The sequence below is a fragment of the Sedimentitalea xiamensis genome (genome assembly GCF_030164465.1).
GTDB lineage: Bacteria > Pseudomonadota > Alphaproteobacteria > Rhodobacterales > Rhodobacteraceae > Sedimentitalea > Sedimentitalea xiamensis.
The window spans coordinates 1-56,182 of record NZ_JASNJE010000017.1 but is presented as its reverse complement, the minus strand read 5'-3'; the positions used below and the strand labels follow the sequence as shown (position 1 = coordinate 56,182).

At 65.2% G+C, this 56,182-nt stretch carries 54 protein-coding genes and 1 pseudogene (1 of these 55 cut by a window edge); 26 read left to right on the top strand and 29 right to left on the bottom strand.

Translation table 11 applies throughout. From position 1 onward, the window contains the following. The 5 genes from QO034_RS14145 to QO034_RS14125 form a co-directional block, all read right to left on the bottom strand. On the bottom strand, window positions 1-692 hold the 5' portion of the coding sequence (locus QO034_RS14145) for a branched-chain amino acid ABC transporter permease (RefSeq protein WP_284486193.1). It extends 385 nt beyond the left edge of the window; only the first 692 of its 1,077 coding nucleotides appear in the window; the start codon lies at window positions 690-692; its stop codon lies beyond the left edge, outside the window. A gap of 2 nt (window positions 693-694) precedes the next feature. Beyond that, window positions 695-952 (bottom strand): hypothetical protein, encoded by a 258-nt coding sequence (locus tag QO034_RS14140; protein ID WP_284486192.1) that lies wholly within the window; start codon window positions 950-952, stop codon window positions 695-697. A 2-nt stretch (window positions 953-954) separates the two neighbouring features. Then, window positions 955-1,941: a branched-chain amino acid ABC transporter permease gene (locus tag QO034_RS14135; protein WP_284486191.1), complete on the bottom strand. Its 987-nt coding sequence runs from the start codon at window positions 1,939-1,941 to the stop codon at window positions 955-957. 119 nt (window positions 1,942-2,060) lie between these two features. After that, a complete protein-coding gene (locus tag QO034_RS14130; protein ID WP_284486190.1) occupies window positions 2,061-2,879 on the bottom strand; it encodes an ABC transporter ATP-binding protein in 819 nt (272 codons plus the stop codon). A gap of 84 nt (window positions 2,880-2,963) precedes the next feature. Then, window positions 2,964-4,937 (bottom strand): AMP-binding protein, encoded by a 1,974-nt coding sequence (locus tag QO034_RS14125; protein ID WP_284486189.1) that lies wholly within the window; start codon window positions 4,935-4,937, stop codon window positions 2,964-2,966. 253 nt (window positions 4,938-5,190) lie between these two features. On the opposite strand from QO034_RS14125, the gene QO034_RS14120 reads away from it, so the two are divergent. The 6 genes and pseudogenes from QO034_RS14120 to QO034_RS14095 all read left to right on the top strand — a co-directional run bounded on the left by QO034_RS14120 (window position 5,191) and on the right by QO034_RS14095 (window position 11,322). Beyond that, window positions 5,191-7,101, top strand: coding sequence for a PAS-domain containing protein (locus tag QO034_RS14120; protein ID WP_407696768.1), 1,911 nt, complete (start codon window positions 5,191-5,193; stop codon window positions 7,099-7,101). After that, entirely contained in the window at window positions 7,098-7,799 is a 702-nt protein-coding gene (locus tag QO034_RS14115; RefSeq protein WP_284486187.1) for a response regulator transcription factor, read from the top strand. Before QO034_RS14120 ends, QO034_RS14115 begins: the two co-directional genes overlap by 4 nt. A gap of 134 nt (window positions 7,800-7,933) precedes the next feature. Further along, window positions 7,934-8,584, top strand: coding sequence for a histidine phosphatase family protein (locus tag QO034_RS14110; protein WP_284486186.1), 651 nt, complete (start codon window positions 7,934-7,936; stop codon window positions 8,582-8,584). Window positions 8,585-8,598: 14 nt separating this feature from the next. Beyond that, a complete protein-coding gene (locus tag QO034_RS14105; RefSeq protein WP_284486213.1) occupies window positions 8,599-9,228 on the top strand; it encodes a glutathione S-transferase family protein in 630 nt (209 codons plus the stop codon). Beyond that, window positions 9,225-10,176: pseudogene (locus QO034_RS14100) on the top strand (saccharopine dehydrogenase). Before QO034_RS14105 ends, QO034_RS14100 begins: the two are co-directional and overlap by 4 nt. A gap of 3 nt (window positions 10,177-10,179) precedes the next feature. Then, entirely contained in the window at window positions 10,180-11,322 is a 1,143-nt protein-coding gene (locus tag QO034_RS14095) for a saccharopine dehydrogenase C-terminal domain-containing protein (RefSeq protein ID WP_284486185.1), read from the top strand. Between the two features lie 60 nt (window positions 11,323-11,382). On the opposite strand, the gene QO034_RS14090 is transcribed toward QO034_RS14095, so the two are convergent. The 6 genes from QO034_RS14090 to mutL form a co-directional block, all read right to left on the bottom strand. Then, a complete protein-coding gene (locus tag QO034_RS14090; protein WP_284486184.1) occupies window positions 11,383-11,712 on the bottom strand; it encodes a DUF3775 domain-containing protein in 330 nt (109 codons plus the stop codon). A gap of 220 nt (window positions 11,713-11,932) precedes the next feature. Then, window positions 11,933-12,400, bottom strand: a complete 468-nt coding sequence (locus QO034_RS14085) for a hypothetical protein (RefSeq protein WP_284486183.1) — start codon at window positions 12,398-12,400, stop codon at window positions 11,933-11,935. After that, on the bottom strand, window positions 12,397-12,567 hold the full coding sequence (hemP, locus tag QO034_RS14080; protein WP_284486182.1) for a hemin uptake protein HemP: 171 nt from the start codon (window positions 12,565-12,567) through the stop codon (window positions 12,397-12,399). The genes QO034_RS14085 and hemP overlap by 4 nt, the downstream gene beginning before the upstream one ends. Further along, the gene (locus QO034_RS14075) at window positions 12,564-12,737 is read right to left on the bottom strand and encodes a hypothetical protein (protein WP_284486181.1); all 174 of its coding nucleotides are present in this window, start codon (window positions 12,735-12,737) and stop codon (window positions 12,564-12,566) included. The genes hemP and QO034_RS14075 overlap by 4 nt, the downstream gene beginning before the upstream one ends. 250 nt (window positions 12,738-12,987) lie before the next feature. Then, entirely contained in the window at window positions 12,988-14,217 is a 1,230-nt protein-coding gene (locus QO034_RS14070; RefSeq protein WP_284486180.1) for a DNA recombination protein RmuC, read from the bottom strand. After that, window positions 14,214-16,049: a DNA mismatch repair endonuclease MutL gene (gene mutL, locus QO034_RS14065; RefSeq protein ID WP_284486179.1), complete on the bottom strand. Its 1,836-nt coding sequence runs from the start codon at window positions 16,047-16,049 to the stop codon at window positions 14,214-14,216. The genes QO034_RS14070 and mutL overlap by 4 nt, the downstream gene beginning before the upstream one ends. Before the next feature lie 42 nt (window positions 16,050-16,091). On the opposite strand from mutL, the gene QO034_RS14060 reads away from it, so the two are divergent. Both QO034_RS14060 and QO034_RS14055 read left to right on the top strand, forming a co-directional pair. After that, window positions 16,092-17,366, top strand: a complete 1,275-nt coding sequence (locus QO034_RS14060) for a hydantoinase B/oxoprolinase family protein (protein ID WP_284486178.1) — start codon at window positions 16,092-16,094, stop codon at window positions 17,364-17,366. Between the two features lie 199 nt (window positions 17,367-17,565). Beyond that, window positions 17,566-19,578: a DEAD/DEAH box helicase gene (locus tag QO034_RS14055; RefSeq protein ID WP_284486177.1), complete on the top strand. Its 2,013-nt coding sequence runs from the start codon at window positions 17,566-17,568 to the stop codon at window positions 19,576-19,578. 4 nt (window positions 19,579-19,582) lie between these two features. Here QO034_RS14055 and QO034_RS14050 read toward each other — a convergent pair whose 3' ends face one another. Genes QO034_RS14050 through QO034_RS14035 form a run of 4 tightly spaced genes read right to left on the bottom strand, consistent with a single transcriptional unit; the run spans window position 19,583 to window position 23,489 of the window. After that, window positions 19,583-20,512, bottom strand: a complete 930-nt coding sequence (locus tag QO034_RS14050) for a metal ABC transporter permease (protein ID WP_284486176.1) — start codon at window positions 20,510-20,512, stop codon at window positions 19,583-19,585. Further along, window positions 20,509-21,714 (bottom strand): metal ABC transporter permease, encoded by a 1,206-nt coding sequence (locus QO034_RS14045; protein WP_284486175.1) that lies wholly within the window; start codon window positions 21,712-21,714, stop codon window positions 20,509-20,511. The genes QO034_RS14050 and QO034_RS14045 overlap by 4 nt, the downstream gene beginning before the upstream one ends. A gap of 4 nt (window positions 21,715-21,718) precedes the next feature. Next, window positions 21,719-22,525, bottom strand: coding sequence for a metal ABC transporter ATP-binding protein (locus tag QO034_RS14040; protein ID WP_284486174.1), 807 nt, complete (start codon window positions 22,523-22,525; stop codon window positions 21,719-21,721). A gap of 1 nt (window position 22,526) precedes the next feature. Next, window positions 22,527-23,489: a metal ABC transporter solute-binding protein, Zn/Mn family gene (locus QO034_RS14035; protein WP_407696767.1), complete on the bottom strand. Its 963-nt coding sequence runs from the start codon at window positions 23,487-23,489 to the stop codon at window positions 22,527-22,529. Window positions 23,490-23,657: 168 nt separating this feature from the next. Between QO034_RS14035 and deoC the strand changes: the two genes are divergently transcribed. From deoC to QO034_RS14020, 3 genes are read left to right on the top strand one after another with little or no spacing between them, the layout of a single operon-like run. Next, a complete protein-coding gene (gene deoC / locus QO034_RS14030; RefSeq protein WP_284486173.1) occupies window positions 23,658-24,647 on the top strand; it encodes a deoxyribose-phosphate aldolase in 990 nt (329 codons plus the stop codon). Window positions 24,648-24,653: 6 nt separating this feature from the next. Beyond that, a complete protein-coding gene (locus tag QO034_RS14025) occupies window positions 24,654-24,953 on the top strand; it encodes a hypothetical protein (RefSeq protein WP_284486172.1) in 300 nt (99 codons plus the stop codon). Then, entirely contained in the window at window positions 24,950-27,286 is a 2,337-nt protein-coding gene (locus QO034_RS14020) for an aldehyde dehydrogenase family protein (RefSeq protein ID WP_284486171.1), read from the top strand. The genes QO034_RS14025 and QO034_RS14020 overlap by 4 nt, the downstream gene beginning before the upstream one ends. Window positions 27,287-27,379: 93 nt before the next feature. Here QO034_RS14020 and QO034_RS14015 read toward each other — a convergent pair whose 3' ends face one another. From QO034_RS14015 to QO034_RS13985, 7 genes are all read right to left on the bottom strand, one after another. Then, the gene (locus QO034_RS14015) at window positions 27,380-28,693 is read right to left on the bottom strand and encodes a M16 family metallopeptidase (RefSeq protein ID WP_284486170.1); all 1,314 of its coding nucleotides are present in this window, start codon (window positions 28,691-28,693) and stop codon (window positions 27,380-27,382) included. Next, window positions 28,690-30,033 (bottom strand): M16 family metallopeptidase, encoded by a 1,344-nt coding sequence (locus QO034_RS14010; protein WP_284486169.1) that lies wholly within the window; start codon window positions 30,031-30,033, stop codon window positions 28,690-28,692. Before QO034_RS14010 ends, QO034_RS14015 begins: the two co-directional genes overlap by 4 nt. An 87-nt stretch (window positions 30,034-30,120) precedes the next feature. Next, window positions 30,121-30,636: a DUF3035 domain-containing protein gene (locus QO034_RS14005; RefSeq protein ID WP_284486168.1), complete on the bottom strand. Its 516-nt coding sequence runs from the start codon at window positions 30,634-30,636 to the stop codon at window positions 30,121-30,123. Between the two features lie 51 nt (window positions 30,637-30,687). After that, entirely contained in the window at window positions 30,688-31,176 is a 489-nt protein-coding gene (gene lspA, locus QO034_RS14000) for a signal peptidase II (RefSeq protein WP_284486167.1), read from the bottom strand. 9 nt (window positions 31,177-31,185) lie between these two features. Beyond that, window positions 31,186-32,775, bottom strand: coding sequence for a bifunctional phosphoribosylaminoimidazolecarboxamide formyltransferase/IMP cyclohydrolase (purH, locus tag QO034_RS13995; protein ID WP_284486166.1), 1,590 nt, complete (start codon window positions 32,773-32,775; stop codon window positions 31,186-31,188). A gap of 106 nt (window positions 32,776-32,881) precedes the next feature. Then, window positions 32,882-34,624 carry a heparinase II/III family protein gene (locus tag QO034_RS13990; protein ID WP_284486165.1) on the bottom strand — a complete coding sequence of 581 codons (1,743 nt, stop codon included), beginning with the start codon at window positions 34,622-34,624 and terminating at the stop codon, window positions 32,882-32,884. Between the two features lie 78 nt (window positions 34,625-34,702). Next, window positions 34,703-35,968: an RsmB/NOP family class I SAM-dependent RNA methyltransferase gene (locus QO034_RS13985; protein WP_284486164.1), complete on the bottom strand. Its 1,266-nt coding sequence runs from the start codon at window positions 35,966-35,968 to the stop codon at window positions 34,703-34,705. Window positions 35,969-36,056: 88 nt separating this feature from the next. Between QO034_RS13985 and QO034_RS13980 the strand changes: the two genes are divergently transcribed. Further along, window positions 36,057-36,239, top strand: coding sequence for a DUF1674 domain-containing protein (locus QO034_RS13980; protein WP_284486163.1), 183 nt, complete (start codon window positions 36,057-36,059; stop codon window positions 36,237-36,239). 49 nt (window positions 36,240-36,288) lie between these two features. On the opposite strand, the gene QO034_RS13975 is transcribed toward QO034_RS13980, so the two are convergent. Further along, entirely contained in the window at window positions 36,289-36,624 is a 336-nt protein-coding gene (locus tag QO034_RS13975; RefSeq protein ID WP_284486162.1) for a hypothetical protein, read from the bottom strand. A gap of 111 nt (window positions 36,625-36,735) precedes the next feature. Here QO034_RS13975 and QO034_RS13970 point away from each other — a divergent pair, with 111 nt between their 5' ends. After that, on the top strand, window positions 36,736-37,326 hold the full coding sequence (locus tag QO034_RS13970; protein ID WP_284486161.1) for a hypothetical protein: 591 nt from the start codon (window positions 36,736-36,738) through the stop codon (window positions 37,324-37,326). A 331-nt stretch (window positions 37,327-37,657) separates the two neighbouring features. Here the strand turns inward: QO034_RS13970 and dapB are convergent, their stop codons facing one another. Next, a complete protein-coding gene (gene dapB / locus QO034_RS13965) occupies window positions 37,658-38,467 on the bottom strand; it encodes a 4-hydroxy-tetrahydrodipicolinate reductase (protein ID WP_284486160.1) in 810 nt (269 codons plus the stop codon). An 85-nt stretch (window positions 38,468-38,552) separates the two neighbouring features. On the opposite strand from dapB, the gene rbfA reads away from it, so the two are divergent. The 10 genes from rbfA (at window position 38,553) to QO034_RS13915 (ending at window position 47,983) form a co-directional block, all read left to right on the top strand. Then, window positions 38,553-38,948 (top strand): 30S ribosome-binding factor RbfA, encoded by a 396-nt coding sequence (gene rbfA / locus QO034_RS13960; RefSeq protein ID WP_284486159.1) that lies wholly within the window; start codon window positions 38,553-38,555, stop codon window positions 38,946-38,948. Continuing rightward, a complete protein-coding gene (locus QO034_RS13955; protein ID WP_284486158.1) occupies window positions 38,945-39,703 on the top strand; it encodes a phosphodiester glycosidase family protein in 759 nt (252 codons plus the stop codon). Before rbfA ends, QO034_RS13955 begins: the two co-directional genes overlap by 4 nt. Window positions 39,704-39,756: 53 nt before the next feature. After that, window positions 39,757-40,662: a tRNA pseudouridine(55) synthase TruB gene (gene truB / locus QO034_RS13950; protein ID WP_284486157.1), complete on the top strand. Its 906-nt coding sequence runs from the start codon at window positions 39,757-39,759 to the stop codon at window positions 40,660-40,662. A 6-nt stretch (window positions 40,663-40,668) separates the two neighbouring features. Next, a complete protein-coding gene (locus tag QO034_RS13945) occupies window positions 40,669-41,178 on the top strand; it encodes a DUF1643 domain-containing protein (protein WP_284486156.1) in 510 nt (169 codons plus the stop codon). A 95-nt stretch (window positions 41,179-41,273) separates the two neighbouring features. Next, window positions 41,274-42,272, top strand: a complete 999-nt coding sequence (locus tag QO034_RS13940) for a calcium-binding protein (protein ID WP_284486155.1) — start codon at window positions 41,274-41,276, stop codon at window positions 42,270-42,272. 164 nt (window positions 42,273-42,436) lie between these two features. After that, complete coding sequence (rpsO, locus tag QO034_RS13935; protein WP_284486154.1) at window positions 42,437-42,706, top strand: 30S ribosomal protein S15; 270 nt, start codon at window positions 42,437-42,439, stop codon at window positions 42,704-42,706. A 1,011-nt stretch (window positions 42,707-43,717) separates the two neighbouring features. Continuing rightward, on the top strand, window positions 43,718-44,419 hold the full coding sequence (locus QO034_RS13930) for a Crp/Fnr family transcriptional regulator (RefSeq protein ID WP_284486153.1): 702 nt from the start codon (window positions 43,718-43,720) through the stop codon (window positions 44,417-44,419). Window positions 44,420-44,633: 214 nt separating this feature from the next. Beyond that, window positions 44,634-46,766, top strand: coding sequence for a polyribonucleotide nucleotidyltransferase (pnp, locus tag QO034_RS13925; RefSeq protein ID WP_284486152.1), 2,133 nt, complete (start codon window positions 44,634-44,636; stop codon window positions 46,764-46,766). 207 nt (window positions 46,767-46,973) lie between these two features. Beyond that, window positions 46,974-47,216 (top strand): hypothetical protein, encoded by a 243-nt coding sequence (locus tag QO034_RS13920; protein WP_284486151.1) that lies wholly within the window; start codon window positions 46,974-46,976, stop codon window positions 47,214-47,216. A gap of 50 nt (window positions 47,217-47,266) precedes the next feature. After that, window positions 47,267-47,983, top strand: a complete 717-nt coding sequence (locus QO034_RS13915) for a glycosyltransferase family 25 protein (RefSeq protein ID WP_284486150.1) — start codon at window positions 47,267-47,269, stop codon at window positions 47,981-47,983. 95 nt (window positions 47,984-48,078) lie between these two features. On the opposite strand, the gene QO034_RS13910 is transcribed toward QO034_RS13915, so the two are convergent. After that, window positions 48,079-48,732 carry a peroxiredoxin gene (locus tag QO034_RS13910; RefSeq protein ID WP_284486149.1) on the bottom strand — a complete coding sequence of 218 codons (654 nt, stop codon included), beginning with the start codon at window positions 48,730-48,732 and terminating at the stop codon, window positions 48,079-48,081. 171 nt (window positions 48,733-48,903) lie between these two features. Here QO034_RS13910 and QO034_RS13905 point away from each other — a divergent pair, with 171 nt between their 5' ends. Further along, on the top strand, window positions 48,904-50,343 hold the full coding sequence (locus QO034_RS13905) for an aldehyde dehydrogenase family protein (RefSeq protein ID WP_284486148.1): 1,440 nt from the start codon (window positions 48,904-48,906) through the stop codon (window positions 50,341-50,343). A gap of 111 nt (window positions 50,344-50,454) precedes the next feature. Here QO034_RS13905 and QO034_RS13900 read toward each other — a convergent pair whose 3' ends face one another. Continuing rightward, on the bottom strand, window positions 50,455-50,721 hold the full coding sequence (locus QO034_RS13900) for a hypothetical protein (RefSeq protein WP_284486147.1): 267 nt from the start codon (window positions 50,719-50,721) through the stop codon (window positions 50,455-50,457). Window positions 50,722-50,896: 175 nt separating this feature from the next. Between QO034_RS13900 and QO034_RS13895 the strand changes: the two genes are divergently transcribed. Next, window positions 50,897-51,736, top strand: coding sequence for an alpha-1,2-fucosyltransferase (locus tag QO034_RS13895; protein ID WP_284486146.1), 840 nt, complete (start codon window positions 50,897-50,899; stop codon window positions 51,734-51,736). Between the two features lie 23 nt (window positions 51,737-51,759). On the opposite strand, the gene QO034_RS13890 is transcribed toward QO034_RS13895, so the two are convergent. Next, on the bottom strand, window positions 51,760-52,242 hold the full coding sequence (locus QO034_RS13890; protein WP_284486145.1) for a hypothetical protein: 483 nt from the start codon (window positions 52,240-52,242) through the stop codon (window positions 51,760-51,762). A gap of 94 nt (window positions 52,243-52,336) precedes the next feature. Continuing rightward, window positions 52,337-52,990, bottom strand: coding sequence for an RluA family pseudouridine synthase (locus QO034_RS13885; RefSeq protein ID WP_284486144.1), 654 nt, complete (start codon window positions 52,988-52,990; stop codon window positions 52,337-52,339). A 124-nt stretch (window positions 52,991-53,114) separates the two neighbouring features. On the opposite strand from QO034_RS13885, the gene QO034_RS13880 reads away from it, so the two are divergent. Beyond that, window positions 53,115-53,525: a nuclear transport factor 2 family protein gene (locus tag QO034_RS13880; protein ID WP_284486143.1), complete on the top strand. Its 411-nt coding sequence runs from the start codon at window positions 53,115-53,117 to the stop codon at window positions 53,523-53,525. 85 nt (window positions 53,526-53,610) lie between these two features. On the opposite strand, the gene QO034_RS13875 is transcribed toward QO034_RS13880, so the two are convergent. Beyond that, complete coding sequence (locus QO034_RS13875) at window positions 53,611-56,049, bottom strand: GcvT family protein (protein WP_284486142.1); 2,439 nt, start codon at window positions 56,047-56,049, stop codon at window positions 53,611-53,613. Window positions 56,050-56,182 lie beyond the last annotated feature (133 nt).

The following is a 56,182-nucleotide window of genomic DNA, read 5'->3' as shown; positions in this document are numbered from 1 at the left end:
CGCAGCGGGTTCACCCCGATGATCTCGGCGGCGATGTCCATGTCCCTGATCGCCATCCAGCTGCGCCCCATGGTCCCGCGCGTCAGGTTTCGCGCGATCAGCGCACTGGCGGCCAGGAAGATCAGGCAGAACAGGTAGGTGGCCCAGGCCGGGGCATTGGGTCCGGTGATCAGGATCCCGAAGGTGTCGCGCTCGGGCGCGTTGATCTGGCCCGATGCCGAATAGTTGTAGAACCACGGCACCCGGTTGAACAGCCAGACCAGGAAGAACTGCGCCGCCAGCGTCGCCACCGCCAGGTAGAATCCCTTGATCCGCAGGCTCGGCAATCCGAACAGGACGCCCACGAGGGCGGTGATACCGCCCGCCAGAATCACATGGACGAACATGCTCACTTCCGGCATCGCGGTCATCAGCTTGTAGCAGGCATAGGCGCCCACCGCCATGAAGCCGCCGGTGCCCAGGCTGACCTGCCCGCAATAGCCGGTCAGGATGTTCAGCCCGATGGCCGCGATCGCATAGATCAGGAACGGCAGCAGGATCGCGTTGGCCCAGTAGTCGTTGATCAGGAACGGCACCACCAGAAAAGCGAAGGCCAGAACGACATAATACCGGTACCGGTCGAACCTGATCGGAAAAGTCTGGCTGTCCTGCGGATAGGAGGTGTTGAAATCACCGGCTTCACGATAGAGCATGCTCAGACCGCCTTTCTTTCATGGGCCCGGTTGCGGGTGCCCGCGTCCAGTTGGCTGGATTTCCGCGCATAGCCGCTGGCTTCGGCCGCGCGCACGAGTTTCATGTAGGCGGCGATTCCGGTGATCAGCCCGGCAAAGGCCAGCAGCGCGGCGATCACCAGTTGCCGGTCGGTCAAGCCCTCGGCGGCCAGCGCCAGATAGCCGAAGGCCCAGAAGCCCGACCACGCGACGACATTCACGATGGCGATGATCTTCTCCACCTCTAGACCCTCTCGATGATCTTCTCGCCGAACAGCCCCTGGGGCCGGAACAGCAGGAACAGCAGCGCCAGCACATAGGCGAACCAGTTCTCCGTCGCCCCGCCCAGCGCCGATCCGAGCAGGAATTCGAACAGTTTTTCGCCGACGCCGATGATCAGCCCGCCGACGATGGCGCCGGGGATCGACGTGAACCCGCCCAGCATCAGCACCGGCAGCGCCTTCAGCGCGATCAGGCTCAGCGAAAACTGCACGCCCGACTTGGTGCCCCACATGATCCCCGCGACCAGCGCCACGAACCCCGCGAGCGACCAGACCAGCACCCAGATGTAGTTGAGCGAAATCCCCACCGACAGCGCCGCCTGATGATCGTCCGCCACCGCGCGCATCGCCCGGCCCTGCTTGGTGTACTGGCTGAACGCCACCAGCGCCGCCACCAGCAGCGCCGCGATGACGCTGGCCACGATGTCGAGGTTGTCGATGAAGAACCCGTAGCCGAACAGATCGTAAGTCACCCGGTCAATGGTCTCGTTGATGCCCTGCGGCAGTCCCACATTCAGGGTCCGGATTTCCGAACCCCACATCAGGTCCGACAGCCCTTCGAGGAAATAGGCCAGGCCGATCGTCGCCATGAACAGGATGATCGGCTCCTGGTTGACCAGATGGCGAAACACGAAGCGCTGCACCGCCCAGGCCAGGATCACCATCACCCCGACGGTCAGCAGGATCGCCAGCGCCCCCGGCACATGCCAGCCGAAATGATGCACATCCGTGCCAAGAACCCCGTTGATCAGATGGGAAAAGGGCACCTGCCCCTCCATGATCCCGACCAGCGTCATCGCCGCGAACAGCGCCATGACGCCCTGCGCGAAATTGAAGATCCCGCTGGCCTTGTAGATCAGGACAAAACCCAGCGCCACCAGAGCATAGAGCACCCCGGCCATGAGGCCGTTCAGCGTGACCTCCATCGCGAAAAGCAACTGCTCAGGCATTCCTGCCTCCCTCCTTGTTCAGTTCCGCCAGCAGCTCGCCATCCCCGTACAGGCGGGCGTCAGCCCCCCGGCCCCGCCTTCGCGGGCCGGATGATAGAGACGCGGCAAGGCGCCCGGCCTCAATCATGGGCCACACCCAGATAGGCGTCGATCACATCCTGGTTCGTGCGCACCTCGTCGGGCGTGCCGTCGCCGATCTTCTTGCCGTAGTCCATCACCACGACCCGGTCCGAAAGGTCCATGACCACGCCCATGTCATGCTCGATCAAGGCGATGGTGGTGCCGAATTCGTCGTTCACGTCGAGGATGAAGCGGCTCATGTCCTCCTTTTCCTCGACGTTCATGCCCGCCATCGGCTCGTCCAGCAGCAGCAGTTTCGGCTCCGCCGCCAGGGCGCGCGCCAGTTCCACGCGCTTTTTCAGACCATAGGGCAGACGCGCGACCGGGGTCTTGCGGATATGCTGGATTTCAAGGAAATCGATCACCTTCTCGGCGATCTCGCGATTGGCTGTCTCTTCCGCCTCGGCCTTGCCCTTCCAGATCGCCTGCGCGAAAATTCCGCTCGTCATATGGGTCAGCCGCCCGGTCATCACGTTGTCCAGAACGCTCATGCCCTCGAACAGGGCGATGTTCTGGAAGGTGCGCGCGATCCCCTGCCGCGCCACCTCATAGGGCTTCATCGGCGCGCGTTTGGCGCCGCGAAACCAGACCTCGCCTTCCTGCGGAACATAAAAACCCGAAATCACGTTCAGCATCGACGACTTCCCGGCGCCGTTCGGCCCGATGATCGCCCGGATCTCGCCCTCGCGGATGTCGAAGCTGATATCGGTGATCGCCTTCACGCCGCCAAAGCGCAGGGTGATGTTCTTCATCTCCATCACCGGGCCGCCGATCTTGCGGCCATCGGCGGTGGTATATCCTTCCGAAGCGTCAAGCATGTGAAATTCCCCTTGTTTCCGGGCTGGCGCTGCGGGACGGCGGGCGGGGCGATGACCGCAGGTCGAGCGCCGGGCGATCGTCCCTCATTCCGCCGCCACCTTCTGCGGAACCACCGGCAGGACCTTGGCGTCGCGGATTTCCAGCGTCGCCTTGATCGACCCCTTGCGCCCGTCCTCATAGGTCACTTCCGTCTCCGTGCTGACCCTGGACGACCCGTCGTAGAGCGCCGCGATGATATCGGCGTATTTTTCCTCGATGATCCGGCGGCGCACCTTGCGGGTGCGGGTCAGCTCGCCATCGTCGGCATCCAGCTCCTTGTGCAGCACCACGAAACGATGCACCTGGCAGCCGGACAGCATCGGATCTTCGGCGACCGACCTGTTGACCTCTTCCACATGGGCCTGGATCGTGTCCATCACCTGCGGATGTCCGGCCAGTTCCTGGTAGGACGCATAGGCGATATTGTTGCGCTCGGCCCAGTTGCCGACGGCGGACAGGTCGATGTTGATGAAGGCGGTGCACTGATCGCGGTCGTTGCCGAAAACCACCGCCTCCAGGATGTTCGGGTAGAACTTCAGCTTGTTCTCGACGTATTTCGGCGCGAACAGGCTGCCGTCGGCCATCTTTCCCACGTCCTTTGCCCGGTCGATGATCCGCAGATGTCCGGTGCCTTCCTCGATGAACCCCGCGTCCCCGGTCGCAACCCACCCTTCCGGGTCCTTGGTGTCCGCGGTGCTCTCCGGGTTCTTGTAATACTCCACGAAGACGCCGGGGCTGCGGTAGAACACTTCGCCGTTCTCGGCGATCCTCAGCTCGACGCCCGGCGACGGCACGCCCACGGTGTCCGACCGCACCTGGCCATCGGGCTGGGCGGTGATGAACACCGTCGCCTCGGTCTGACCGTAAAGCTGTTTCAGATTGATGCCGAGGCTGCGGTAGAAATCGAAGATCTCGGGGCCGATCGCCTCGCCCGCCGTATAGCCGACGCGCACCCGGCTGAACCCCAGCGTGTTCTTCAGCGGTCCGTAAACCAGCAGGTCGCCGACCCGGTATGCCAACCGGTCCATGAACCCGACCGGCTTGCCGTCCAGAATATCCGGGCCGACCCTGCGCGCATGCGCCATGTAGTGATCGAACATCCGCTTCTTCAGCTTGCCGGCATCCTCCATCCGGATCATCACGTTGGTCAACTGGGTCTCGAACACGCGCGGCGGCGCGAAATAATAGGTCGGACCGATCTCGCGCAGGTCGGTCATCATCGTCTCCGCGCTTTCCGGGCAGTTCACGCAGAACCCGCACCAATAGGCCTGACCGATGGAAAAGATGAAATCGCCGACCCAGGCCATCGGCAGATAGGCCAGGATCTCGTCGTTCTGGCGCAGCCCGTCGAATTCCGACGACGATCTGGCGGTCTCGATCACGTTGCGGTTGGACAGGACCACGCCCTTGGGCTTGCCCGTGGTGCCCGAGGTATAAAGCATCACGCAGGTGCTGTCGTAATCCAGCTTTGACCGGCGCGCCTTCAGCTCGGTGATGAGCTCGTCATGCGCCGCGCGGCCCTGATCCTGCACGTGGCTGAACTGGTGCAGATGGGAATGGTCGTATTTCCGCAATCCGCGCGGGTCGATGTAGATCAGGTGTTCGAACTGGCGCAGCTGGTCCTGCACCTCGATCACCTTGTCGACCTGCTCCTGGTCCTGCACGATCACGAAGCGCGCGCCGCAATGGCCCAGGACATAGGCCATCTCCTCGGCGACCGCGTCCTGATACAGCGGCACCGGCACCGCGCCGACCATCTGCGCAGCGACCATTGACCAATAGAGATAGGGACGGTTGCGCCCGATGATGGCGATGAAATCGCCTTCGTTGACGCCGAGGTTGATCAGCCCCAGCGCCAGCGCCTCGATTTCCTTTTCCGTTTCAGCCCAGGTCCAGGTTTGCCAGATACCGAATTCCTTCTCCCGGTATGCGGCCGAAGACCCGAATTCCTTTACGTTTCGCTGAAGCAAAGCCGGGATGGACGAAAGTCCACCGGCGCCTGACGACGTCTGAGCCAAATTCTTCTCCTCCCACAACCGGCATTTTCCGACCGGCCCGGATCGCTTCCATGCGATTCTCTGCACCTAAAGAAGCGGCTGCATCCTTCCGCGTCAACTTTTTCGTGAAGTTTTCCAAATTCCTACGAATTGTTACAGGATTGCCGGACCGGATTCGCGGATCGGGACATGACATCTCTTGCCGGCCATGCCGGTCGCGATCGACATGATTTGCCCCCGTCCGCCGGTAGTGCTAGCCATGCTATCGGGGAGGATGGCGACATTGGACGCGACGGACCAGCAGACCAAGGCCCTGACGACCGCCGGGCTGAACCTGATCGCCCAGGCCCTGTCCATCTATGACAGCAACCTGAAGCTGGCGGCCAGCAACCGGCGCTTCAAGGAAATGTTCAATCTCCCGGACCACCTTGTCGAACCGGGCGCGCGGTTCGACGACACCATCCGGTTCATTGCCGAACAGGGCGAATACGGCGACGCGCCGGATGTCGAAGCCCTGGTCAGGGACCGCGTCAACCAGGCGCTGGCATTCGAACCGCATTACCTGGAGCGCACCCGGCCCAGCGGCCAGGTCATTTCGATCGAAGGCGCGCCGCTGCCGCAGGGTGGATGGGTCACGGTCTACACCGACATCACCCGCACCAGGCAGTCCGAAGAACTGCTGCGCAGCCGGTCCGAAGAACTGTCCGACCAGCTCCTGGGCCATGCGGAGGACCTGGCCGCAACCAACCGCCAGCTCGCCGCGACGAACTCGACCCTGGAAGAAGCCAAGCGTCAGCTGACCGAAATCGAGGCCCGCACCCGCCACACCACCGAAATGATGCCCGCGCATATCGCCCATGTGGACGGCACCGGCCACTACATCTATTCCAACCGGCGCCTGAGCAGCGTCATGCCCGGCCGCCCTTCGGATATCCTCGGCCTGCACATTTCCGAGGCGCTCGGCCCGACGGCCTATGACCGGGTCCGGCCACATCTGTCCGCCGCCTACAACGGCCGCAGCACGGTCTTCGAATTCACCGAAGACCACGGCGCGCGGCGGATTCGTGCCGCGTTCACCCCCGATGGCGCGGGCGGCGTCTATGTCCTGTCGATGGACGTAACGGAGGAAACCCAGGCCCGCGTCGCGCTTCAGCAGGCGCGCCGCCGCGAAATGGCGGCGCAGATGACGCGCGGCCTCGCGCATGATTTCTCCAACCTGCTCACGATCATTCTCGGCATGCAGGCGCGGCTTGCCCGGATGGGCCTGGGTCCCGACGCCGACGCCCTGATCGCCGCGACCCGGTCCGCCGCGCATCGGGGCGGACGCCTGCTGAACCGGATCGCCGACATGACCAGCGGCCGCACCCTGCGCCCGCAACCGACCGATTTTCACGCGCTTCTCGAAGAACTCAAGCTGCTGGCGTCGCCCAGCCTGCCGCGCGCCGTCGGCCTGAGCGTTCTGGATCACATGCCCGACGACCGGCTGTTTCTGGACCCCGGCCTTTTGCAGGATGCGCTTCTCAACCTTGTCCTGAATGCCCGCGACGCCGTGGGGACGGCCGGGCAGATCACGATCAGCGCCCACAGCATCGAACGCACCTGGGTGGAAATCACGGTCACGGACACGGGTCCGGGGTTTTCGGCCGAAGCGTTGGAGAAGGCCCTGAACCCGTTCTTCACCACCAAGGGCGGCGAAGGCAGCGGGCTGGGCCTGCCGATGGTCTACGACATGGTCAAGCTGGCCGGCGGCGATCTTCGGCTGGGCAACACCCGCGCGGGCGCGAGCGTGACCCTGCGCCTGCCCTTTCGCGTCGCGCCGCCGGTCACCGGAGGTCTCACGCTTCTGGCCGAAGACAGCGAACCCCTGCGGGCGCTGGTGCGCGACATGCTGATGGAATTCGGCCATTCGGTTGTCGAGGCCACCTCCGTCGACGAGGCCGTGGCGCTGATGGCGGATATCTCCGATATCACGCTGGTGCTGTCCGACATCAACCTGCAAGGCGAAGCCACCGGGCTCGATCTCCTGGACCGGATGGAAGGCTCCGGGCTGCCCTGCATCCTGATGACCTCACTGCCGCCGGACCACCCGATGCACCGCGCCGCACTCGCCCGCGCCCCGGTGCTGCGCAAACCCTTCGACGCGGCGCAGCTTGCCGGGCTGCTCAGGACCGGGGCCGCCGCATGACCGCGCCGCTCGTCACCATTCTGGACGACGAACCGGAAATCCGCCAGCTGCTGACCGAAGTGCTGTCCGAAGCCGGGTTCCGCACCCAAAGCTTCGCCCGCGCCCGCGAATTCGAGGCGGCGCTGAAACAGACGACGCCCGACGTCTGTCTCGTGGATCTGTCCCTGCCGGATACCGACGGGCTGGCGCTGGTCCACCGGCTGGCGCTGGAACAGGGCGCGACGGTCATCATCATCTCGGGCCGCGCCCAGGTGCAGGACCGTGTCGCCGGGCTGGAACTCGGTGCCGACGACTATATCACCAAACCCTTCGAACCGACCGAGGTCGTCGCCCGCATCCGCGCCCGCCTGCGCGACAACCGGACGACGCCGAAAACCGGAAACACCGCGCGGTTCAATGGCTGGACCGCCTTTTTCGATCGCTACGCTTTGCAGGACGATACCGGAGCAGAAACCCCGTTTTCCCATGCGGAAGCCGAAGTCCTGCGCCTGTTCCTGGACAGTCCGAAACGTCTGATCAGCCGGGCGCAGATGCAGGAAGCGCTCGGCGGCGCGGCCGGCGAAAGCTTCGACCGGGCGATGGACGTGCGCATTTCCCGCCTGCGCTCGAAACTGCGCGAAGACCCGAAGAACCCGCGCCTGATCAAGACGATCTATGGCGCGGGCTATATCTTTCTGGGCGACGTCGACTGGAGCTGACCCGGAAACCGACCCCGCTGTCCGGCGGCCCGCCCGCCGCCCGCCGGTTCCGCGGCAGCCGCCAAAATGCGCCGACCCACTGGCACCCCGCGACGCTCTGGCCTAAGACGGTGCCAAGCAGGAGCCCCGCCACCATGTCCCACATCACCCTTGTTCGCCACGGACAGGCCAATACCCAGGCCAGGGATGAAACCGGTTACGACCGGCTCAGCCCGCTCGGCCATCAGCAGGCCGCCTGGCTGGGCGATCACCTGCGGGCCTCCGCAAGCCACCACCCGCGCGTCTATTGCGGCACCCTGACCCGCCACATCGAAACCGCCAGCGGCATGAACGCCGGCGACGCCATCCGCGACGCGCGCCTCAACGAACTGGAATATTTCACCCTGGCGCAACTGCTCGAAGAACAGCACGGCGTCGCCCTGCCGTCCGAGCGCGAAGGCTTCATCCGGCACCTGCCGCGCATCTTCACCGCCTGGCAGAATGGCGAACTCGAAGGCGCGCCGGAAACCTTCGATGCGTTCGAAAGCCGCGTCACCGATGCGCTGACCGAAATCGCCGCCGGGCGCGGCCCGGCGCTCGTCGTCACCTCGGGCGGGCTGATCGCCATCGCCCTGCGCCAGATGATGGAACTCAACATCGCCGCGACCGCGCGGGTGGCTCTCGCGATCATGAACACCTCGATGCACCGGCTGTTTCCCATCGGCGACCACCTCAGCCCGGTGCTGTTCAACGCGGTTCCGCATCTCGAAACACCCGACCGGCACTTCGCCCAGACCCATTTCTGAACCAGAAGACGATGCTGACGCTCTACTGTTCCCCAGGATCCATATCGGTCGCCGCCGCGCTCGCCCTGCACGAAGCCGGACTGCCGTTTCAACAGGCGCGCGTGAATTTCGCGGCGGCGGAACAGACCGGGGCCGACTACCATCGGATCAACCCCAAGGGCCGCGTTCCGGCGCTCGTCACCGAAGACGGCATCCTGACAGAAACCGGCGCGATCCTCGACTATGTCGCGGCCCGCGCCCCCGAAGCCGGGCTGGTCCCGCCGGACGCCTTCGCCGCCGCGAAGATGCGCGAGACGATGTATTACCTCGCCTCCACGATGCATGTGAACCATGCCCACAGGATGCGCGGCCACCGCTGGGCCAGCCTGCAATCCTCCTTTGACGACATGGCGTCGAAAGTGACCGAAACGATGACCGCCTGTTGCGCCCATATCGAAGACCACGCCCTCCGCGGCCCCTATGTCCTAGGCGACGGGTTCAGCCTCGCCGATCCCTATCTCTTCGTCGTCACCACCTGGCTGAGCGGGGATGGCGTCGAGCTGGCGCGGTTTCCGAAACTCTCCGCTTTCGTGGAACGGATGCACAGGCGCCCGTCGGTCAGGGCGATGTACGAAACCGGATTGCTGCAAAGGAAAACCGCATGACACATCTCTGGGTTCGCTCCGAACAACGTCCGAACGAGGAACGGGCCGGACTCACGCCCGACGGCGCGGCCGCCCTGATCGCCGCCGGTATCCGCGTGACGGTGGAGGAAAGTTCGGTCCGCGCGATCCCGGTCGACGGCTACCGTGACGCGGGCTGCGAAATCGCGCCGGAAAACAGCTGGCCCTCCGCACCCGCCGACGCCATCGTCTTCGGGCTGAAGGAACTGCCCGACGACGGCACGCCCCTGACCCACCGGCACATGCTCTTCGGTCATGCCTACAAGGGGCAGCCGGCCGGGCAGGTGCTGCTCGGGCGGTTCAGGGCCGGCGGCGGCACGCTCTACGATCTGGAATACCTCACCGACGAATCCGGACGCCGCGTCGCCGCCTTCGGCTACTGGGCGGGATATGCCGGCGCCGCCGTGGCGCTGAAATGCTGGGCCGCACAGCGGCGCGGCGAACTGGCCGGACCGGTGGCGACCTATGCCGGCTCGGATGCGCTGCTGTCCGACCTGAGAACCGAACTCGACGCGCTCGGCGGCGCCCGCCCCGACGCACTGGTCATCGGCGCGCTCGGACGGGTCGGAACCGGGGCGGCGGATCTCTGCACGGCGCTCGATGTGGCGGTCACCCGCTGGGACATGGCCGAAACCGTCCATGGCGGCCCGTTTCCCGAGGTGCTGGACCATGACATCTTCCTCAACTGCATCCTCGCCCGTCCGGGCACGCCGGTCTTCGTGCCGGCCAACGCCACCGGCGCTGCGCGTGCATGACGACCCGCCGCTGGACGTGACCGCCATCGACAACCTGCCGTCGCTCCTGCCGGTGGAAAGCTCGCAGGACTTCGCCGCGCAACTGCTCCCCTCGCTGCTGACTCTGGGCGATCTCGACAGCGGCGTCTGGGGCAGGGCCAAAGCCACGTTCGACACTCACATCGAAAGGATCTGAGACATGACCATCCACTGGTGCGGCACCGGCCTCTCCGCCATTCCCGGCCTGCGCCGCCTGATCGAAAACGGCCATTCCGTCACCGTCTGGAACCGGACCGTGGACAAGGCGCGGCAGGCCGTCGGCGACCTGACGGAGGACATCCGGGTCTTCGACATCGACACGCTGGCGGACGTGCTTGCCAAGGGAGACGTGATCGTCTCGATGCTGCCCGGCGACTGGCACGTGCCGCTCGCCGAACTGGCGATCCTAAAACAGGCCCATTTCGTTTCCTCCTCCTACATCGCCCCCGAAATGCGCGCCCTGGACGATGCCGCACGCGCCGCCGGGGTGGTCCTGGTCAACGAAGTCGGGCTCGACCCCGGCATCGACCACCTGATGGCCCACGCGCTGATGGCGGATTACCGCGCTTCGGACACCTTCGCGCCGGACAACCACCTCAGCTTCATTTCCTATTGCGGCGGCGTGCCCAGACACGTCAACGCCTTCCGCTACAAGTTCAGCTGGTCGCCGCTCGGCGTCCTGAAGGCGCTGCGCTCGCCCTCGCGGTCGATCCGCAACTATTCCGAACTGCGGGCGGACCGCCCCTGGGACGCGATCAGCAGCTACACCGCGCCGCTGCCCACACCGGAAACCTTCGAGGTCTACCCGAACCGCGACAGCCTGCCCTTCATGGAACAATACGACTTCGAACCGGAATGGCCGGTGCGCGACTTCGTGCGCGGCACCCTGCGGCTGAACGGCTGGGCCGACGCCTGGGCCGACGTGTTCCGCGAGATCGAAACCCTGTCCGGCCCCGAGGGCGACGCCCGTCTGAAAGAGATGTCGGACCGGTTCTGGGCCGACCACGCCTATGACGAGGACGAACCGGACCGGGTGGTGCTCTGCGTCGGGCTGACGGCGGATCGGGACGGAACCCCGGTCTGGCACAAGACCTATGTCATGGACGCCTGGGGCGACGCGCGCGGCACCGCGATGGCGCGGCTGGTCTCGGTCCCGGTGTCGCTGGCCGTCGAATCGGTCCTGGACCGCGAGATCCCGGCCGGCGTCCACGCCGCCCCCAGCGATCCGAAACTGCTGACCCGCTGGCTGGCCGAAATCGACAGGCTGGCGCAGCACCTGCAGGTGGTCGATCACCTCGCCTGACGGCGCGGCTTCCTCTTGCCGGAAATACTCCGGGGAGCGCGAGGGGCTGGCCCCTCGCCCTCACAACCCGCGCGACATCACCCCGTCCTCGGCGTCGGTCGCCGAGATGCCAAGCGCGTCCAGCCCGTTCTCCAGATGGTCCGACATGTGCGGCGTGCCGATCATGTAATCCGCGCAGGGCGTGGTGGCCTCGGCTTTCGCGGTCGCGATGGCCTCAGCCAGATCGTCCGCATCGAAACTCTCCCGCCCGATCCACATGATCGCGACCAGTTCCGCCTGCTCGTCCTCGCTCATCCGGTCGACGAAGGCGCGCAGCTCGCCCTCCGCGCGACCCAACTCGCGCCCCATCAGAATGACCTGGGCCACCTTGTGCGGGGAAATTTCCAACATCCCGAATTCCTCTCTGTTCGCGCGTTTCGCCGCCATCTGAGCCCCGTGCCGGGCCAGCGTCTTTGATCTTACGCAAACAGGCGGCGATAGATCCAGCCCGGCAGGAACGGCAGGGAGAACATTCCCGGAAGGCCGACCCGGAAGCGACCGATATCCATATGATCGAACATGATCCGCGCTGGCGGTTCACCGAATCGCTGGCCCCTGTCGGACCGTTCCGTCAGTGCAGCGTCTGCTGGCGCGGCTGGCCGCCGGCTTCGGCGATGGCCAGCCGGCGGAGCGCCAGGCCGAGCGACCGGGCCGCGTCCAGAAGACATGGCGCGATATCGGCCCGCACCAGAAGCGTCGCCAGCAGCATCGCGTCCTCGGTGTCGCCATCCGCCGCCGCCGCGACGAAATTGGCGAAACAGGCTTCGTCCGCCCCGAGGCACCGGCACTTAACCCCGTGGCGCATCAGCGGCCGCCTGCCGTGGTCCGCACAGAGCCGGCACAGGCTTTCCAGGCTGTTCAGCGCGGTCCGGCCATGCCCCGCCCCAAGCGCGCCGGCGAAATCGTTCCAGACCCGTTGCTGCGCCTGCGCCCCGTCGCACCAGAGCCGCAGATAGAGCACCGCCGCCATTTCGGTCGGCCCGAGATCGTCCAGAACGCCCACCGCGGCCCCGCCGCGTCCTGTTCCCGAACCTCTCATTTGGTCAGGATCAGCTTTCCGGCTTTCGTGATCCGAAGCCGGTAGACCTGGTCCCCCAGGGCGATCTCGGCCAGGTTATGGCCAAGGGTCAGATCGGTCGCGGCATAGCGCGGCACGACGGGCTGCGGCGTCGTGCAGGGCGTCCGGTCGGGAATCTGCGCGGTCATGGTCTTCTGTCCTCTGCAAGCAGGTCGATCCGGTCCAGCATCCACCGGAGCGCCGATGCGTCGGGCATCTCGGCGGCGGCGGCGATCTCCAGCAGTTCGGCCCGGCGGCACGGGCCGGGCGTGTCGGCCGTGACCGGTCTGGGTGTTTCAGGACGTGTGTCAGTCTGCATCGGTCGCTCCATTCCACTGTTCCGCGTGGTCGGGCTTCCCCGGATGCAACGCATGGGGTGGCTGGACGGGTTTATTCCTAGTTATTTAGTCAGGTATGTCAAGCGCCGCGTTCGCACCCCCGGCATGCGGCACATTCGGACCGGCGGCGGATGATGCTCCGCGTATGCATGCGGTATGCACGGCGTATGTACGCCCTGCACAGCCCGTTCCGGGCGGATGTTCAGGCGGGATTGCGGCGCCGCGCCGGGCTCAGTTTTTCGCGCCGCCCAGCGCCGCGACCGGTCCGGCCTCCTCCGGTGCCAGTTCCTCGAAATCGAAATTGTCCAGCCGGTCGGCCCGCTTTCCCGCCCGTTCCGACGCGACGAGAATCCCCGACACATCGTCGCCCGCCTGCCGCAGATGGGTTTCCAGTTTTCCCGCCCGCGCACCGATGATCTCGACATCCCGGTGCAACTGTTTCAGCGCCTTGCGGATCGCACCCGCCTGCTCGCGCATCCGGGCGTCCTTGAGGATGGCCCGCATCGTGTTCAGCGTCGCCATGCAGGTGGTCGGCGACACGATCCACACCCGCGCCGCGAATCCCTCGCGCACCACATCGGGGAAATTGGCGTGCAGTTCGGCATAGACCGCCTCGGACGGCAGGAACATGAGCGCCCCGTCTGCCGTCTCGCCTTCGATGATGTAACGCTCTGAAATCGCTTTGATATGCGTGCGCACTGCGGTTTTCAACTGGCCGGCGGCGCGGCGCAACTCGTGCTCGGACCCGGCCGCGCGCAGCGCCTCGTAGGCTTCCAGCGGGAACTTGCTGTCGATCACGATCGGCCCCGGCGGGTTGGGCAGGCGGATCAGGCAATCGGCCCGCTTGCCGTTGCTCAGCGTCGCCTGCAAGGCATAGCTGTCGCTGGGCAGCGCCTTGGACACGATGTCGTTGAGCTGGATTTCCCCGAACGCCCCGCGCGTCTGCTTGTTGGACAGGATGTCTTGCAGGGACAGCACGTCGCCCGACAGCTTGGTGATATTGTCCTGCGCCTTGTCGATGGTCGCCAGCCGTTCCTGCAACTGCGTCAGGCTGGTCGCGGTCTGCTTGGAACTGCCGTGCAGGGTTTCCTTCATCCGTTCCTGCATCTCGGTCAGGGCGCGGTTCTGGCGCATCATGTTGTCGGCCAGCCGGTCGTTCATATGCTGCTGCACATCCGACAACCGGGCCTCGACAGTCTGGATCATCTGCACCTGCGCGCTGGCCTGGGTTTCCGACACATGCTGCAATCCGCCGCGCAACTGTTCCTGCCCCGCGCCAAGCTGCTGAACATGTTGTCCCAAAAGAGAAATCTGCTGCCCGAGCGGCTCCGCCATCCTGGCCGTCCGCCCCGCCGCGCGCACCGCCAGGATCAGCAGCAGCAACACCAGCAGCACCAGCCCCCCGACCCCGAGAACGACCGGATCGTCCAGCGCAAGCGCGGTGTCGCCGATCCGGATCATGTGCGCCCGAACAGCCGTTCGATATCGGCCAGCTTCAGTTCCACATAGGTGGGCCGCCCATGGTTGCATTGCCCGGAATGCGGCGTCGCCTCCATCTCGCGCAACAGCGCGTTCATCTCCTCGGCCCGCATCCGGCGGCCCGAACGGACAGAGCCGTGGCAGGCCACGCGGCTCAGGATCGCCTCGATCCGCGCCTGCACGGTCTGGCTGCTCCCCTGATCGGCCAGTTCATCCAGTATGTCGCGCAGCATCGCGCCCGCGTCGACCTCGCCCAGGATCGCCGGGGTTTCCCGCACCGCCACCGCACCGCCGCCGAACGGCTCGACGGTCAGGCCCAGCCGCGCCAGATCCTCCGCGATCTCCATCACCTGCGCGCAATCCGCCTCCGGAAAATCTATGATTTCGGGGATCAGAAGCGCCTGCGCCGCCGCCCCGTTTTCCGCCATCTGGCGTTTCAGTTTCTCATAGACGAGACGCTCATGCGCCGCGTGCTGATCGACGATCACCATGCCGGTGGCCGTCTGCGCGATGATGTAATTCTCGTGCACCTGCCCGCGTGCGGCCCCCAGCGGCAGCGTCTCCGGCGCCGCCTCCGGTTCCTCCGGAACCTCGACCAGGCGAGCGCTGAAGCTTTCGGCCAGCTCGGCAAAGCCCGGCGCCTGCGCGACATAGGCGGCGGTCCGGGCTCCCATTGACGGACGATCCATCTGGTAGACCCGCGCGCCGGTCGGTTCGGGCCGCATCGCACCCAGCGCCGCATGTGCAACGGTAGAGGACGCCCGATGCCCGGCCTCGGCCAGCGCGTGACGCAGCGCAGACACGATCAGGCCCCGCGCGACGCCCGGATCGCGAAACCGCACCTCGGACTTGGCCGGGTGCACATTCACATCCACCAGAGTCGGGTCGCAATCGAGGAAAAGCGCGGCCACGGGGTGCCGGTCACGAGACAGGAAATCGAAATAGGCCGCCCGTAGCGCGCCGGTCAGCATCTTGTCGCGCACCGGCCGGCCATTGACGAAAAGGTATTGCGCCACCGCGGCCCCGCGCGAATAGGTGGGCAGAGCGGCGTAGCCGAACAGGCGGATGCCGTCGCGGGTCGCGTCGATCTTCAGCGCATTGTCGGCAAAGTCCCGCCCGAGTACGGACCCAAGTCTCTGATGCATGGCCCCGAACAGGTCGCCGGTTTCCGGATCGGCCCGGAACATCGCGCGGCCTTCGCCATCGCCGGATACGTCGCGCAGGATGAAACCGATGCCCGGTTCCGCCATGGCGAGGCGTTTGACCACGTCGGAAATCGCCTGCGCTTCGGCCCGGTCGGTGCGCATGAACTTCAGACGCGCGGGCGTCGCGTAGAAGAGATCGCGCAACACGACGGTGGTGCCCGCATTCAGGGCCGCCGGCTTGACCGGCCCCATCTCGCCGCCGGCAACGCCGAGGCTGGCCGCATCCGCGCCTTCGGCCCGGCTGGTGATCGTCAGCCGCCCGACCGCTCCCAGCGACGGCAGCGCCTCGCCCCGGAACCCGAAGGTATGGATGTTCAGGAGATCGCTTCCGTCGATCTTTGACGTGGCGTGGCGGGACATCGCCAGCGGCAGATCGTCGGGCGCAATACCGCAACCATCGTCGCTCACCCGGATCAGCGTCTTGCCGCCGTCCGCGATGTCGATCCCGATCCGCAGCGCCCCCGCGTCGATGGCATTTTCGACCAGTTCCTTGATGGCGGAGGCCGGACGTTCGACGACTTCGCCCGCCGCGATCCGATTGATCGCCGCGTCGTCCAACTGCCGGATAACCGGGCGGCTTTCGTGCATATTGGGGTTTGTACGCGCCATACCGCAAGACCTAGCACATCCGTCAACGATTCTGCCACCGGAATGATCGGCATCGGGTCGACTCACAAACTGCTGTCCGAAAACCCCGAACGTTATGCCGACGCCGCAGTTCAGGGCATCCGCGAGATGATGGAGATCGAAGGCCCGTTTCCCGACAATACGATCCGCGCGGTCAGGATGGGCACGACCGTGGCGACCAACGCGCTTCCGGAGCGCAAGGGCGAACCGGTGCTTCTGCTCATCGCCAAGGGGTTCCGCGACCTGCTTGAAATCGGCTACCAGACCTGCCCGCGCCTGTTCGATCTGCATATCATCCGTCCCGAACGGCTCTACCGGAAGGTCGCGGAGATGGACGAGCGGCTGGGCGCCGATGGCGAGGTGATCCGCGCGCTGGACGAAACCGCCACCCCCGCCGCGCGGCAATCGGCCTATGACGAAGGGTTGCGCGCCCTGGCCGTTGCCGGGCTGCACGCCTATCTCAACCCGGTGCACGAACGCCGCGTCGCGGACATGGCGCGCCAGATCGGCCTTACCCAGATTTCCACCAGCCACGAGGTCAGCAAACTGACGAAACTGGTCGGGCGCGGCGACACCACCGTGGTCGATGCCAATCTCTCGCCGATCCTGCGCCGCTATGTCGGCCAGGTGGCGGATGCACTCGACATGGGGCGGGCCTGCGAACGGCTGCTGTTCATGCAGTCGAGCGGCGGATTGACGGATGCGCGCCTGTTTCAAGGAAAGGACGCGATCCTGTCGGGGCCGGCCGGCGGGATCGTCGGCAATACCGAGGTCAGCCAGGCCATGTGCAATGCGCTTCTCGGCGCGCTTCACGTCATGGCCGGCAGCCAGGCGACGATGAACAATTTCGTCTGGGGCAACGACGACTTCCAGAACTACGAGACCATCGCCGGCGGCACCGGCGCGGGACCGGGGTTCGATGGCTGCGACGCGATCCAGACCCACATGACCAACACCCGCATGACCGACCCGGAGATCCTCGAAAAACGTTTCCCGGTCCGCCTCGAAGCCTTTGGCATACGCGAAGGATCGGGCGGCAGGGGCAAATGGACCGGCGGCAGCGGCGCGACCCGGATGATCCGGTTTCTCACGCCTGTGACGGTCACGACCCTCTGCTCGCACCGCGAAATTCCTCCCTTCGGCGTCGATGGCGGCGCTCCCGGCGCGGTCGGCGTCAACTGGGCCGAACTGCCCGACGGCCGACACGTCGACCTCAAGGGCAACGATGAGACCGACCTGCCATCGGGCGCGGTGTTCGGCATGCATACACCGGGCGGCGGCGGCTGGGGCGCGCCCTGATACGCGGCTTCATCTTTGCAGAAATACTCCGGGGGTGAATGCCGAAATCCCCGGATTTCGGCAGAGGGGGCTGGCCCCCTTCCCGTGCGGGGCCGGACCCGGCGCGGAAATGGCGCTATACATTTCCCTCCAGACCGACTAGGGAGCGTCGCTTGACCCCATCGCGCCGCCCGGTGCCGACACTGAAAAGATCCCTGACGTGAAACAGACTCTCGCGGATGCGCTCGCGCAGCAAGGCTACGCCACCCTGACCCAGGTCCAGCAGGCCGTCACGGACCCGGAACTGGCGGGCTCCGACCTCCTGGTTTCGGCCCAGACGGGCTCGGGCAAGACCGTCGGTTTCGGACTCGCCATCGCGCCGACGATCCTGGGTGACGGCGACCATTTCGCCTCGGCCGCCGCTCCGCTGGCCCTGATCATCGCCCCGACGCGTGAACTGGCCTTGCAGGTCAAGCGCGAACTCGCGTGGCTCTACGGGAGGGCGGGGGCGCATCTCGCGTCCTGCGTCGGCGGCATGGACATACGCGACGAACGCCGCGCGCTGGAGCGCGGGGCGCATATCGTCGTCGCCACGCCGGGTCGCCTGCGCGATCATGTCATGCGCGGATCGATCGATCTTTCGGACATCAAGGCCATCGTTCTGGACGAGGCCGACGAAATGCTCGACCTCGGCTTCCAGGAAGATCTCGAATTCATTCTCGCCGCCGCGCCCGAAGACCGCAGGACGCTGATGTTCTCCGCCACCGTGCCGCGCGGTATCGCCAACCTTGCTGGAAAATACCAGACCGATGCGATCCGCATCACCACCGCCGCCGAAACCAGCCAGCACAGCGACATCGAATATCGCGCCCTGTCAGTCGCCCCGCGGGACGTGGACAACGCCATCGTCAACGTGCTGCGGTTCTACGAAGCGCCGAATGCGCTGGTCTTCGCCAACACCCGCGCGATGGTGAACCGGCTGACGACACGGTTGTCCAACCGGGGGTTTTCGGTTGTTGCCCTCTCCGGCGAACTCTCGCAATCCGAACGCACCCATGCGCTGCAGGCCATGCGCGACGGGCGGGCCCGCGTCTGTGTGGCCACCGACGTGGCGGCGCGCGGAATCGACCTGCCCAGCCTCGACCTCGTGGTGCATGCCGAACTGCCGACAAGCCATGAAACGCTTCTGCATCGCTCCGGTCGGACCGGACGGGCCGGCCGCAAGGGCGTCAGCGCCCTGATCGTCCCGCCGGCGGCGCGCAAGAAATGCGAACGCCTGCTGAAATTCGCCAAGCTGACCGCCGAATGGGCCGAAGCGCCGTCCGCCGACGCGGTCCGCGCCCGCGACATGGACAGGATGCTGGCCGATCCGGTCTGGCACGCGCCGATCGAACTGACCGATGCCGCTCAGGCCCTCGTCGCCCGGTTCAGCGCCGAGCAGATCGCCGCCGCCTATGTCGCGCTCTATGAAAGCCGCCATTCCGCGCCCGAGGAATTGCTGGCGCCGGGTCCGGCGGGAAAACCGGAACCGCGCGCGCCCTTCGGCCCCAGCGTCTGGTTTTCCGTCGCCGGCGGCAAGAAAGCCGGAATCGAAACCCGTCGCCTGCTTCCGATCCTCTGCAAGGCCGGAAACATCTCCAAGGACGACATTGGCGCCATACGCATCCACTATGACGAAAGCTATGTCGAAATCCTGGAAAGCAGCGCCGACCGGTTCCTCGCCGCACTTGGCCCGGACATGACCGTCGAAGGCGATGCACGGGTGACGCGCCTGGACAGGACGCCCGACCTCGGCGGGTCGTCCAAACCCGGCGCGAAACCGTTTGCCCGGTCGCCCGAACACCGTCGCGGACCGGGACGGAAGGAAACCGGTCCCGACCGGATCGCGCCAAGACCCGCTCCGCAGCCCGAACCCCCGGGTCCCGAACGCAGGAAACCAAGCGCGCCTCCATCACCCAGACCCCGGAAACCCGAACCCGGCAGCGCCGCCGGAAAACGAGCGCCCATGCCGGACATTGCAACTGCGGACGGGCTGGTGTCTCCGGCAAAGCGCCGGGGCAAGCCAGCGGCGCACAATCAGGCGGGAAAACGCAAACCCAAGGCGCCTGGGCAGGCTCCGTCCAAGGCGCCTCCGGTCGGCAAGCCGAACAGCAAGAAGAACAAGGCCCGCGCCGCCGCGGCCAAGGCAAGGGGCGGCGACAAGCCGCCGAAGCGGCGCGCCCCGAAGACCTGACGGGTCAACCGCCCTGCGGCGCGCCCGACCGGGTCCGGCAAGGTCCGAACCCGGCCGCCAAGGCCAGAATGACCCCCGACACCGTGGCGATCATGCCGGCGGCGCTGACCGCGTCCTGTCCGCCGAACCAGAGCGGTCCGTAGCCCGCCAGGACATAGCCGGCGATGGCCGAGGCGGTGGCGAAGACGACGCTCCAGGCGATCTGGTGTTCCAGCCTGTTGGTCATCATCCGCGCGGCCGCGGGCGGGCAGATGAACATCGCGATCACGATGATGGAACCGACCGCGTCAAAGGCGGCGACCGCGGCGACCGCCGCCGCGATGACCAGAGCCAGCCCGAGAAGCCCGGTCCGGATGCCCAGCGTCCGGGCAAAGCCTTCGTCGAAAGTGGACAGCTTGAGCGGCCGCCAGAACAGCAGGATGAATACCGCGACCGCGAGCAGGGTCGCCGCCATGCGCGGCAGTTCCACCGGCAGGCCAAGCAGCGCCTCCCGGTCCAGCAGCGAAGCCCAGCCGGTCGCATCCAGCCAGATCAGGCTTTCAAGATTGCCGAAAAGCGCATGTTCCACGTCCAGGTGCACGTTGGACGTGTCGGATAGCTCCAGAAGAAGAACCCCGCCCGCGAACATGCTGGTGAAGACCACCCCCATCGCCGCGCCGGGTTCGATGCGGCCAAGCCTGCGGATGGCTTCGATCAGGACGACGGCGACGATGGCTGCACCGGCCGCGCCCAGCATCATGGGCCAGGACGAGATCACGCCGGTTGCGAGAAACGCGACAACGATGCCAGGCAGGACCACATGGCTGATCGCGTCGCCGATCAGCGCCTGGCGCCGCAGCACGAGAAAGTTGCCCGGCAACGCGCAGGCGACGGCGGCGAAGATCCCGATCAGCAGGGGAGTCAGCGACAGGGGGACGAATTCGGACCCGATCATGCCGGCACCCCGCGCGGCCCGCCGATGGTTCGGTCGACCTCGGCGATCTGATCGGATGTGAGAACGGTTTCGATATCGCGCAACCCGTCGTAAAGCGCCGCGGCGGCTTCGTAGGCCTGATCGGCGCGGATGACCTGCCAGCGGCGTTCGTCTCGCAATGCCTTGGCGGCGCGGGCGCGGCCTTTATCCGTCGCGACCCCGTCCGGGCGCACCAGCCCGGCCCGCCGCAGCAGGCGGTTTGTCAGCCGTTCGTAGATCGGCTGGCCCTGTGCGAGCGCCAGAAGCCCCTGGCGCAGATGCACACGCCTCTGGAACCGGAAATGACGCAGGACGGCGGCGAGAACGCCGCGGCTGGGTGCAAGAAACAGCGACACAGCGAAGAACCCGAAACTGACCAGCACGATGATCGGGCCGGTCGGCAGGTTCGGCGCAGAGGCCGACAGCGCGGCCCCGACATAGCATGACAGCCCGCCGAGCAGGCCGGACAACAGGACGACCCTGTCGCTCCGTTCGGTCCAGAAGCGGGCGGTGACGGCGGGGATGATCAGCAGCGCGACGATCAGGATCAGGCCGACGATCTTCAGCCCGACCACCGTGACCGCCATGACCAGCCCCATCATGGCAAGGTCGATCCACGTGACCGGCAGGCCACGGGCGGCGGCGTATTCGGGATCGAAGGCCACCATGGTCATGGGGCGGCGCAGCAGCAGAATCAGCAGCAGCGTCAACGCGCCGCCGGTCGCGATGACCATCGCGTCGGCCCAGAGCATGCCGGCGGTGGCCCCGAGAAGAAAGCTTTCCAGCCCCGCCTGCCGGCCCGAGCTCATGGTCTGGATGACCGTCAGCAAGACGATACCCAGACCGAAGAACACCGACAGGACGGCGCCGATCGCGGCGTCTTCGGCAAGGCGCGTGTTCCGGACGATCCAGGTCAGGCACAACAGACCGACCCAGGCGGACAAGGCCGATCCGAGCAGGAGTCCGACCAGGTTGCGCCCATCGCCGCCGAGCGCGACCATCACGATGAATGCGAGGCAGACACCGGGCAGCGTGGCGTGGCTGATCGCATCGCTGACCAGCGCCCGTTTGCGCAGGAACAGGAAGGTTCCAGTCACACCCGCCGCCACCCCGAGAAGCGTGGCGCCGATGGCGACCAGCGTCGCGTTGTAGCCCAGTTGCAACAGCAGCGCGTCACGGATCATGGAATCAGGCCAAGACCTGCGCCAGTTGATCGACCTGCGCCGTCGCCAGACGCCCGCCATAGGCGGCTTGCAGGTTCTCGGCGGTGAAGGTCGTGTCGACCGGTCCCTCGGCCACCTTTGCGGCGTTGATCAGGAACACATTGTCGAAATAGTCGCGCACGGTGGCAAGATCGTGATGCACCGCGACAACGGTCCTGCCCTCGGCCCGCAGCGATTTCAGCACACCGATGATCGCCTTCTCGGTCGCCGCATCGACACCGGCAAAAGGTTCGTCCAGCAGGTAGAGATCGGCGTCCTGGGCCAGCGCGCGCGCCAGGAACACGCGCTGCTGCTGCCCGCCGGACAACTGACCGATCTGCCTGTCCGCGAAATCCGTCATTCCCACCCGGTCGAGGCATTCCATCGCCCTGGCCCGGTGCGACGCGCGCAACCGCCCCAAAAGCCCGAGCTGTCGATACAGCCCCATCACGACGACATCGATCACCCGCGTCGGAAAATCCCAATCGACGCTGGCGCGTTGCGGAACATAGGCAACCCGTGCGCGTTGCCGGTCCAGCGGTTTGCCGAACACCCGGACCTGACCGGACAGGGGCTTCGCGATACCCAGCGCGGCCTTGAGCAGCGTGGATTTACCGGCGCCATTCGGCCCGATGATCGCCGTCATCGCACCGGGCATCACCGTCATATCGACAGAAAAAACCGCGGGCTTGTGACCGTAGGACACGGTCAGCCCCCGGATCGTCAACGGACTGTTTTCCGGGACGACAACTTCGGGACGCCGCCCATGCGAAGCTGCGAGTTCGACCGTCATCTCAGGACCCCGCCGACAGTTTGCCGGACATCCCGCGCGCCGGGACATCCGCCCCCAGCGCGGCTGCGATGACCGTGACGTTGTGGTCGATCATGCCCACATAAGTGCCTTCGTAGGTCCCTTCCGGACCCATCGCATCGCTGAACAGTTCGCCGCCGATCGTCACCGCGTGACCCTTGGCCGCCGCCCCTTCGATAATGGCGCGGATATTGCGGTCGGACACGGATGTTTCCACGAAGACGGCAGAGATCCCGCGCGCAACCAGCATGTCGACGAGGGCTCCTATCCGGTTCAGGCCGGCCTCGCTTTCGGTCGATATTCCCTGAATGCCCAGAACTTCGACACCGTAGGCGTCGCCGAAATATCCAAACGCGTCATGCGCGGTCAGAAGGACGCGATTGGCGTCCGGAACCCGCGCCATGCTGGTTTCCGCATAGGCCGCCAGGGCATCGAGTTCGGCGAGATGCGTTTCGGCATTGGCGGCGAAGACCTCCGCATCTTCGGGGCGTGTTTCCGCGAGAGCGGCCTGAACCTGACGCACCACCTGCTTCCAGAGGACCGGGGACATCCAGACATGCGGGTCGAACTTGTCTTCGTAATCCGCATGCCGGCGCAGGTCGTCGCGGGGCAGGGCTTCGGCCACGGCGACCACATTTCGCTTGCGCGACAGGTCCCCGAAGAAATCCTCCATCTGCGCTTCGAGATAAAGACCGTGCCACAGGACCAGATCGGCGCGGGTCATGGCGACGATGTCCGTCCGGGTCTGCCGGTAGCCGTGCGGATCGACCCCCGGTCCCATCAGGGCCCGAACCTCGACCAGGTCGCCGCCGACCTGCCGCGCGGCGTCGGCGATCATGCCGGTGGTCGCGACAACCTGCAACGGGGCCTCTGCCGAAACGCGCCCGCCCAGTGGCAGGGTGAACAGCAAGGCCAATAGAAAGACCGTCAATCGACGATGGATCACGGAGACACTCCAAGTTGCTTCGGACCAGATGAATATGAGAGCGGTCCGCAGCCGAGTCAATGCTATTGAGAATTATTCGCAACAAGGGCGCGGCGGATACCCGCAGATCGCTTGCCAAGGGTGCGAACCCGTGCGACCGTCACGGCCAGCTTCTTCAGAGGACGGCGGATGCAAGCCGAAACAGCCCTGCAAAGCGCGAACCTGCCGCTGGTGACGGAACCCCGCAATCCGGGGATGGATCTCGACATGCAATGGATTCGCGGCGTTCAGGCCAATACGTCGGCGATCGAACGGCGCGCGGCGACGCTGCCCGGACGCCGGACGGTCAAGAAGGATCACCAGGCGGCATGGCTCTTGCGGGCGATCAGTTGCATCGACCTGACGACCCTGGCCGGAGATGACACCGCCGATCGGGTGCGCCGTTTGTGCGCCAAGGGCCGCCAGCCCGTGCGCGCCGATCTTCTCGACCGTCTTGGATTCGACGCTCTGACCGTTGGCGCGATCTGCGTGTATCACGAGATGATCGGCCCCGCCGTCGATGCGCTGAAGGGTTCCGGCATTCCGGTTGCCGCCGTCAGCACCGGCTTTCCGGCCGGTCTGTCTCCCTTTGCGCTGCGGGTTGCGGAAATCGGCGAAAGCGTCAAGGCGGGGGCGCAGGAGATCGATATCGTGATCTCGCGGCGGCACGTTCTGTCCGGAGACTGGCAGGCGCTCTACGATGAAATGCGCCTGTTCCGGGAAGCCTGCGGAGACGCGCATGTCAAGGCGATCCTGGCCACCGGCGAACTGGGCACGCTGCGCAATGTCGCCCGCGCTTCGCTTGTTTGCATGATGGCCGGTGCCGATTTCATCAAGACGTCGACTGGCAAGGAAAGCGTCAACGCCACACTGCCGGTGTCGCTGGTGATGATTCGGGCGATCCGGGATTACTGCAACCGCACCGGCTACCGGGTCGGCTACAAGCCCGCCGGCGGGATCTCGAAGGCCAAGGACGCGCTGGTCTACCTCTCGCTGATCAAGGAGGAACTCGGCGACCGCTGGCTGCGGCCCGACCTGTTCCGTTTCGGTGCCAGTTCGCTGCTCGGAGATATCGAGCGGCAGCTGGAACACCACGTGACCGGCGCCTATTCGGCGTCGTGGCGTCATGCGATGGGTTGAACGGTCATGCCCATCTCTCCCAATCGCGCGCTCTTTGCGGTCTTCGTGATGCTGATCGTGTTCTCGACGATCTGGCGGCGCAACCGGCTGCGCCGGGCGGTGCGAAATCTGCCGACGCGCATGCAGCGGCTTCTCGGGCCGGAACCGCAGTTCCAGCCGCCGCCCGATGATGCCCTGCCGGACGGTCTGCGCGCCTATGCGGCGCTGCACAGACGCACCCGCTGGGTGATCTATCTCTGCCGGGCTGCGGCGGCGTTCTTTGCCGCGCTGATCCTGTTCCTTGCACTGAAAGGCACTCCGTCATGACCGTGAAAGACATCTTCGACACGATGGATTACGGCCCTGCCACGGAAAGCGCCGCCGAAGCCCTGGGCTGGATCGCCAGGCATGCGGGTAAATTCGGCCATTTCATCGACGGGGCCTTTACAGCGCCGGGCAACGGGTTCGACAGCCGCAACCCGGCCACGGGCGAGGTTCTGGCCACGGTGACTCAGGGCACACAGGCGGACGTGGACCGCGCCGTCACCGCCGCGCGGAAGGCGCAGGGGAAATGGACCGCTCTGGGCGGGCCTGGGCGGGCGCGGTATCTCTATGCCATCGCCCGGCTCTTGCAGAAGCACAGCCGCTTGTTTGCGGTGCTGGAAACGCTGGACAACGGCAAGCCGATCCGGGAAAGCCGCGACATCGACATTCCACTGGCCCAGCGGCATTTCTACTATCACGCGGGCATGGCGCAGTTGATGGAAGACGAACTGCCGGATGCGGAACCGCTGGGGGTCTGCGGCCAGATCGTCCCGTGGAACTTTCCCCTGCTGATGCTGGCATGGAAGATCGCGCCCGCGCTGGCGATGGGCAACACGGTGGTGCTGAAACCGGCGGAATACACCTCGCTGACCGCCCTGCTGTTCGCGGATATCTGCGGTCAGGCCGGTTTGCCCAAAGGTGTAGTCAACATCGTGACCGGCGATGGCGCGGTGGGCGAGAGGATCGTGGCCGCGGATGTCGACAAGATCGCCTTTACCGGCTCGACCGCGGTCGGGCGCCGGATCCGCGCACAAACCGCCGGCAGCGGCAAGGCGCTGACGCTCGAACTCGGCGGCAAGAGCCCCTACATCGTCTTTGACGACGCCGACATCGACAGCGCCGTCGAAGGGTTGGTCGATGCGGTCTGGTTCAACCAGGGTCAGGTCTGCTGCGCCGGGTCGCGGCTGCTCGTGCAGGAAAGCATCGCCGAAGACTTCCTGGCCCGGTTGCGGGCGCGCATGGACAAGCTGCGCATCGGCGACCCGCTGGACAAATGCATCGACGTGGGGACGATCGTCGATCCCGCACAGTTGGACGCGATAACCCGCCTTGTCGATGCGAACAGCGACGGCGACATGCATGTCGCCGCCACCACGCTTCCCCAAGGGGGCTGTTTCTATCCGCCGACACTGATCTGGGGGCTGGGCACCGCGAACCCGCTGATGCAGGAAGAAATCTTTGGCCCGGTTCTGGTGGGATGCACGTTCCGCACGCCGGACGAAGCCGTCGCGCTGGCGAACAACACGCGCTACGGCCTGGCCGCGACCCTGTGGACCGAGAACATCAACCTGGCGCTGGATGTCGCGCCGAAACTTGCGGCGGGCGTCGTGTGGATCAACGCCACCAACCTGTTTGACGCCGCCGCCGGGTTCGGCGGCGTTCGGGAAAGCGGTTTCGGCCGCGAGGGCGGCTGGGTCGGGTTGCGCGCCTATACCCGCACCGCGATGAAGACACGGCCATTGAAGCGGATCGAACCGGTCTCGGGCGCGACCGCGGCAGCCAGCGGTCTGGACCGGACCGCCAAGATGTATGTGGGCGGCAAACAGGTGCGGCCCGACAGCGGCTATTCAAGACCGGTCTGCAACAGCAAAGGCATGTTGCTGGGGCATGTCGGCCAGGGCGGCCGCAAGGATGTGCGCAACGCCGTCGAAGCGGCGCGATCCGCTGCGGGCTGGGGCAGGAGCTCTGGCCATCTGCGGGCGCAGATCCTTTACTACATCGCCGAGAACCTGTCAGCGCGCGCATCGGAATTCGCCGCGCGGGTCGACAGCATGACCGGCGCGCGAAACGGCAAGCGCGAGGTTGACGCCAGCATCCAGCGTCTGTTTTCCGCCGCCGCCTGGGCCGACAAATACGACGGCCGGGTCAGCGGTGTTCCAATTCGCGGCGTCGCGCTGACCATGCAGGAACCGGTCGGCGTCATTGGCGCGCTTTGCCCGGATGAAGCACCTCTGCTCGGCCTCGTGTCGCTCATGGCGCCTGCCATCGCGATGGGAAACCGCTTGGTTCTGGCCGCGAGCGAACCCTTCCCGCTTGCGGCGACCGATTTCTATCAGGTTCTGGAAACCTCGGACCTGCCCGGCGGTGTCGTCAATATCCTGACCGGTGCCCATGCCGATCTGGCGCAGCCGCTCGCCGCGCATCTTGACGTGGATGCCGTCTGGAGCTTCTCGTCCAGCGACCTGTCCGCCGACATCGAAAGGGCCAGCGCCGGAAATCTCAAGCGCACCTGGGTCAACTACGGGCGGACCACCGATTGGTTCACCCTGCCGGTAAAATTCATTCTCGCCCACGCGACCGAATCCAAGACGATCTGGGTGCCCTATGGCGAATGAGAACCGTAGATCGATCCGAGCTTTCGATTTCAGCGGCAAGAAGGCGGCGGTGATCGGCGGCACCAGCGGGGGCGAACCCGTGCCCGGCCGCCGTCAGTTGGTGGAATCTCCCAGCCCTTCCGGCGCGCCGACGACCACGAAGCGCAAGCCTTCGGGGTCGAGCAGTTCCGCCGCGACGCGATTCACGTCCTCGACCGTCACCGCCCGCATCTTGTCGTTGCGGGTGGCGATGTAGTCCCTGGGCAGGCCTTCCATCTGCATGTCGGTCAGAATCCGCGCGATTGGCCCGTTGCCGTCAAAGCGCAGCGGATAGGCTCCGGTCAGGTAGGTCTTGGCGGCCTCCACCTCTTCGGCGGTGACGCCTTCGGACGCCGCCCTCGCCCATTCCGTGCGAATGACCTCGATCGCCTGCGCAATCCGGTCGTTCGCCGACGCCACGCTGCCAAGATAGACAGCCGCCAGATCGCGCGACGCCAGATAGGAATAGATGCCGTAGGTCAGCCCGCGCTTTTCGCGCACCTCGTCCATCAGCCGGCTTTCGAACGATCCCCCGCCCAGAACCTGATTCAGCACGTAAGCGGCAAAGAAATCCGGGTCGTCCCGGTCGATTCCGGTCTGACCGAAAATCGCAACCGACTGCGGCGTATCGAAATCGACCACGGTGGTGCCCCCGGTCAAAGTCACCTCCGCGGGTCCCGGCAGGGCACGCCCCTCGGCGGGCAGGCCTTCGAGCAGGCGGTCGACCAGAATGCCCGCGTCTTCGGGGGTGATGTCGCCCACCAGAGACACGTAGAGCCGGTCCTTCGCGAAAACGTCGGCATGGGCCTGCACAATATCCTCGCGGGTCAGTGCGGACACGGTGTCCACCGTGCCCTCGCCATCCGAACCATAGGGATGATCTCCGAAAGCCAGTCTCGAAAAGGTCGTGCGCGCGATGCTGTCGGGGTCCTTGGCGTCCGATCGCAGGCTGGACAGGATTTGCGCACGGACCCGTTCGATCGCATCCTGATCGAATCTTGGCGCATGAATCGTATCGCGCAGCAAGGCCAGCGCCGCATCCTTGTTTTCCGTCAGGAAGCGGGCCGAAATCGACACCGCGTCGTCGCTGGCGTCATAGCTGAAAGACGCCGCCAAGGATTCGAGCGCGCGGGCATGGGCGCGGGCGTCCAGATCGCCGGCGCCTTCCTCCAGAAGCGCCGTCATCAGGTAGACAGAGCCGCGCTTGCCGGGCGCGTCCAGCGATGTTCCGCCCCTGAACCGAAGGTCCATCGCCACGAATGGGATGGAATGATCTTCCACCAGCCAGAAATCGATTCCCGACGGGCTGGTCACTTCTTCGACCTGCACCGCCGCGGCGGCCGGCAACGCGAGGATCAGGGCAAGGATGAAACCGAAAATTCTGCTCATTGCGTCACCCTTTCATCCCGCATCAGCCACCCTGTCACCGACGCTTCGGGCCGCAACACCTCGCGGGCGACGGCGACGATCTCGTCGCCAGTCACGGCTTGCAGGACGTCCGGCCAGGCCTGTTCGTCTTCCACGGTGAGCCCCGTGGTCAGCGCCCGGCCATAGCGGTTCGCGATCGAATCCACATTGTCGCGCGCATAGATCTGCGCCGCGCGCATCTGCATCTTGATCCGGTCAAGCTGCTCCGGATCGACCCCGTCGCGAATGAAATCGGCCAATGCCTGGTCCATTGCCTGTTCCGCGTCCTCGAGCGTGACGCCGTCCTTGGGCACCACGATCAGGTCGAACGTCGTATCGTCAAGCGAAGTGCCGCTGTAGAAAGCCGCCGAATAGACCGCGATATCGCTGTCGAACTGCAAGCGCTCGGTCAGATAGGATGTGGTGCCGCCGCCAAGTATCTCGGCCAGAAGCACCAGCGCCGCGGCCTTCTCCTGCGCACCGCTGTCCCGTTCCGGGGCAAGGTAGGACCGGCTGACATAGGGTTGCGCCACACGCGTATCCTTGAAGGTGATCCGGCGGGCCGCCGTCTGGGGCGGTTCCTGGGTGCGGATACGTTCCGGCAGATCCGGATTCGCCGGAATGACGCCATAGTATTGCTCGGCCAGACGCCGGACTTCGGCAGGATCGACGTCACCGGATACGATCAGTATGGCGTTGTTGGGCGCGTAATAGGTGCGGTAAAAAGCCAGCGCATCTTCTAGCCCCAGCTCTTCCATCTCGTGTTTCCAGCCGATGATCGGCACCCCGTAGCGGTGATTGAAATACTGCACCGCGCCCATCTGTTCGCTGAACAGCGACCTCGGGTTGTTTTCAACCCGCATGTTGCGTTCTTCCAGGATCACATCCCGTTCGGTGGCGATATTGTCTTCGGTCAGCCGGATATTCACCATCCGGTCGGATTCCATCTGCATCATCAGTTCCAGCCGATCCGCCGCCACCCTCTGGAAATAAGCGGTGTAGTCATAGCTAGTAAAGGCATTGTCCTGCCCGCCATTGGCCGCGACCGTGGCGGAAAATTCGCCCGCCTCCATCTTGTCGGTGGCCTTGAAAAGAAGATGTTCGAGAAAATGCGCGACACCGGACGAGCCCTTGGGTTCATCCGCCGAGCCCGCCTTGTACCAGACCATGTGCTGAAGCACGGGGGCACGATGATCTTCGACGACGACGACCTGCATGCCGTTGTCCAGTTCGAAACTGGTCACGGCGTCGTTGATGCCCTCCGCGGACAATGTCGAGGCGGCCAGAACGAGGCCGGCGATACAGGAAAGAAGTCGGTTCATCAGGCATCCTCTGGAAGATTGCAGGAGCAAGCTACGGGGAAAGAGCCCGTTTTCAACTGGCGATGCCGGAAATGTGAGCGACTTCCGTCACTGCGCCGGGGGCGCTGTCGGCGTGCCGAACCCGGAACTGCGGAAAGCCGCGTTGACATCGGAGGCATCCATGGTCTGCCGACGGTAGACCTGGCTGTACCGATCCACCGGGAACAGTTTAATCGCCGTCATGCGGCCCTGTTTCCTGCGGAATTCCGCATCCTCTTCGGCCAGCACCGTCCGGGTGTTGGACGGAACGCCGTAGCGGCTGGCCGAACCCACCAGCGCGCCGTCGGACGACGGAACGCCCCCGCCTGGATTCAGCGCCGTTTCACGCCCGCCCAGTGCCACAACCGCGTCGGCCTGCGGATTCAGATCCACAAGATTCGTACCGCCCGGAGTCGGCGCCGGAAGAACGTCATAGTCCTTGGGCGCGGTCAGCGGCTTCACCGGTTCCACCAGGAATTCATCCGGACCCCTGGAATTGCTCCGCATGTCGTGGAGAGGCTTGCGCGCACAGCCCGCGAGCGCAATGCTCACCCCCAATATTGCCAAACCCAGCGGTATCCGCACGGATCATTCTCCTGCCTGTTTATCGGCTTCTATCGCATTCGGCGGCCGAGGTCACGATGCGTTTTTCGCCTTGCTGCGCGGTTCGAAGATCACCATCCCGATGGCTCCGGCGAAAATGAACACATCCGCCAGGTTGAAGACGAAAGGATTGTTGATCGTGCAGCAGGACATGTTCAGGAAATCCAGAACATAGCCATAGACCAGCCGGTCGACGACATTTCCGACCGCGCCGCCGATCAGCAGTCCGGCACTGACCTGCATGGGCACGGATCCCGGATGCTTGCGATGCACCCAGGCCCAGACCGCGCCGGCCACTATCAGCGAAAACCCGATCAGGATCCAGCGGGTCAGGTCGGAATTCCCGTCGAACAGGCCGAAATTGATGCCCCGGTTCTCGCCATAGCGAAAATTCAGAACCGGGGGCAACACATCGATCGCCAGCCTGCGGGACAGCTGCAGGCCGTGAACCACTGCATATTTGCTCGCCTGGTCGATCAGGAAAGCCAGCAGGATCGCCCAGATCAGAACGCGCTGCGTCACGCCCTGCCCCTAGTGCCGGAAATGACGCATGCCGGTGAACACCATCGCCAGCCCCGCATCGTCGGCGGCGGCGATCACTTCGTCGTCACGCATGGATCCACCCGGCTGGATCAGGGCCGTCGCGCCGGCTTCGGCTGCGGTGATCAGACCGTCGGCAAAGGGAAAGAACGCATCCGACGCCACCACGGACCCTTGGGTCAGCGGCGCGGGAAGTCCCAGCGCCTCTGCCATGTCGGCAGCCTTGCGGGCGGCGATCCGGGTGCTGTCGACCCGGCTCATCTGCCCCGCGCCGACTCCGACCGTGGCCCCGTCCTTGACATAGATGATGGCGTTGGACTTCACGTGCTTGGCGACGGTCCAGGCGAACATCAGGTCCGCCAGTTCCGCCTCGGTCGGGGCGCGTTTGGTCACGACCCTGAGATCGGCGGGCGACACGAAGCCGGTGTCCTTGTCCTGCACCAGCAAGCCGCCGGACACCTGGCGCACGGTCAGCGCCGCCGCACGCGGATCGGCGAGCGCCCCGGTCGTCAACAGGCGCAGGTTCTTCTTTCCGGCGAAAACCGACCGCGCCGCATCGTCCGCACCGGGGGCAATGACGACCTCGGTGAAGATCGAAGTTATCTCTTCCGCCGTCTCGCCATCCAGCGGCTGGTTCAGGGCGATGATGCCGCCGAAGGCACTGGTCCGGTCGCAGTCGAAAGCGCGGCGATAGGCGTCTTTCAGGGTCGCGGCCCTGGCCACCCCGCAGGGATTCGCGTGCTTGATGATGGCGCAGGCCGGCCCGTCCTCGGGCGCGAATTCGCTGACCAGTTCAAAGGCCGCATCGGTATCGTTGATGTTGTTGTAGCTCAGTTCCTTGCCCTGATGCTGCCGCGCGGTCGCGACGCCGGGACGATCGGAACCATCGGTGTAGAAGGCCGCCTTCTGATGCGGGTTCTCGCCATAGCGCAGCGACTGCGCGAGCGTGCCGGCAAAGGCGCGGCGGCGCGGCGTCGGAACCTCGATCGCCCCGGCCATCCAGGTGCTGACGGCCGCATCGTAGGATGCCGTGCGGGCATAGGCGATCTGCGCCAGCCTGCGCCGGAACTTCGGGCAGGTCGCGCCCGCGTGCTGATCCATGTCGCCGAGCAGTTTCCCGTAATCTTCGGTATCGACGACGACGGTCACGAAGGCATGGTTCTTGGCCGCGGCGCGGATCATCGCCGGACCGCCGATATCGATGTTCTCGATGCAGGTGCCGTAATCCGCCCCTGCGGCCACCGTCGCCTCGAACGGGTAGAGATTGACCACCAGCAGGTCGATCGCGCCGATTCGATGCTGTTCCATCGCCGCCAGATGGGCGGGATCGTCGCGCAACGCCAGCAAACCGCCATGCACCATCGGGTGCAGCGTCTTGACCCGGCCATCCATCATCTCGGGAAATCCGGTGACTTCGGCGACATCCGTCACCTCCAGCCCGGCATCGCGCAGGGTGGATGCGGTGCCGCCGGTGCTGAGCAGTTCGACACCACGTTCCGCGAGAGCCTTGCCCAGATCGACGAGGCCGGTCTTGTCCGAGACGGAAAGCAGGGCGCGGCGGATGGGGTGGAGGTCGGACATGTCGTTTTCCTAGCTGTTGCGACTGTTGCGGGCCACATAGTCCAATATCGGCCGGGATTGAACAGCCTGTTTTGTCGCGCTGGCCCCGGCGCGGCTCGTATGGCGCTCAGCGGTCGAAAACCGGATCGTCGCGCGCCAGATCCCGGATCGCGATTTCCGTTTCATGCGCCTTGGCCAGCGACCACCGGATGCGGGTCGCGTAGTCTGACGCCCGTCCCGACAGCACGATCTGCAGGGTCGTGCGCGGTTTCATCCGTCCGCTTTCCAGATACACGCTCGGGTCCAAGGACAACCGAAACGGCCCGTCATGCCGGAACACCCAGACCTCGCCGCTTTTCAACGTCATCGAAACCGCCGCCCCGGCCAGATCGAGCGCCGCATCCACGTCCGGATGCAGGTGGAGTCGGATATCGAAGCCGATCCCGGCGAGCCTTGCGCGATCCATCGCCTGATCAAAGCGCCGCTTGTCGCTCGGCTCGATCGCCAGCAGCATGTCTTCACCCGTCAGCCCGCGGCCATCGTGGGTCAGGCCGAGCTTGCGGACGTGGGTCAGGCCGAAAACGTCGCGATAGCCGTCCTGGCCACCCTCGAAACGCATGCCCTCCTCCGATTCGGACAGTTCGACCGGAACCCTGGCCGGGCCGTCCACCAGCGCCTCATGTCCCGACCCGCGCTCCGGGTCGGCAAGGCGGGCGCTGGAATATCCGCCCAGGCACAGGGTGGAATGGGAAGGCGTCGAGCGACCGGCCCGGCGCCATTCCTTGCCGAATGTCGCCCCGGAGCCGCAGTTCACCACCACGGGACGCCGGCCCGAGGTCAGTTCGAAGGCCAGGGTCGATGCGTGGGCATTGTAGGACGCCGTCCGGGTCGGCGGCGGGGCCGCATCGACGATGACGGTGGTCCGTCCGCCGGACAGGCGGGCGAATCCCATCGCAAGCCCGCCGGAAGGCGCCGGTTTCACATGGCTGGCCGCCAGGGCGTGTTCCAGCCGCCCCTCCATCCCGCGCGAACCACCGTGAAAGCGCGCCAATCCGCCGTCGGAATGACGCAGGGTGCGCAAGGTCGGCGCAATCCGCTCGATCGCCGCGGAATGGGCGGGGGTAATCCCGCGCCCCGCTTCGTGCAATGCCGCGGCGGCCCAGGTCAGCAGGTTGAACACTTCCAGCAGTTCCTCGGGGTTGCGCGTCGGAACCCCGCCCTGATCGTCGATCTGCGTCCGGCAGTCCCGTGCCAGCGCGCGCACCGCCGGATCCGTCATCGCATCGTCCCCTTCCAGCGCGAGGCTCGTGTAGATGAAGCCGGTCAGGGCCTCGAACCGGCGCAGGCCGGGCGGCGCGCCGTGCCAGCGCCTGGACAGGAACCATCTTTGCCGCCCCAGGGACCGGAAGAAGGCATCGCTGGCGGTGCCGTTCTGGCCCCTGAGCAGAAAGATCGCGTGATTGACCCACCGGATCATCCGGCGGCCTGTCAGGTCCGGCGTCCATCCCGGGCCGCGTCCTGCGCCATGCAGATCGATCCAGCGCCACAGCCATTTCTGGGCCAGCGTCCGCGCTTCGGGCGTGCCGACCGCCGCCAGATCATCGAGCCAGGCAAAGCCGTGACGTTCCGCGTCGAACGCCGGGTCCGGTGCGACGGGGGCCCACAGGTCGCCATCGTCCGACCGGACCAGATACCCGGCGAACAGATAGTTGCCCGCGATCAGTTGCCGGCCCCTCGCGAGGCTGCCGATCGTCCGCGGCTCGGGTTGGGACAGGAAACCGGCGACGCCCGACCGGCGGCTGGCGAGGCGGGCGTAGAGCCGGTCGAGAAACCGTGTGCGCCGTGACGCGAATATGTCAGGAATCGACATGCCCCCTGCCTCTACGCTCTCAGGCGTTTGGGCGATGTATAGCCTGCGGAAGCGGTCAAGTCACCGGAGAATGGCGGATCAGCCCGACTTGCGCAGACAGGCCATGTAAAATCCGTCCATGCCGCCCAGATCCGGCCAGAAATCGGGCCGCAGGCGCAAACCGCCTTCGGATGTCGCCCAGGACGCATCGACTCCCGGCAGGTCCAGAGCGGCGCGATCGACCGACATGTCGGGATGGGCGGCCAGCGCCTCTTCGACCTGAACCTCGCCTTCGTCCGGCAACAGCGAGCAGGTGCAATACACCATGTGGCCTCCGGGACGCAGGAGGCTCCAGGCATGGGCCAGCATTTGCGACTGCAATGCGATCAGCGCGTCGAAGTCCCCGCCATCCTTGGCATGTGGCAGATCCGGGTGGCGGCGGATCGTTCCCGTCGCGGAACAGGGCGCATCCAGCAGAATCGCGTCGTAGACGCCTGCCTGCTCCAGTGCATCCCCGATGCGCAGATCGGCCGTCAGCCCGGTGCGCGACAGGTTTTCCCGCAGCCGCCTCATGCGCTGTTCGGAATTGTCCACGGCGACCACCTCCGCCCCGGCAGCCGCAAGCTGCAAGGTCTTTCCGCCCGGCGCGGCACAGAGATCGAGCACCCGCATCCCCGGCGCCGCGCCCAGGATACGCGCCGGCAGCGCCGCCGCGGCATCCTGCACCCACCACTGCCCTTCTGCGAATCCGGGCAGGGCCGACACCTGTCCGGGCGCGGTCAGCCGGATCGATCCCGTGGGCAGCGTCACACCGCCCAGGACATCGGAACCCGCCCCCGGTTTCAGGGTGATATCAAGCGGCGCACCGGCAAAATGCGCGATCTCCATCGCTGCGACGGCCTCTGCCCCCCAGGCCTGCACCAGCGGCGCCCGCAACCATTTCGGCAAGCGCGGGACGCGCATCGCCGACCAGGCGGCGGGTCCGTCCGCCGCCACCTTGCGCAGAACCGCGTTGACCATGCCTTTCAACTGATTGTGACGCCTGTGCGATCCCACGATCTGGACCAGATCGTTCACGACTCCATGCGCGGCGCCCCCATGGCAGAGTTCGACCGTGCCCAGACGCAGGGCATTGCGGACGGACAAGGGCGGTGGCTTGCGCAGGTATTTACCCAGCAGCCTGTCGGCCCGTTCCAGACCGCGCAGCGTATCCGATGCCAGCCGCTGGGCCCGCGCCCGGTCTTCCGGTGCGAGATGGTCCAGCGCCCCGGCCGAAAGGCATTCCGCCATCAACCGGCCTTCTCCCAGAATCTGGTCCAGCAAATAAACCGCACTGCGCCGCGCGCCCTGACCCGAATTCGCCATTCTCAAAACCCCAACGACTGCGCCGCCGTGTCCCTTGCCAGACCGCGACGGGGGCGTATATCACGCATCAGGCGAAAGGAAACCCGAGATGACCGACAGACCCGAACGCGACCTGCCACCCGCAGCAATCCGCGCGCTGGCGGAAGCCGCCGAGCGGCGCAAGGCAGCAGAAGCAGCCGAGCCGTTGCCCAAGGAACTGGGCGGCCGGGACGGCCCCGAGCCGGTGCGCTACGGCGACTGGGAAAAAAAGGGGCTTGCGATCGACTTCTGAACGCCGCGCCGAAACCGGCGCGCGTCAGAACTGGCCTGACGCCGTTACGTCAGAAATTGCTGCCCCTCGTGGTGGTGGTGGTGGATGTGTTGTTCGAGTCGTCGTCGCCGATCAAAATGATGACCACCACCGCCGCTGCAATCCCCGCAGCGACCTCGGGGGTCAGGCCCGCTCCGGCCAGTTCAGCCGGAAGCCGCGATTCCTGGGAACAGGTCACTCGGATCGAACCGTTCGCCAAGGTTTCCGCCCCGACAACGCGGCCCGTTCCACAGGCCAGCCGCACCCTCGCCTCGGATACGCCCGGATCCAGAGCCTGGGCGAACCCTTGGGTTGCGGGCGCCGCCACCAGGCAAGCCATCATCAAAGAAGAGAAAATTTTGCCCATAGCCTCACAATCGAATCCTGTTAGAATGACTATCAGACTATCGAGAACACTTGGCCTAGGCAACGCAGCAAGTGAAATCGTTTGGCAATTTTCACCCAAAGGAGAATTTAGATGAAGATCAATTCGCACAGTTTCAGCACCGCACTGGCGATTGCCGCGACTGCGCTGGCAGGCTCACCGGCTGTGGCGCAGGGTGTCGGCCCCGGCGTCCTTTACACCGTCATTCTGCCTGCGGGAGAGTTCGGATCGCAGAATTATACCGATGTCCTGACCGGAAACATCGCGGCCGCACAAAAATTCTGCGCCGAGCTGGGGAACGATTCCTATACGGTGGACTGTCTGTCCGAACGGCTCGAAAAGATCGCCGACGACATCCCGCGGGACAGCGACTATGCCGAGGTCAAGACCATCCTGAAGAACACGTCGGATCAGCTGGCCGACCTGGCGCGTGCAAATCGCGATCCGGCGCAGACGCGCGGCCGCGCCACCAGAGCGGGCGAGAACCCGGTCACGACAACGCGCCCTCTCACGCCTGTCCGGCCCGAAGCGGTTCCGCAGGTCAACGCTCAGGCGCAGGCGATCCTGGACAATACCCAGACCCTGCTGCTTCGGAGCGCCGAAGGTTCGGAAAGCAAGGCGCTTCAATACAGCCGGATCGCGGACGCACTTGGATCGAGCAAGGTTCTGCTGCGATCCGCCTGAACACGGGGTCGGCGGCGCGGCAGCGCCTCCGGCCTTGTCCGCGCCCCGGTCGGCGTTTCAGTTCGTCGTCAGGCGGCAATCGGCGGAATCGCCCCTGCCGCGGTCCGACGTGAACCGGATTCGCGCGCCGTTCAACGCGACCTCCTGGCAATTATAGCCAATTTCGCTGCCCCCCCAGAACAGGTCGCGGCGGCGGCAAGGGTCTTCATGGACATCGCCGGGTTCCCGGCTTCATGCAGGGCCGATACGCCCGATCATCCGGATTGAATCACTCGCGGATCGCAGGGACGACAGGTATCGGCGGCGGACCGCCGACCCGCCCGCGGGGCGGTCAGAGTCCGAGAACATCCAGCATGTCATATTCCCCAGGCGGTTTCCCTTGCCCCCACAGCGCCGCCCGCAGCGCGCCGCGCGCGAAAACCGCGCGGTCCGTCGCCACATGGCGCAGGACGATCCGTTCTCCGGGAGCGGCGAACAGAACGTCGTGTTCGCCGACGATATCGCCAGCCCGCAGCGCGGCAAAACCGATGTGACCGCGCTGGCGCGCACCGGTAATCCCGTCCCGTCCTCGGTCCGCGACCTCTTCCAGACGCACGCCGCGGCCTTCCGCTGCCGCCTCGCCCAGCATCAGGGCAGTGCCGGATGGCGCGTCGACCTTGTGGCGGTGGTGCGATTCGACGATCTCGATGTCGAACTCGTCATCCAGCGCCGCGGCCACCCGTTTCGTCAGTTGCGTCAAGAGATTGACGCCAAGGCTCATGTTGCCCGCCCGCACGATGACCGCATGCCGCGCGGCCGGTTTCAGGGCCGCGATCTGCGCCTCGCTCATGCCCGTGGTGCCGATCACATGCACCGCGCGGGCCTGAGCCGCGAGGGTGGCGAATTCCAGCGTCGCTTCGGGCGCGGTAAAGTCGATTATCGCCTGGGCCGTTGCAAAGGCTTCGAGCGGTTCGTCGGTCACGGTGACTCCCAGCGCTTTCCCGCCCATCGCCGTCCCGACATCCTGCCCGATCCAGGCATGCCCCTTGCGCTCGACCGCACCGACGAGTTGCGCCTGATCGCTGTCCAGGATGGAGCGGATCAGCATCTGCCCCATGCGGCCCGATGCTCCGGTCACTGCGATTCCCGGTGTATGTGTCATTGTGCGCCCCTCTCCTGCGATGTTGCGTTGGTTAGCGGTTCGCGTCCCGCTTGGCAAAGCCTGCCGATGCGCATAGATCATTTCCATGGGAAAGAACAAATTTCATGACGGCCCCGGCCCCTCGCAACGCCAGCTTCGCGTCGGAGAACTGATTCGACGGTCCCTGTCCGAGGTTCTGGCGCGCGGCGATGTGCACGACCCGGACCTGAACCGCCTGTCGATCACCGTGGGCGAGGTCCGCACCTCGCCGGATCTGCGCGTGGCCACGGCCTATGTGCTGCCGCTTGGCGGGCAGGGGCGCGAAGACGTGCTGAAACTTCTGGCCCGGAACAAGGGCGAGTTGCGGCGGATCATATCCAGGAAACTGGCGCTGAAATTCGCGCCGGACCTGCGGTTCCAGCTGGACGAAACCTTTGACCGGATGGACGACACCCGGCGCATGTTGCAGCAGGATGCGGTGCGCCGCGATCTGGAAGAATGATCCGCGCGCCCCTGACGCTGATCCTGGCGGCGCTGGCCTTGCCGGCATTGGCGCAGGACTGCCGCGACCTGACCTACGAGGGCAATCCCTACACGCTGTGCGAGGTGGACACGGCGCAGGCCGATCTGCGTCTTTTTCTTGCCGATGACACGGGTACTCCGTTCGGTCAGTTTTCCGCCGTCGATCGGGCGCTCGCCGAACAGGGAAAGACGCTGGGGTTCGCAATGAACGCGGGCATGTATCACAGCGACCGGTCGCCGGTAGGATATTACGTGGAAAACGGCATCGAAATCATGGGGGTGGTTCCGGGCGCCGGGCCGGGAAATTTCGGATTGGTGCCCAACGGCGTGTTCTGCATACGCGAAGACCGGGCCGACGTCATCGAAACGACCGCGTTCCTGTCGCGCGGGACGGACTGTTCCTACGCGACCCAGTCGGGTCCGATGCTGGTGATCGACGGCGCCCTGCACCCCCGGTTCCTGGTCGACAGCACCTCCCGCTATGTCCGCAACGGCGTCGGCACGACCGCCGACGGCAGCCGCGCATTCTTCGTCATGTCGTCAAGCCGGGTGACGTTTCACGAGTTCGGCAGGTTGTTCCGGGATGCTCTCGACCTGCCCAACGCGCTCTATTTCGATGGCAACGTGTCCCGGTTGCATGCGCCGCAGATCGGCCGCAGCGATGCCGGATTCGCAATGGGACCCATCGTGGGCACGGTTGTCGACCTCGGGGCATCGACCCACCCGTCAAATTGACAGGCCGAGCTGCTTGCGCTAGTGCGCCGGCTTCCAGGATTTCGAGGGACCCCATGGGACGCAAACGCAAGGGACGCGACATTTCCGGCTGGCTGATCATCGACAAACCCGCCGGCCCGACATCGACGGCCGTCGTGAACAAGGTGCGATGGGCGATGAACGCGCAGAAGGCAGGGCATGCAGGCACGCTGGACCCGGAAGCGACCGGCGTGCTGGCGATCGCCCTCGGCGAAGCCACGAAGACGGTGCCCTACATCACCGACGCGCTCAAATCCTATGCCTTCACCATCCGCCTGGGTCAGGCTACCAACACCGACGATGCCGAGGGCGAAGTGATCGCGGAAAGCGACAAGCGCCCCGACGACGAAGCGATCAAGGCGGCGCTCGGCCGGTTCATCGGGGAGATCCAGCAGGTTCCGCCGCAGTTCTCGGCGGTCAAGATAGACGGCGAACGCGCCTATAAGCGCGCCCGAAGCGGCGAGGAAATGGACCTTGCCGCGCGACCGCTGTGGGTCGAGGAACTCGTGCTGACGGACCGCCCCGACGCGGATCACGCGACGCTCGAAATGACCTGCGGCAAAGGCGGGTATGTGCGCAGCATTGCCCGCGATCTGGGCGCGGCGCTCGGGTGCCACGCCCATGTCACGGCGCTGCGCCGCCTCTGGTCCGGCCCCTTTGACGCCAGCGACGGGCTGAGCCTCGCGCAGGTCGAAGAGATGGCGCGGACCGACCGGCTCGACCCGTATCTCCTGCCGCTTGAACGGGGCCTCGCCGACTTGCCCGAAGTCCGCTGCACGCCCGAAGGCGCCGCCCGCCTGCGCAACGGAAATCCCGGCATGGTCCTGGCATCGGATATCGAGTACGGAGAGGAGTGCTGGGCATCCGAGGACGGCAAGGCGGTCGCGGTCGGCATCTACAAGGCGGGCGAACTGCATCCCAGCCGCGTGTTCAACGCCTGACCGGCGATGATCGTCCGGAGCCATACCAAGGGCGATGCGCCGTCGACCGCCGTCTATTCGGATTGCGAACGATACCGCTACAGCCTGACCCGCACCTGGGATCCGGCGGGACGACGGGCGCTGTTCGTGATGCTCAACCCGTCGACGGCCACGGAGGTGCAGAACGACCCCACCGTGGAACGGTGCGAACGCCGCGCGCGCACACTTGGTTTCGGCGCGTTCCGGGTCGCGAACATCTTCGCCTGGCGGGACACCGATCCGCGGGCGATGCGGGCCGCCCCCGAACCGGTCGGTCCCGGCAACGACGCGGCGATCATCGAAGGGGTGGCCTGGGCGGACCAGGTGATCGCAGCCTGGGGCACGCATGGGGAACATCTTGGCCGCGGCGCCGCCGTGGCAACGCTGCTGCGCGGCAGTGGCGGCCCGCTCTTTCACCTGGGCCTGAGCAAGGCCGGCCACCCGAAACACCCGCTTTACATCGCCTATTCCCAGCAGCCGACGCCCTGGATCGAGTAACCCGTTCTTTACCGGCACAGGATATTGCTTTTCATCGGTGCCCTGTTCTTGTGCGCCGGTTCTGGCCGTTTGGTTTCTGTGCGTGGAGCGTGAAGATGTTTCTGTTTGCTGGGTTGTTGGGGCTTCTGGCTGTCGGCGGCGTCGCGCTGGCCGTCGATTTTTCCGGATCGTCTGCCGAGGACGACATGGCCGAAGATACCGGCGACGAACTGCCCCTGGACGCCGAACAGGATATGACCAACCTGATCGACCTTTCCGATAGCCCCGACGACCTGATCCTGTCCGGCTCCGACCAGACCGACCGGATCAGCGCGGGCGCGGGGGCCGATCAGATCAACGGCTATGACGACGCCGATACCATTCACGGGGGCGACGGCAACGACGATCTGCATGGTGGCGATGGCGATGACCTTCTGTTCGGGCAGGACGGGAACGACACGATGCACGGTGAAGACGGTTCCGATCGCCTGGATGGCGGCAACGGGGACGATCAGCTGTTCGGCCACAACGACGACGACTTTCTGCTCGGTGGCGCGGGCGATGACGAATTGCAGGGCGGCGCGGGCGACGACGCGCTTGACGGCGGCGATGGCGACGACGCGCTTCACGGTGGGTTGGGCGACGATTACCTGACCGGCGGGGCGGGACAGGACACCTTGTTCGGCGGATCGGGAAATGACGTTCTGTCGGGGCTCGACCCATCCGACTCCGGTGACGCGCTTCCCGGCTCCGGCAAGGACTTCCTGAATGGCGGCGACGGGGACGACGTTCTGTTCGCCGACGGCGGCGATATCCTGACGACCGGCGACGGCGCGGACACGGTGGTGCTTGGCGACTGGATCGAAGACGGGAATGGCGCGGAGCTGATGGATTTCGACCGGGACGAAGACAAGCTGGTGTTGGTTTGCGACCTGGCCGAAAACCCGGACCCGGAGATCGAAATCCAGGCCGATGAAGACGATCCGACACTCAGCCGCATCCTGTTCGATGGCGCCGAAATCGCCCTGGTGCGGGGATCGGCGGGGCTGACTTCGGATGATATCGTGGTGATGGATCGGTCGGCTTCGACGGTGCTCGGCCTCCCGGCGGCGTAGGATCGCGCCGAATCCCTTTGCCATTCTCATGAAAAGCGCCTATACGCGCCCGTCGATGATGGATTCCCGCCTTCGCCGGGGCTGTCAGAGGCGCTCTCCACGGGCCTGTGCTGGACGACATCCCGGCCTGCGCCATTCATTTCAACCTCGCAAAGGAGTCCCCGATGTCGATCACTGCCGAAGAAAAAACACGCATCATGAAAGAGTTCGCGACCAAGGAAGGCGACACCGGTTCGCCCGAAGTCCAGGTTGCGATCCTCTCGTCGCGCATCGCCACCCTGACCGAGCACTTCAAGACTCACAAGAAAGACAACCACGGTCGCCGCGGTCTTCTGAAGATGGTCGCTCATCGCCGCAAGCTGCTGGACTATGTCAAGGGCAAGGACGAAGCACGCTATCAGGACCTGATCGGACGCCTCGGCCTGCGCCGCTGATCGGAAGTTCCCTTCCGTTTGGCAAAACGCACCACCGGCGTTCTGTCCGTTTTGCACCCCCGCCTGTCCAACAGGCGGGGGTATTGTCTTTGAAAGACGCTCAACGGTGCCCCGCCGGGCCGGCGCGGATCGGAACCGCAAGCTCTCTTCGCACGGATTCTGCACGACGTTCCTGGCGAGGATCACGCCGCGGCCGGCTCGGAGTCGGAGATCGTGCACGGCGAAGGTTCCGGATAACTCGAAAGCCACAACCATCTGCGCCAGTTCGCCGCCACTGCCCAAGGCGGCGATGAGGTCGATCACCTCGGAGCTGACAAGTCCGAAGTGCGAGCCGATCATATCGTCGATGAAGGCCAGCGACTTCCCGTGCAGCAGGCCGGCCTTCAGGGCCTCGGGTTCCGGACCCGCGTTGTCGGAACGGTTCTCATCAGCCACGTCGGGATATCCGACCGGGAAAGCTTCGTCATCAAAAGCGTTGGGAACCCGGTTCAGCGCGATGATCTGCTCGAAACCTTTTCCGGAGTCGGACAGGATGGTGCCGTCGAGACGTCAATGAAAAAGAGCTTGCCGACGAAATACGGCACCGCTTCGGAGCCGCCCTCACCGGCAGCGCCTTCGCAAGACACGGCCTACCTGCTGCCGAGATCGTCATTCATCAGAGTTTCTACAGTCGGTTTCAGCAGTGTCATCCCCAGATCGAAGGCGGGACAGCAAGCTCTTTCTGTCGTGCCTTGCCTCGAATGCGTAACGGTCGGACTCCGGTATCCGACGTCCCTGGACGGTCCGGCATTGACCGAACCTGGCGCCGGCAGGCCAGCTTTTGGCCGGTCAACCGGCCGACGGATCGGATTTGTGACAACGGTCGGAGCGCCCGAACGTGCAACGCGGGCACCGGGCACCGATTCGCGGAGAGCCGGGAGCGGCTACGGAATTATCTGACTTTGATATATATCAAATCCAGGCTTCGGGTTTCAACCTACGGTTCTCTAAGCGAACAGAAGTAGACCCAACATGCGCATCAATGACTCAATGGCCGGCAAGCCACAAAATCTGCTCGATCATCTGTCCGCACCGGTCAGAACCTGCCTGTTGTCCAAGGCCCGCCTGCGGAAGTATTGCCGTGGCGCGACGATCTGCCTGCAGGGCGACAGGACCACTACGCTCAAGGTGGTCCAGAGCGGATGGGTCAAACTTTTTCGCGTGCAGGCCAACGGCGACGAGGCCGTTCTCGCGACCCTTTCGGACGGTCAGAGCTTCGAAGAAATCGAGGCTTTGAACGGCGGTGAAAGCCCGTCTTCCGTCGAGGCGCTCAGCGACTGCATCGTCCTGCATATCGACCTGTCCGCGATCTGCGATTGCGAAAACGCCTATCGCGAGATCAGCGCCGCGGTCCTGGCCGCGGCATCGGGTCACCTGAACGCCATGCGCAGCGACATCGAGCAATTGAAGGTCAAGTCGGGCGCGCAGCGTCTGGTCGACTTCATCGTCGAACTGAGCCAGCTTCACGGCGATCAGAACGAGCTGGAATTGCCCTACGGCAAGGTCGTTCTGGCGGGAAAACTGGGCATGAGGCCGGAAAGCCTGTCGCGCGCCTTCAGCCGCCTGAAGTCGCTGGGCATCCAAAGCTGCAACCGCCGGATCATCGTGACGGACATGGACGCCCTGAAGCTGCACCTGATCGAGGACGGACAAGGCACCGGTCTCGCAGCCTGACGCCGGGTCCGGCCCGGGCGCTGCCCGATGCGACCGGCCGAAGTGGGTGCGGCGGCCCTTTCCTTCCGCCCGAAACTCCTGTATGCGCGCACAATCTGAGACGTGACGCCTTTGACCCCGGGCGCATGAAAAGGATTGGGGTCGGCGGCAATGGGGCCGCCACGCAAACGCGGGACCCGCAGGGGCGGGAGTGCCCGCATACAGGAAACGATAGATGTTCAACGTAACGACGAAGTCGATGCAGTGGGGCGAGGAAACGCTCACACTGGAAACGGGCAAGGTTGCCCGCCAGGCCGATGGCAGTGTCATCGCCACCCTGGGCGAAACCAGCGTCATGGCCAACGTGACCTACGCCCGCAAGCAGAAACCGGGGCAGGATTTCTTTCCGCTGACGGTCCACTACAACGAGAAATATTATGCCGCGGGCAAGATTCCCGGCGGTTTCTTCAAGCGCGAGGCGCGCCCGACCGAAAAGGAAACCCTGACCAGCCGCCTGATTGACCGCCCGATCCGCCCGCTGTTCGTGCCCGGCTTCAAGAACGAAGTCCTGGTCATGTGCACCGTGCTGAGCCACGATCTGGTCAACGATCCGGACATGGTGGCGATGATCGCCGCCAGTGCGGCGCTGACGCTGTCCGGCGCTCCCTTCATGGGACCGATCGCCGGCTGCCGTGTCGGGTTCGAAGACGGCGAATACGTGCTGAACCCGACCGTGGACGACATGCAGGACCTGCGCCTGAATCCCGAGCAGCGGCTCGACCTGGTCGTCGCGGGCACCAAGGATGCGGTCATGATGGTCGAATCCGAAGCCTATGAACTGTCCGAAGCGGAAATGCTGGGCGCGGTGAAATTCGCCCACGAACAGATCCAGCCGGTGATCGACCTGATCATCGCGCTGGCGGAAGACGCCGCGAAAGAGCCGTTCGACTTCCAGCCCGAAGACTATTCGGAACTCTACGACGCCGTGAAAGCCGCGGGCGAGACCGAAATGCGGGCCGCCTTCGCGATCGTCGACAAGCAGGAGCGCACCGCCGCTGTTGCCGCCGCACGCGAAACCATTCTCGGCAAGCTGAGCGAAGAGCAGCAAGAGGACATCAACCTCGGCTCCGCGCTCAAGAAGCTCGAAGCGGGCATTTTGCGCGGCGACGTGGTCAAGACCGGCAAGCGGATCGACGGGCGCAAGACCGATGAAATCCGCGACATCACTGCGGAAACCGGCCTGCTGCCGCGCACCCATGGCTCGGCCCTGTTCACCCGTGGCGAAACCCAGGGCCTGGTCGTGACCACGCTGGGAACCGGCGATGACGAACAATTCATCGATGCGCTGCACGGCAACTTCAAATCGAACTTCCTGCTGCACTACAACTTCCCGCCCTATTCGGTCGGCGAAGTCGGGCGCGTCGGCCCTCCGGGCCGCCGCGAGATCGGCCACGGCAAGCTGGCATGGCGCGCCTTGCAGGCGGTTCTGCCGGCCGCGACCGATTTTCCCTACACGATCCGCGTGGTGTCCGAGATCACCGAATCCAACGGCTCGTCCTCGATGGCCTCGGTCTGCGGCGGCTCGCTGTCGATGATGGATGCGGGCGTTCCGCTCAAGGCGCCGGTGGCCGGCGTGGCGATGGGCCTGATCCTGGAAGACGACGGGTCCTACGCGATCCTGTCCGACATCCTGGGCGACGAAGACCACCTGGGCGACATGGACTTCAAGGTGGCGGGAACCGAGAACGGCATCACCTCCCTGCAGATGGACATCAAGGTCGCGGGCATCACCCCCGAGATCATGGAAAAGGCGCTGGAACAGGCCAAGGCCGGACGTCTGCACATCCTGGGCGAGATGAACAAGGCGCTGTCCGGCGCCGCGGAATTCTCGATCCATGCGCCCCGCATCGAGACGATGCAGGTGCCGACCGACAAGATCCGCGAAGTCATCGGATCGGGCGGCAAGGTGATCCGCGAGATCGTCGAAGTCAGCGGCGCCAAGGTCGACATCAATGACGACGGCATCATCAAGATCGCCAGCCCCAATGCCGACGCCATCCAGAAGGCCTATGACATGATCCACTCGATCGTGGCCGAGCCGGAAGAAGGCAAGGTCTATACCGGCAAGGTGGTCAAGATCGTCGATTTCGGGGCCTTCGTGAACTTCTTCGGCAAGCGCGACGGGCTGGTCCACGTGTCCCAGATCGAGAACCGTCGCCTGAATCATCCTTCGGATGTGCTGAAGGAAGGCCAGGAAGTGAAGGTCAAGCTCCTGGGCTTTGATGATCGCGGCAAGGTGCGCCTGTCGATGAAGGTCGTCGATCAGGAAACCGGCGAAGAGATCAAGAAGGAAGAAGCGGCGGAATGATCTGTTCGCTTTTCTGGCGAGACAAGGGGCTCCGGTGGCGACACCGGGGCCCTTTTTGCATGCCGCCTGGCAGACGACCCCATAGCGGACCACAAGCCGCGTGGCGGGACTGGATTTTCAGGCCAGCTATCGTGCGCGACGCCGAGGAACAGCACATTGTTGGAGGTTTCGTGAAGTATCTCCCGATCGCGGCGGGGGCCGCCACGGGTGCCGGGCGTACCGTGCCTCGGCCGGAGGTTTTCCAACCGACGCACCTATGCCGAACCCATCGCCGACGAATTCACTGCCGCCGGGCCGGAGTCCGGCAGACTGGCATTGGGTGGCATGACCGGCAAAGACGCCCACCTGGCCGCCTTCGCACCGCTCTCGACCTTCGCGGGTGTGTTGGCCAACAGGTTCGGGCTGCCGACCATACTGAGCCCGCCGAAGTTCCGCCCCCGCGCCGCCTGATCTCCGGCACACCGCTTCCCTGCGCCCGCTTTAGCCTGTAATCAGTTCCCATGCGTTCAATGATCATCCATTTGCCCGGCAGCACGAAACGGCGCGGCAATGTCTACAGGCTGCTGACCGACCTGCCCGATGCCGAGGTGGTGGAGGCCGTCGATGGACGCGACCCGGCGCAAATCGCCGGGGTTCGGCGCAGCGACGGCACCCGCTTTTCGCCGCACTACCCCTTCCCGCTTCGCCCGGCCGAGATCGGCGTGTTCCAGAGCCACCGCCGCTGCTGGCAGCGGATCCTCGACGAGGGCCATGATTTCGCCCTGGTCGCCGAGGACGACCTGCGTGTCGATCCCGACAGGCTGGCCCGTGCGCTCGCCCTGATCGCAGCCCATGCCACTCCCGAGATGTTCATCCGCCTGCCGGTCAAGGCACGCGAAACGCCGGCCCGGGTGCTCGCTTCTGATGGCCAGATGCGGCTGATCCTGCCCCGGATCATCGGGTTGCAATGCATTTGCCAGGTGGTTGGCAGCGGCGCCGCAGAACGCCTGCTCGGTGCCACGGAAACCATTGACCGCCCGGTCGATACCTTTCTTCAGATGCACTGGATCACCGGCCAGCCGGTTCACACGATCCTGCCCAACGGAAATGCCGAGATCGCCAACCAGATCGGCGGCTCGACCATCCAGACGAAGACGCGCGCCAGCGGGAAACTGGCGCGCGAAGTGAAACGTGCACTCTACCGCGCCCGGCTGCATCTGCACCCGCAACATCCCTGACAGGACAAAGGCGTGGCCAACGCCACGCCCTCTTCATCTTTGCGGAAATACTCCGGGGGAGTCCCGAAGGGACGGGGGCAGCGCCCCCATCCCGCTCAGGCCGGGTTCTTGGCGAAGCGCAGGTAGGGAAGCTTCTTGTCCAGAGTCCCGAACTTGTCTTCGGCGGCCTTGTCGTCAAGGGCAAGCGCGACGATCACATCCTGCCCCTGCTGCCAGTTCGCCGGTGTCGCCAGCGGCTGCTGGTAGGTGCGCTGCAAACCGTCGAGCGCCCGCAGGACCTCGGCAAAATTCCTCCCCACGCTCATCGGGTAGGTCATGGTCAGCTGCAACTTCTTGTCCGGGCTGATGATGAACACGGCACGCACCGTCGCGCTGTCCGCCGGGGTGCGGCCATCCGGCAGATAGGCATCGGCGGGCAGCATGTCAAAAGCCTTGGAAACCGCCAGCCCTTCATCCGCGATGATCGGGAACCCGGCGGTGGTGCCGGCGAAACTCTCGATGTCGCCCTTCCATTTCTTGTGGTCCTCGACCCCGTCCACGGACACGCCGATCACCTTGGTGCCGCGTTTGGCCCACTCATCGGCCAGTTGCGCCACGGCGCCGAATTCGGTGGTGCAGACCGGGGTGAAATCCTTGGGATGGGAAAACAGGATCGCCCAGCTGTCGCCGATCCAGTCGTGGAACTGGATGGTGCCCTGGTCTGTTTCCGCGGTAAAGTTCGGGACGGTGTCATTGATGCGCAAAGCCATTTCGATGATCCTTTCGAAAAATGCGAGACGATTGGTCGTCGTCACGGACAACCTAATCATAACACCGGGGCGTTACATCCCCTCTCTTGCCCCCGATGGCCAGCAGTGACAGAGTGCCGCGAATCCCTGACCAGCCGGTCAGGTCAGCTGTCAGATACGGGAGATCCGACCATGATCGAGAAACGCGACTTTTACATCAACGGGCAATGGGTCGCCCCGGCAGAGCCGAATGACTACGCCGTGATCGACCCCTCCAGCGAAGAACCCTGCGCGGTCATTTCCCTGGGCGGACAGGCCGACACCGACGCCGCCGTCGCCGCCGCCAAGGCGGCCCTGCCGGGCTGGATGGCGACGCCCGTGGCCGAGCGCATCGCACTGGTGGAAAAACTGATGGACATCTACCAGTCCCATGCCGAAGACCTCGCCGAGGCCATGAGCAGTGAAATGGGCGCGCCCATCGACATGGCCCGCAGCCAGCAGGTCGGCGCCGGATCCTACCATCTGGCCAATTTCGTCAAGGCCGCCAAGGCCTTCGACTTCGAGCGCCCGCTGCGTGCGGACACACCCAACGACCGTATCATTTATGAAGCGGTCGGCGTCGCGGCGCTGATCACGCCCTGGAACTGGCCGATGAACCAGATCACGCTCAAGGTGGGCGCGGCCGCGATCGCGGGCTGCACGATGGTGCTGAAACCCAGCGAACAAAGCCCGCTCGACGCGATGATCTTCGCGCAGATGATGCACGACGCGGGCTTCCCGCCGGGCGTCTTCAACCTGGTCAATGGCGATGGCGCCGGTGTCGGCAGCCAGCTGTCCGGTCATCCGGATGTCGACATGGTCAGCTTCACCGGATCGACCCGCGCGGGCACCGCGATTTCCAGGAACGCGGCGGACACGTTGAAAAAGGTCCACCTGGAACTGGGCGGCAAGGGCGCGAACGTGATCTTTGCCGATGCGGATGACAAGGCGGTGAAGCGTGGCGTGTTGCACATGATGAACAACACCGGACAGTCCTGCAACGCGCCGAGCCGGATGCTGGTGCAGCGCGACATCTACGATCAGGCGGTGGACACGGCGGCCGAGGTCGCCAGAGCCGTCACGGTCGGCAACGCCCATGACGAAGGCCGCCACATCGGCCCGGTGGTCAACGAAACCCAGTGGAACAAGATCCAGGACCTGATCCAGAAGGGCATCGACGAGGGCGCGCGCCTGGTCGCGGGCGGCACCGGGCGTCCCGAAGGCTTCAACAAGGGTTACTACGTGAAGCCGACGGTCTTTGCCGACGTGAACAACCAGATGACCATCGCACGCGAGGAAATCTTCGGACCCGTGCTGTCGATGATCCCGTTCGATACCGAGGAAGAGGCCATCGAGATCGCAAACGACACGCCCTATGGTCTGACCAACTATGTCCAGACCCAGGATGGCGCCCGCGCCAACCGCATGGCCCGCGCGCTGCGGTCCGGCATGGTCGAGATGAACGGCAAGCCGCGCAGCGCCGGCGCGCCCTTCGGCGGCATGAAACAGTCCGGCAACGGGCGCGAGGGCGGCATCTTCGGGATCGAGGACTTCCTGGAGATCAAGGCTGTCGGCGGCTGGGCGGCAGAGTAAACTCTCGCGAAAACGCCCCGAAGGCCGCCGGTTTCGGCGGCCTTTTTCGTTGCGATCCGTTCTGTTTCAGCGGAGCTCGCCGCGTGGACAGCGAAACCTTTCCCACCGCGCTTAATGCCCCCAGGTCCGCTTCAGAAAGGCCGCGTCCGTATCCGACGGCCGGTAGATCCGCACCGGCAGATGATTGTAGCCCGCGCCGGTGAACCCGTTCTCGACAGACAACAGCCCGGGCGGGGGAAATGCCTCGGCCCTGGTCTTCGCCATCCTTTCCATGAGGGCGCGCGCTTGCCCGGTCGTCAGGCTTTGCAACCTGGGGATGCCGGGATCTGCCGTCCGGTCGGGAATGGCCCGGATCTGCGGATGGACATCCCTGGGCATGGCGCGGACTCCTTTCAAATGCAGGCGCGACGCTATCGCCTTGCTGCAAAAGTCCGAAGATCATCGGATCCGTTTCATTTCACGGATCCAGGCACCTTCGCCGAAACCGATCAAGCAGGTTGAGTCCGGCGTCATTGCTGTGGCGTTTTGCCGGGATCGTTCCTAGAAACGGACCATGATCATTTCCCGCCTTCACGGCCGACTCGGCAACCAGATGTTTCAATACGCGGCGGCACGCGGTCTGGCGGAACGGCATGGAACCGGGGTCGCGCTGGACAGCCGCGAGGCCAAAGCCCGCGGCGAAGGCGTGCTGACGCGGGTTTTCGACCTGCCGCTCGCGGCCCCGGACCGGCTGCCGCCGCTGAAACGGAAAGCTCCCCTTCGCTATGGCCTGTGGAGACTGACCAGCCCGGCATTCCGCCGCGAGAACGGGCTTGGCTACAATACGGCGATCGAAACCTGGCCCGATGGCAGCTACCTGCACGGCTACTGGCAGTCGGAACGATATTTTGCCCATGTCGCCGATGCCATCCGGCGGGATTTCCGGTTTCCCGGCTTTTCCTCGTCCCGGAATGCCGAAATGGCCGCCCGGATCGGCGCGGGGCTGTCGGTATCCCTGCATGTGCGGCGCGGCGACTACCTGACGCTCGGGGCGCATACGCTCTGCGATCAGGCCTATTACGACGCGGCGCTGGCGCGGGTGCTCGAGGGGCTGGACGGGGCGCCTACGGTGTATGTCTTCTCGGACGATCCGGACTGGGCCAAGGTCAACCTGCCCTTGCCCTGCGCCAAGGTGGTGGTGGATTTCAACGGGGCCGATGCGGATTTCGAGGACATGCGCCTGATGTCGCTCTGCAATCACAACATCATCGGCAATTCGTCGTTTTCATGGTGGGGGGCTTGGCTGAACGCCAACCGCGACAAGCGCGTCGCGGGACCGGCACGGTGGTTCGGCGACCCCAAGCTCGTCAATCCGGACATCCTGCCGGATCGGTGGGCGGCGATCGACGCCTGATCCGGCCGGCAGGGACGTCGCCGTCAGAGATCCCCAGCCACGGTGGCGACGAAAATGGACGATCTTTCGTTCTCGGCCACCGCCCCGACCGCCAGAACGCAGGCTTTGCGCGTCGTGTCCAGCAATTGCGATCCTGCGGGGATGCCCTTCGCTTTGTGCTGTTTCGCGACCGCTTTCACCTGATCGACGCATCTGGCGATGACGCTGTCCAGCGCGCTGCGGGATTCCGCCCGCGCCAATGCCGAACTCAGCTTCTTTTCGGTCTGGACCAAGCGGCCGATTTCGAAACCGGCGATGATCTCGCCATAGGTGTCGATCTCGGCGGGAAAGGAGGCAGGCGACTCGAACAGGCCGAGATCGGCTTTGGCCAGAAATATGTAGAGACCGTTGAACGAATCATACACCCGGTTCGCGCTGGTCATCCGGAATTGCGGATTGGAATTGCAGGCGGACAGCACGAACACCGCGGCGGTGAAGGCCAGGAAACGACTCGATTTTACCGCCACATCGGATGTCCCAAAGTCAGATTGCGTCGCTTGCGCCACAGGTTAGACGAGGTCCCATGGTTGCACAACTGGCCTGAAACGCCCCTTTCGGGCGCTAGAATTCCGCCGCCACCCGAAACTTCATCGATACGCCGCTGTCCGGATGCTTGATCCTCAGTTCCTCGGAATGCAGCATCATCCGAACATGATCTGCCGCATCCCCGTCTGCATACAGCGGGTCGCCGAGAATCGGATGGCCCAGAGCCGCCATATGCACCCGAAGCTGATGCGTCCGACCGGTCTTTGGCATCAGCCGCACGCGGCTTTCGCCGGGATCGTGACGCAGGACCCGCCATTCGGTGACGGCCGGTTTACCGGTCTGTCGGCAGACCATCTGGCGGGGCCGGTTTTCCCAGTCGACGATCAGCGGCAGATCGACGGTGCCGGCCTTCGGGGTCAGTTCGCCAGCCAGCCGCGCGACATAGGTCTTGCGGGCCTGGCGCTTTTCAAATTGTTGGCCAAGGTGGCGTTGCGCATGAGGGGTCAGCGCGAACACCATGACGCCGGACGTGTCCCGGTCCAGCCGATGCACCAGAAGGGCCTCGGGGAATACGGCCTGCAACCGGATCGACAGGCAATCGGCCAGATGCGCACCTCGGCCCGGAACGCTGAGCAGGCCGGCGGGCTTGTTGACCACGACGATCTGCGCGTCGTCATGGATCACGTCCATAGGCTGATCCGGCGGGGTATAATCAGAGGAAACGGCCATGCCGAACCCCTACTCCGGCGCAGGGGGGACGGCAAGGTCGCGCCCGGCCGTCACGTCACGTCGCACTTGCCTGCGATACGGCCTCGCGCGACTGTGGCGCAGAACTTGGTGAAAGGACCCGACCATGCACCCGACCATCGCCAGAATGCAGGACGTCGTCGCAAAGGGCGAGGAAACCGCGATTGCCGGGCTTCTGGCCGAAGACGTGCGGTTCATGCCGCCAACCTATTTCGCCACCTGGACCGGGCGCGACGCGGTCGCCGCCGTGCTCGGTCACGTGGGCCAGGTGTTCCGGGGTTTCGAGTACCGCCGCGTGATGGGCGACGGAAACGACTGGGCGCTGGAATTTCAGTGCAAGGTCGGCGATCTCGACGCGGTCGGGGTCGATCTCATCACCCTGAACGATGCCGGGCTGATCCAAACCTTCGAAGTCGTCATGCGCCCGTACAAAACCGTGGGCGCGTTGCGCGAGGCAATGAACGCCCGCGTCTCGACCGACCCGCGGTTTCTGAAATTCCGCAACGCCCTGTCCTGATCCGGCAGGGTCTGGGCGCCTTTTCGGTTCGGGATATCAACCCGCCGGGCGACCGTCGGACAAGTGGTGAGAGACGCCTCCGCCGCTACATCCGCACCCGTTCCGACATCGGATCGTAAAACGGCCTCAGCGACACATCGGCCGCCACCCGCGCCCCGGCCACGTCGATCTCGTAGCGCGATGCCAGGACGCCGGCGACACTTTCGCCCTTGCAAGGCACGTATCCCAGGCCGATTGCCGCGCCCAGATGATGCCCGTAGGCGCCCGAGGACAGGTGGCCGACGATCTCGCCATCCCGCAGGATCGGTTCGTTGTGATAGAGCAACGGTTCCGGGTCGTGCAACCTGAACTGGACCAAACGAGCGCCCAGCCCGCTTTCCATCTTGTCCAGCACCGCCGCACGGCCGATGAAATCCGGCTTGTCGCGGCCGACCGCAAAGCCGAGCCCGGCCTCCAGAACGTGATCCTCCGGCGTGATGTCATGACCGAAATGGCGGAAACCCTTCTCGATCCGGGCGCAATCCATCATGTGCATCCCACAGAGTTTCAGGCCCAGATCCTGCCCGGCGGCCAGCAGGGTTTCAAAGGCGTGCGCCGCCATGTCCGCCCCGACATAGATTTCCCAGCCGAGCTCTCCGACATAGGACACCCGGTGCGCACGGGCGAGGCCAAGGCCGAGTTCGATCTCCTGCGCGGTGCCAAAGGGATTGGCCGCGTTTGAAAAATCGTTCGGCGACACCGCCTGCATCAAACCGCGAGCCTTCGGCCCCATCACCGCCAGCACCGCCTCTCCGGCGGTCACGTCGGTGATGACGACCGACCGGTCGCCCAGGTGCCGCCGCAGCCAGGTTTCATCCGCCAGGCGGGTCGCGGCGGGCGTGACCACCAGGTAGGCAGTTTCCGTCAGCCGGGTCACGGTGACGTCGGCCTCGATCCCACCGCGCGGATTCAGGAACTGGGTGTAGACGATCCTGCCGACCGGGACCGACATGTTCGCGCCACAGACATGGTTGAGGAAGGTTTCCGCATCGCGCCCTTCCACGCGCAGCTTGCCGAAGGAAGACATGTCATACATGCCGATATTGCCCCGCACGGCGGCGAGTTCCCCGGCCACGTTGTCAAAGAAGTTCTGCCGTTTCCAGCAATAGGCATATTCCGCCACCTGGCCTGGACGGGCGAACCAGTTGGCGCGTTCCCAGCCGGCGAGTTCGCCGAACACCGCGCCCTGTTGCGCCAGATGCGCATGAAATGGCGTGCGCCGCACGCCGCGCGCGCTGGCCTTCTGGCGAAAGGGAAAGTGATCGGCATAGAGCAGGCCGAGCGTTTCGCTGGCACGGGCGCGCAGGTAGCGGACATTGCCCTGAAACGGCTGCGTCCGGGCGATGTCCACGTCGCCCAGATCAAAAGGTTTCGCGCCGTCCTGCATCCATTGCGCAAGGGCCATGCCGGCGCCACCCGCGGACTGGATGCCGATGGAGTTGAACCCGGCGGCGACCCAGACATTGTCCATCTCCGGCGCAAGGCCCAGATGGTAGGCGTTGTCCGGCGTGAAACTTTCCGGCCCGTTGAAGAAGGTGTGGATGCCCGCCTGTCCGAGCATCGGCATCCGGTTCACGGCCATTTCGAGGACCGGTTCGAAATGATCGAAATCCTCGGGCAACTGGTCGAACTCGAAGTTTTCGGGAATCGGTCCCCAGGGTTTCGATACCGGCTCGAACGCGCCCAGCATGAGTTTTCCGGCGTCTTCCTTGTAGTAGGCGCATTCGTCGGGGACCCGCAGCACCGGAAGTTGCGTGAGGCCGGCAATCGGTTCGGAGACGATGTAGAAATGCTCGCAGGCCTGGAGCGGCACGTTGGTGCCGAGCATTCGCCCGACCTCGCGTCCCCACATGCCGGCGCAGTTGACCACATGCTCGCAGGCGATCCGGCCGGGTCCGCCGGCGGTTTCATAGGCGACGCCGGTGATTCGCCGCCCGTCGCGCGAAACACCCGTCACCCTGGCATTTTCCGCGATCACCGCACCGCGCTGACGCGCGCCCTTGGCTAGCGCCAGGGCGATGTTGCCCGGATCGCCCTGGCCGTCCTTGTCGAGATAGACGCCTGCGACGACGCCCTCCAGGTTGAGATGCGGGTAGCGTGCCGCGATCTCGGCGGGGCCGATTTCCTCGATGTCCACGCCGAAGGCGCGGGCCATGGCGGCAGAGCGGAAAAGCTCCTCGCGGCGGTCTTCGGTCAGGGCAACGGTGATCGAGCCGACGCGCTTGAACCCGGTGGCGACCCCGGTTTCGGATTCGAGACCGCCGTAGAGTTCCTGGCTGTATTTCGCCAGTTTCGTCATGTTGGCCGTGGCCCGCAACTGCGCGATAAGGCCGGCGGCGTGCCAGGTGGTGCCGCTGGTCAGCGCCTTGCGCTCGAGCAGGACGACATCGTTCCAGCCGAGTTTCGTCAGGTGATAGGCGACGGAGCATCCAATGATCCCGCCGCCGATGATGACCGCACGCGCCTTGTCGGGAATAGAAGTCATGGCTTGTCCTTTCTGGTCGGTTTCGGATCGCTGACGCGATCCGACCGGTGGGGGGGGGGGGGGGGCCCCCCCCCCCCCGCCCGAAATTGGCCAAGAGGAAAAAACCAGACACGGGGCGGCGCAACCCGCGGCG

What these genes read in the sequence shown, in the direction of transcription:
- QO034_RS13895 (WP_284486146.1), top strand. Translation starts at nt 50,897, where the DNA reads ATGATCATTTCCCGCCTTCACGGCCGACTCGGCAACCAGATGTTTCAA.
- QO034_RS14095 (WP_284486185.1), top strand. Translation starts at nt 10,180, where the DNA reads ATGACCATCCACTGGTGCGGCACCGGCCTCTCCGCCATTCCCGGCCTG.
- QO034_RS13955 (WP_284486158.1), top strand. Translation starts at nt 38,945, where the DNA reads ATGATCCGCGCGCCCCTGACGCTGATCCTGGCGGCGCTGGCCTTGCCG.
- QO034_RS13885 (WP_284486144.1), bottom strand. Translation starts at nt 52,990, where the DNA reads ATGGCCGTTTCCTCTGATTATACCCCGCCGGATCAGCCTATGGACGTG.
- QO034_RS14020 (WP_284486171.1), top strand. Translation starts at nt 24,950, where the DNA reads ATGACCGTGAAAGACATCTTCGACACGATGGATTACGGCCCTGCCACG.
- QO034_RS14070 (WP_284486180.1), bottom strand. Translation starts at nt 14,217, where the DNA reads ATGATCCGGATCGGCGACACCGCGCTTGCGCTGGACGATCCGGTCGTT.
- QO034_RS13985 (WP_284486164.1), bottom strand. Translation starts at nt 35,968, where the DNA reads ATGGCGAATTCGGGTCAGGGCGCGCGGCGCAGTGCGGTTTATTTGCTG.
- dapB (WP_284486160.1), bottom strand. Translation starts at nt 38,467, where the DNA reads ATGACACATACACCGGGAATCGCAGTGACCGGAGCATCGGGCCGCATG.
- QO034_RS14115 (WP_284486187.1), top strand. Translation starts at nt 7,098, where the DNA reads ATGACCGCGCCGCTCGTCACCATTCTGGACGACGAACCGGAAATCCGC.
- QO034_RS13945 (WP_284486156.1), top strand. Translation starts at nt 40,669, where the DNA reads ATGATCGTCCGGAGCCATACCAAGGGCGATGCGCCGTCGACCGCCGTC.
- QO034_RS14110 (WP_284486186.1), top strand. Translation starts at nt 7,934, where the DNA reads ATGTCCCACATCACCCTTGTTCGCCACGGACAGGCCAATACCCAGGCC.
- QO034_RS13880 (WP_284486143.1), top strand. Translation starts at nt 53,115, where the DNA reads ATGCACCCGACCATCGCCAGAATGCAGGACGTCGTCGCAAAGGGCGAG.
- QO034_RS13875 (WP_284486142.1), bottom strand. Translation starts at nt 56,049, where the DNA reads ATGACTTCTATTCCCGACAAGGCGCGTGCGGTCATCATCGGCGGCGGG.
- truB (WP_284486157.1), top strand. Translation starts at nt 39,757, where the DNA reads ATGGGACGCAAACGCAAGGGACGCGACATTTCCGGCTGGCTGATCATC.
- QO034_RS13930 (WP_284486153.1), top strand. Translation starts at nt 43,718, where the DNA reads ATGCGCATCAATGACTCAATGGCCGGCAAGCCACAAAATCTGCTCGAT.
- QO034_RS13980 (WP_284486163.1), top strand. Translation starts at nt 36,057, where the DNA reads ATGACCGACAGACCCGAACGCGACCTGCCACCCGCAGCAATCCGCGCG.
- purH (WP_284486166.1), bottom strand. Translation starts at nt 32,775, where the DNA reads ATGTCCGACCTCCACCCCATCCGCCGCGCCCTGCTTTCCGTCTCGGAC.
- QO034_RS13905 (WP_284486148.1), top strand. Translation starts at nt 48,904, where the DNA reads ATGATCGAGAAACGCGACTTTTACATCAACGGGCAATGGGTCGCCCCG.
- QO034_RS13915 (WP_284486150.1), top strand. Translation starts at nt 47,267, where the DNA reads ATGCGTTCAATGATCATCCATTTGCCCGGCAGCACGAAACGGCGCGGC.
- QO034_RS14045 (WP_284486175.1), bottom strand. Translation starts at nt 21,714, where the DNA reads ATGATCCGTGACGCGCTGCTGTTGCAACTGGGCTACAACGCGACGCTG.
- QO034_RS14075 (WP_284486181.1), bottom strand. Translation starts at nt 12,737, where the DNA reads ATGCAGACTGACACACGTCCTGAAACACCCAGACCGGTCACGGCCGAC.
- QO034_RS13975 (WP_284486162.1), bottom strand. Translation starts at nt 36,624, where the DNA reads ATGGGCAAAATTTTCTCTTCTTTGATGATGGCTTGCCTGGTGGCGGCG.
- QO034_RS14085 (WP_284486183.1), bottom strand. Translation starts at nt 12,400, where the DNA reads ATGAGAGGTTCGGGAACAGGACGCGGCGGGGCCGCGGTGGGCGTTCTG.
- QO034_RS13940 (WP_284486155.1), top strand. Translation starts at nt 41,274, where the DNA reads ATGTTTCTGTTTGCTGGGTTGTTGGGGCTTCTGGCTGTCGGCGGCGTC.
- QO034_RS14130 (WP_284486190.1), bottom strand. Translation starts at nt 2,879, where the DNA reads ATGCTTGACGCTTCGGAAGGATATACCACCGCCGATGGCCGCAAGATC.
- QO034_RS14010 (WP_284486169.1), bottom strand. Translation starts at nt 30,033, where the DNA reads ATGAACCGACTTCTTTCCTGTATCGCCGGCCTCGTTCTGGCCGCCTCG.
- QO034_RS14060 (WP_284486178.1), top strand. Translation starts at nt 16,092, where the DNA reads ATGATCGGCATCGGGTCGACTCACAAACTGCTGTCCGAAAACCCCGAA.
- hemP (WP_284486182.1), bottom strand. Translation starts at nt 12,567, where the DNA reads ATGACCGCGCAGATTCCCGACCGGACGCCCTGCACGACGCCGCAGCCC.
- QO034_RS14025 (WP_284486172.1), top strand. Translation starts at nt 24,654, where the DNA reads ATGCCCATCTCTCCCAATCGCGCGCTCTTTGCGGTCTTCGTGATGCTG.
- QO034_RS13900 (WP_284486147.1), bottom strand. Translation starts at nt 50,721, where the DNA reads ATGCCCAGGGATGTCCATCCGCAGATCCGGGCCATTCCCGACCGGACG.
- QO034_RS13910 (WP_284486149.1), bottom strand. Translation starts at nt 48,732, where the DNA reads ATGGCTTTGCGCATCAATGACACCGTCCCGAACTTTACCGCGGAAACA.
- QO034_RS13970 (WP_284486161.1), top strand. Translation starts at nt 36,736, where the DNA reads ATGAAGATCAATTCGCACAGTTTCAGCACCGCACTGGCGATTGCCGCG.
- QO034_RS14090 (WP_284486184.1), bottom strand. Translation starts at nt 11,712, where the DNA reads ATGTTGGAAATTTCCCCGCACAAGGTGGCCCAGGTCATTCTGATGGGG.
- rpsO (WP_284486154.1), top strand. Translation starts at nt 42,437, where the DNA reads ATGTCGATCACTGCCGAAGAAAAAACACGCATCATGAAAGAGTTCGCG.
- QO034_RS14050 (WP_284486176.1), bottom strand. Translation starts at nt 20,512, where the DNA reads ATGATCGGGTCCGAATTCGTCCCCCTGTCGCTGACTCCCCTGCTGATC.
- QO034_RS14015 (WP_284486170.1), bottom strand. Translation starts at nt 28,693, where the DNA reads ATGAGCAGAATTTTCGGTTTCATCCTTGCCCTGATCCTCGCGTTGCCG.
- QO034_RS14135 (WP_284486191.1), bottom strand. Translation starts at nt 1,941, where the DNA reads ATGCCTGAGCAGTTGCTTTTCGCGATGGAGGTCACGCTGAACGGCCTC.
- QO034_RS14040 (WP_284486174.1), bottom strand. Translation starts at nt 22,525, where the DNA reads ATGACGGTCGAACTCGCAGCTTCGCATGGGCGGCGTCCCGAAGTTGTC.
- QO034_RS14120 (WP_407696768.1), top strand. Translation starts at nt 5,191, where the DNA reads ATGGCGACATTGGACGCGACGGACCAGCAGACCAAGGCCCTGACGACC.
- mutL (WP_284486179.1), bottom strand. Translation starts at nt 16,049, where the DNA reads ATGGCGCGTACAAACCCCAATATGCACGAAAGCCGCCCGGTTATCCGG.
- rbfA (WP_284486159.1), top strand. Translation starts at nt 38,553, where the DNA reads ATGGGAAAGAACAAATTTCATGACGGCCCCGGCCCCTCGCAACGCCAG.
- pnp (WP_284486152.1), top strand. Translation starts at nt 44,634, where the DNA reads ATGTTCAACGTAACGACGAAGTCGATGCAGTGGGGCGAGGAAACGCTC.
- QO034_RS13990 (WP_284486165.1), bottom strand. Translation starts at nt 34,624, where the DNA reads ATGTCGATTCCTGACATATTCGCGTCACGGCGCACACGGTTTCTCGAC.
- deoC (WP_284486173.1), top strand. Translation starts at nt 23,658, where the DNA reads ATGCAAGCCGAAACAGCCCTGCAAAGCGCGAACCTGCCGCTGGTGACG.